Annotated in this window: 53 protein-coding genes and 2 pseudogenes; 25 read left to right on the forward strand and 30 right to left on the reverse strand. The window is 64.8% G+C overall.

All coding sequences use genetic code 11. The features are described from left to right. Positions 1–812 precede the first annotated feature (812 nt). Together ABZ863_RS26430 and ABZ863_RS26435 are read left to right on the forward strand one after the other, a co-directional pair. Positions 813–1,244, forward strand: coding sequence for a pyridoxamine 5'-phosphate oxidase family protein (locus ABZ863_RS26430; RefSeq protein WP_358540743.1), 432 nt, complete (start codon positions 813–815; stop codon positions 1,242–1,244). Between the two features lie 640 nt (positions 1,245–1,884). Then, positions 1,885–3,132, forward strand: a complete 1,248-nt coding sequence (locus ABZ863_RS26435; RefSeq protein WP_358540745.1) for an MFS transporter — start codon at positions 1,885–1,887, stop codon at positions 3,130–3,132. On the opposite strand, the gene ABZ863_RS26440 is transcribed toward ABZ863_RS26435, so the two are convergent. The 3 genes from ABZ863_RS26440 to ABZ863_RS26450 all read right to left on the reverse strand — a co-directional run bounded on the left by ABZ863_RS26440 (position 3,094) and on the right by ABZ863_RS26450 (position 6,488). Beyond that, complete coding sequence (locus ABZ863_RS26440; protein ID WP_358540747.1) at positions 3,094–3,951, reverse strand: LysR family transcriptional regulator; 858 nt, start codon at positions 3,949–3,951, stop codon at positions 3,094–3,096. The two genes, ABZ863_RS26435 and ABZ863_RS26440, sit on opposite strands and share 39 nt — an antisense overlap. 153 nt (positions 3,952–4,104) lie before the next feature. Continuing rightward, complete coding sequence (locus ABZ863_RS26445; protein WP_358540749.1) at positions 4,105–5,112, reverse strand: hemolysin family protein; 1,008 nt, start codon at positions 5,110–5,112, stop codon at positions 4,105–4,107. Continuing rightward, complete coding sequence (locus tag ABZ863_RS26450; RefSeq protein WP_358540751.1) at positions 5,109–6,488, reverse strand: hemolysin family protein; 1,380 nt, start codon at positions 6,486–6,488, stop codon at positions 5,109–5,111. The genes ABZ863_RS26445 and ABZ863_RS26450 overlap by 4 nt, the downstream gene beginning before the upstream one ends. 320 nt (positions 6,489–6,808) lie before the next feature. On the opposite strand from ABZ863_RS26450, the gene ABZ863_RS26455 reads away from it, so the two are divergent. Further along, complete coding sequence (locus tag ABZ863_RS26455) at positions 6,809–7,831, forward strand: hypothetical protein (protein WP_358540753.1); 1,023 nt, start codon at positions 6,809–6,811, stop codon at positions 7,829–7,831. A 114-nt stretch (positions 7,832–7,945) separates the two neighbouring features. On the opposite strand, the gene ABZ863_RS26460 is transcribed toward ABZ863_RS26455, so the two are convergent. Continuing rightward, entirely contained in the window at positions 7,946–8,431 is a 486-nt protein-coding gene (locus ABZ863_RS26460; protein WP_358540755.1) for a glutathione peroxidase, read from the reverse strand. A 129-nt stretch (positions 8,432–8,560) separates the two neighbouring features. Here ABZ863_RS26460 and ABZ863_RS26465 point away from each other — a divergent pair, with 129 nt between their 5' ends. Next, positions 8,561–10,066 (forward strand): glycosyltransferase family 39 protein, encoded by a 1,506-nt coding sequence (locus tag ABZ863_RS26465; RefSeq protein ID WP_358540758.1) that lies wholly within the window; start codon positions 8,561–8,563, stop codon positions 10,064–10,066. A 191-nt stretch (positions 10,067–10,257) separates the two neighbouring features. Next, positions 10,258–10,314 (forward strand): annotated as a pseudogene (locus ABZ863_RS26470) (VOC family protein); the annotation flags it as partial. A gap of 130 nt (positions 10,315–10,444) precedes the next feature. Here ABZ863_RS26470 and ABZ863_RS26475 read toward each other — a convergent pair. Next, entirely contained in the window at positions 10,445–11,104 is a 660-nt protein-coding gene (locus ABZ863_RS26475; protein WP_358540760.1) for an HNH endonuclease family protein, read from the reverse strand. A 200-nt stretch (positions 11,105–11,304) separates the two neighbouring features. Here ABZ863_RS26475 and ABZ863_RS26480 point away from each other — a divergent pair, with 200 nt between their 5' ends. Further along, positions 11,305–12,420: a sialidase family protein gene (locus ABZ863_RS26480; protein WP_358540762.1), complete on the forward strand. Its 1,116-nt coding sequence runs from the start codon at positions 11,305–11,307 to the stop codon at positions 12,418–12,420. After that, positions 12,417–12,716 (forward strand): hypothetical protein, encoded by a 300-nt coding sequence (locus ABZ863_RS26485; protein WP_358540765.1) that lies wholly within the window; start codon positions 12,417–12,419, stop codon positions 12,714–12,716. Before ABZ863_RS26480 ends, ABZ863_RS26485 begins: the two co-directional genes overlap by 4 nt. Positions 12,717–12,723: 7 nt before the next feature. On the opposite strand, the gene ABZ863_RS26490 is transcribed toward ABZ863_RS26485, so the two are convergent. Continuing rightward, a complete protein-coding gene (locus ABZ863_RS26490) occupies positions 12,724–13,998 on the reverse strand; it encodes a cytochrome P450 (protein ID WP_358540767.1) in 1,275 nt (424 codons plus the stop codon). Between the two features lie 163 nt (positions 13,999–14,161). Between ABZ863_RS26490 and ABZ863_RS26495 the strand changes: the two genes are divergently transcribed. Then, the gene (locus ABZ863_RS26495; protein WP_358540769.1) at positions 14,162–14,341 is read left to right on the forward strand and encodes a hypothetical protein; all 180 of its coding nucleotides are present in this window, start codon (positions 14,162–14,164) and stop codon (positions 14,339–14,341) included. Here the strand turns inward: ABZ863_RS26495 and ABZ863_RS26500 are convergent. Further along, a complete protein-coding gene (locus ABZ863_RS26500; RefSeq protein ID WP_358540771.1) occupies positions 14,338–14,730 on the reverse strand; it encodes an SCO5389 family protein in 393 nt (130 codons plus the stop codon). The genes ABZ863_RS26495 and ABZ863_RS26500 overlap by 4 nt on opposite strands. Before the next feature lie 124 nt (positions 14,731–14,854). Then, on the reverse strand, positions 14,855–15,493 hold the full coding sequence (locus tag ABZ863_RS26505) for a hypothetical protein (protein ID WP_358540773.1): 639 nt from the start codon (positions 15,491–15,493) through the stop codon (positions 14,855–14,857). Positions 15,494–15,919: 426 nt separating this feature from the next. On the opposite strand from ABZ863_RS26505, the gene ABZ863_RS26510 reads away from it, so the two are divergent. Next, positions 15,920–17,608, forward strand: coding sequence for a GGDEF domain-containing protein (locus tag ABZ863_RS26510; protein WP_358540775.1), 1,689 nt, complete (start codon positions 15,920–15,922; stop codon positions 17,606–17,608). A 182-nt stretch (positions 17,609–17,790) separates the two neighbouring features. Here the strand turns inward: ABZ863_RS26510 and ABZ863_RS26515 are convergent, their stop codons facing one another. Both ABZ863_RS26515 and ABZ863_RS26520 read right to left on the reverse strand, forming a co-directional pair. Further along, entirely contained in the window at positions 17,791–18,675 is an 885-nt protein-coding gene (locus ABZ863_RS26515; RefSeq protein WP_358540777.1) for a hypothetical protein, read from the reverse strand. Further along, on the reverse strand, positions 18,666–18,884 hold the full coding sequence (locus tag ABZ863_RS26520) for a hypothetical protein (RefSeq protein WP_358540779.1): 219 nt from the start codon (positions 18,882–18,884) through the stop codon (positions 18,666–18,668). The genes ABZ863_RS26515 and ABZ863_RS26520 overlap by 10 nt, the downstream gene beginning before the upstream one ends. A gap of 210 nt (positions 18,885–19,094) precedes the next feature. Between ABZ863_RS26520 and ABZ863_RS26525 the strand changes: the two genes are divergently transcribed. Continuing rightward, positions 19,095–19,985, forward strand: a complete 891-nt coding sequence (locus ABZ863_RS26525) for a DUF5753 domain-containing protein (RefSeq protein WP_358540781.1) — start codon at positions 19,095–19,097, stop codon at positions 19,983–19,985. Positions 19,986–20,201: 216 nt separating this feature from the next. Here ABZ863_RS26525 and ABZ863_RS26530 read toward each other — a convergent pair whose 3' ends face one another. From ABZ863_RS26530 to ABZ863_RS26555, 6 genes are all read right to left on the reverse strand, one after another. Further along, complete coding sequence (locus tag ABZ863_RS26530) at positions 20,202–20,870, reverse strand: hypothetical protein (protein WP_358540783.1); 669 nt, start codon at positions 20,868–20,870, stop codon at positions 20,202–20,204. A gap of 211 nt (positions 20,871–21,081) precedes the next feature. Beyond that, positions 21,082–21,381 carry a helix-turn-helix transcriptional regulator gene (locus ABZ863_RS26535; RefSeq protein ID WP_358540916.1) on the reverse strand — a complete coding sequence of 100 codons (300 nt, stop codon included), beginning with the start codon at positions 21,379–21,381 and terminating at the stop codon, positions 21,082–21,084. Beyond that, positions 21,381–22,352: an AraC family transcriptional regulator gene (locus ABZ863_RS26540; RefSeq protein WP_358540785.1), complete on the reverse strand. Its 972-nt coding sequence runs from the start codon at positions 22,350–22,352 to the stop codon at positions 21,381–21,383. Before ABZ863_RS26540 ends, ABZ863_RS26535 begins: the two co-directional genes overlap by 1 nt. A gap of 403 nt (positions 22,353–22,755) precedes the next feature. Then, positions 22,756–24,249, reverse strand: a complete 1,494-nt coding sequence (locus ABZ863_RS26545) for a M81 family metallopeptidase (protein WP_358540787.1) — start codon at positions 24,247–24,249, stop codon at positions 22,756–22,758. 3 nt (positions 24,250–24,252) lie between these two features. Beyond that, positions 24,253–24,639, reverse strand: coding sequence for a RidA family protein (locus ABZ863_RS26550; RefSeq protein WP_358540790.1), 387 nt, complete (start codon positions 24,637–24,639; stop codon positions 24,253–24,255). Next, entirely contained in the window at positions 24,639–25,913 is a 1,275-nt protein-coding gene (locus tag ABZ863_RS26555; protein WP_358540792.1) for an aspartate aminotransferase family protein, read from the reverse strand. Before ABZ863_RS26555 ends, ABZ863_RS26550 begins: the two co-directional genes overlap by 1 nt. 241 nt (positions 25,914–26,154) lie before the next feature. Here ABZ863_RS26555 and ABZ863_RS26560 point away from each other — a divergent pair, with 241 nt between their 5' ends. From ABZ863_RS26560 to ABZ863_RS26570, 3 genes are all read left to right on the forward strand, one after another. Beyond that, positions 26,155–26,988 (forward strand): IclR family transcriptional regulator, encoded by an 834-nt coding sequence (locus ABZ863_RS26560; protein ID WP_358540919.1) that lies wholly within the window; start codon positions 26,155–26,157, stop codon positions 26,986–26,988. Positions 26,989–27,071: 83 nt separating this feature from the next. Beyond that, positions 27,072–27,326 (forward strand): winged helix-turn-helix domain-containing protein, encoded by a 255-nt coding sequence (locus ABZ863_RS26565; protein ID WP_358540794.1) that lies wholly within the window; start codon positions 27,072–27,074, stop codon positions 27,324–27,326. A gap of 292 nt (positions 27,327–27,618) precedes the next feature. Continuing rightward, the gene (locus tag ABZ863_RS26570; RefSeq protein ID WP_358540796.1) at positions 27,619–28,362 is read left to right on the forward strand and encodes an IclR family transcriptional regulator; all 744 of its coding nucleotides are present in this window, start codon (positions 27,619–27,621) and stop codon (positions 28,360–28,362) included. Positions 28,363–28,371: 9 nt separating this feature from the next. Here the strand turns inward: ABZ863_RS26570 and ABZ863_RS26575 are convergent, their stop codons facing one another. Continuing rightward, positions 28,372–29,433, reverse strand: a complete 1,062-nt coding sequence (locus ABZ863_RS26575; protein WP_358540798.1) for an NAD(P)-dependent oxidoreductase — start codon at positions 29,431–29,433, stop codon at positions 28,372–28,374. Between the two features lie 710 nt (positions 29,434–30,143). Here ABZ863_RS26575 and ehuB point away from each other — a divergent pair. The 8 genes from ehuB to ABZ863_RS26615 all read left to right on the forward strand — a co-directional run bounded on the left by ehuB (position 30,144) and on the right by ABZ863_RS26615 (position 39,554). Next, positions 30,144–31,052: an ectoine/hydroxyectoine ABC transporter substrate-binding protein EhuB gene (gene ehuB, locus ABZ863_RS26580; protein ID WP_358540800.1), complete on the forward strand. Its 909-nt coding sequence runs from the start codon at positions 30,144–30,146 to the stop codon at positions 31,050–31,052. Positions 31,053–31,073: 21 nt separating this feature from the next. After that, positions 31,074–31,793, forward strand: coding sequence for an ectoine/hydroxyectoine ABC transporter permease subunit EhuC (ehuC, locus tag ABZ863_RS26585; RefSeq protein ID WP_358540802.1), 720 nt, complete (start codon positions 31,074–31,076; stop codon positions 31,791–31,793). Beyond that, entirely contained in the window at positions 31,790–32,446 is a 657-nt protein-coding gene (ehuD, locus tag ABZ863_RS26590; protein ID WP_358540805.1) for an ectoine/hydroxyectoine ABC transporter permease subunit EhuD, read from the forward strand. The genes ehuC and ehuD overlap by 4 nt, the downstream gene beginning before the upstream one ends. Before the next feature lie 40 nt (positions 32,447–32,486). Further along, on the forward strand, positions 32,487–33,263 hold the full coding sequence (locus ABZ863_RS26595) for an amino acid ABC transporter ATP-binding protein (RefSeq protein WP_358540921.1): 777 nt from the start codon (positions 32,487–32,489) through the stop codon (positions 33,261–33,263). Between the two features lie 91 nt (positions 33,264–33,354). After that, positions 33,355–34,086 carry a hypothetical protein gene (locus ABZ863_RS26600; protein ID WP_358540807.1) on the forward strand — a complete coding sequence of 244 codons (732 nt, stop codon included), beginning with the start codon at positions 33,355–33,357 and terminating at the stop codon, positions 34,084–34,086. 128 nt (positions 34,087–34,214) lie between these two features. Then, positions 34,215–36,239 carry a glycoside hydrolase family 20 zincin-like fold domain-containing protein gene (locus tag ABZ863_RS26605; protein ID WP_358540923.1) on the forward strand — a complete coding sequence of 675 codons (2,025 nt, stop codon included), beginning with the start codon at positions 34,215–34,217 and terminating at the stop codon, positions 36,237–36,239. A 25-nt stretch (positions 36,240–36,264) separates the two neighbouring features. Then, entirely contained in the window at positions 36,265–37,839 is a 1,575-nt protein-coding gene (locus ABZ863_RS26610; protein ID WP_358540809.1) for a D-aminoacylase, read from the forward strand. 434 nt (positions 37,840–38,273) lie between these two features. Next, positions 38,274–39,554: an alanine racemase gene (locus ABZ863_RS26615; RefSeq protein ID WP_358540812.1), complete on the forward strand. Its 1,281-nt coding sequence runs from the start codon at positions 38,274–38,276 to the stop codon at positions 39,552–39,554. 59 nt (positions 39,555–39,613) lie between these two features. Here the strand turns inward: ABZ863_RS26615 and ABZ863_RS26620 are convergent, their stop codons facing one another. The 7 genes from ABZ863_RS26620 to ABZ863_RS26650 all read right to left on the reverse strand — a co-directional run bounded on the left by ABZ863_RS26620 (position 39,614) and on the right by ABZ863_RS26650 (position 47,568). Further along, positions 39,614–40,873, reverse strand: a complete 1,260-nt coding sequence (locus ABZ863_RS26620; RefSeq protein ID WP_358540814.1) for a Xaa-Pro peptidase family protein — start codon at positions 40,871–40,873, stop codon at positions 39,614–39,616. A gap of 100 nt (positions 40,874–40,973) precedes the next feature. Beyond that, a complete protein-coding gene (locus ABZ863_RS26625; protein WP_358540816.1) occupies positions 40,974–42,458 on the reverse strand; it encodes an MFS transporter in 1,485 nt (494 codons plus the stop codon). Between the two features lie 99 nt (positions 42,459–42,557). Next, positions 42,558–43,328, reverse strand: a complete 771-nt coding sequence (fabG, locus tag ABZ863_RS26630) for a 3-oxoacyl-ACP reductase FabG (protein ID WP_358540819.1) — start codon at positions 43,326–43,328, stop codon at positions 42,558–42,560. Next, on the reverse strand, positions 43,325–44,176 hold the full coding sequence (locus tag ABZ863_RS26635; RefSeq protein WP_358540821.1) for an SMP-30/gluconolactonase/LRE family protein: 852 nt from the start codon (positions 44,174–44,176) through the stop codon (positions 43,325–43,327). The genes fabG and ABZ863_RS26635 overlap by 4 nt, the downstream gene beginning before the upstream one ends. A gap of 48 nt (positions 44,177–44,224) precedes the next feature. Further along, the gene (gene neuC / locus ABZ863_RS26640) at positions 44,225–45,406 is read right to left on the reverse strand and encodes a UDP-N-acetylglucosamine 2-epimerase (RefSeq protein WP_358540823.1); all 1,182 of its coding nucleotides are present in this window, start codon (positions 45,404–45,406) and stop codon (positions 44,225–44,227) included. A 33-nt stretch (positions 45,407–45,439) separates the two neighbouring features. After that, the gene (locus ABZ863_RS26645; RefSeq protein ID WP_358540825.1) at positions 45,440–46,570 is read right to left on the reverse strand and encodes an aminotransferase class I/II-fold pyridoxal phosphate-dependent enzyme; all 1,131 of its coding nucleotides are present in this window, start codon (positions 46,568–46,570) and stop codon (positions 45,440–45,442) included. After that, a complete protein-coding gene (locus tag ABZ863_RS26650) occupies positions 46,567–47,568 on the reverse strand; it encodes an SDR family NAD(P)-dependent oxidoreductase (protein WP_358540828.1) in 1,002 nt (333 codons plus the stop codon). The genes ABZ863_RS26645 and ABZ863_RS26650 overlap by 4 nt, the downstream gene beginning before the upstream one ends. A 152-nt stretch (positions 47,569–47,720) precedes the next feature. Here ABZ863_RS26650 and ABZ863_RS26655 point away from each other — a divergent pair, with 152 nt between their 5' ends. Beyond that, complete coding sequence (locus tag ABZ863_RS26655; protein ID WP_358540830.1) at positions 47,721–48,380, forward strand: NeuD/PglB/VioB family sugar acetyltransferase; 660 nt, start codon at positions 47,721–47,723, stop codon at positions 48,378–48,380. Then, entirely contained in the window at positions 48,370–49,122 is a 753-nt protein-coding gene (locus ABZ863_RS26660; protein WP_358540833.1) for an SDR family NAD(P)-dependent oxidoreductase, read from the forward strand. Before ABZ863_RS26655 ends, ABZ863_RS26660 begins: the two co-directional genes overlap by 11 nt. Here the strand turns inward: ABZ863_RS26660 and ABZ863_RS26665 are convergent. From ABZ863_RS26665 to ABZ863_RS26680, 4 genes and pseudogenes are all read right to left on the reverse strand, one after another. Next, a complete protein-coding gene (locus ABZ863_RS26665) occupies positions 49,111–50,307 on the reverse strand; it encodes an acyl-CoA dehydrogenase family protein (protein ID WP_358540835.1) in 1,197 nt (398 codons plus the stop codon). The genes ABZ863_RS26660 and ABZ863_RS26665 overlap by 12 nt on opposite strands. Positions 50,308–50,325: 18 nt before the next feature. Next, a complete protein-coding gene (locus ABZ863_RS26670; protein ID WP_358540838.1) occupies positions 50,326–51,315 on the reverse strand; it encodes a beta-ketoacyl-ACP synthase III in 990 nt (329 codons plus the stop codon). Positions 51,316–51,358: 43 nt separating this feature from the next. Next, positions 51,359–52,405, reverse strand: a complete 1,047-nt coding sequence (locus ABZ863_RS26675) for a nucleotidyltransferase family protein (RefSeq protein WP_358540841.1) — start codon at positions 52,403–52,405, stop codon at positions 51,359–51,361. Between the two features lie 112 nt (positions 52,406–52,517). Then, positions 52,518–52,997 (reverse strand): annotated as a pseudogene (locus ABZ863_RS26680) (pyridoxal-phosphate dependent enzyme); the annotation flags it as partial. Positions 52,998–53,386: 389 nt separating this feature from the next. On the opposite strand from ABZ863_RS26680, the gene ABZ863_RS26685 reads away from it, so the two are divergent. Together ABZ863_RS26685 and ABZ863_RS26690 are read left to right on the forward strand one after the other, a co-directional pair. After that, positions 53,387–54,766, forward strand: a complete 1,380-nt coding sequence (locus ABZ863_RS26685; RefSeq protein WP_358540844.1) for a hypothetical protein — start codon at positions 53,387–53,389, stop codon at positions 54,764–54,766. A gap of 263 nt (positions 54,767–55,029) precedes the next feature. Then, positions 55,030–55,419: a DUF2237 domain-containing protein gene (locus tag ABZ863_RS26690; protein WP_358540846.1), complete on the forward strand. Its 390-nt coding sequence runs from the start codon at positions 55,030–55,032 to the stop codon at positions 55,417–55,419. Positions 55,420–55,487: 68 nt separating this feature from the next. Here the strand turns inward: ABZ863_RS26690 and ABZ863_RS26695 are convergent, their stop codons facing one another. After that, positions 55,488–56,246: an SRPBCC domain-containing protein gene (locus ABZ863_RS26695; RefSeq protein ID WP_358540848.1), complete on the reverse strand. Its 759-nt coding sequence runs from the start codon at positions 56,244–56,246 to the stop codon at positions 55,488–55,490. Further along, positions 56,239–56,841 carry a helix-turn-helix domain-containing protein gene (locus ABZ863_RS26700; protein WP_358540851.1) on the reverse strand — a complete coding sequence of 201 codons (603 nt, stop codon included), beginning with the start codon at positions 56,839–56,841 and terminating at the stop codon, positions 56,239–56,241. Before ABZ863_RS26700 ends, ABZ863_RS26695 begins: the two co-directional genes overlap by 8 nt. Positions 56,842–56,870 lie beyond the last annotated feature (29 nt).

Consider the following 56,870-nt stretch of genomic DNA (forward strand, 5'->3'; position numbering starts at 1 on the left):
CGGCAGGTTCGACAACGGGAGCCGTGTGACGCGAGAGTGTCACGCACGGTTCTGAGAGCGGCGGCGGGGGAAGTTCCCGCCGCCGACTCACCACCAGTTGAAAGACCAGCCAGGCTGGCGATTCGACCTCGACCCCGGCACAGCCGAACTCCGCGTCACGACCCCTACCGGACGAACCCATAGCACCACCCCGGAACCGATCACCGAACCCACGCCCTGGCAACAGGAGTAGAACGACGTCCGGGTCTCGGCATCGAACCCCCGAGAGACGGGGCACGAGTCCCGCTGTGGAGCGGTTTTCTGGTGCTACAGTCCACTGTGGCCTCTCCGTAGGGTTGCACTCCTCACGGTCAAGGGGGCGAATCGTGGCGCGAGCCAGCGATCCCTGGGAGTCGCGGCTCGGCTCCTGCGCACGACCGGCACGATGCTGCCCCGACTCGCCGAGAGCCCGAAAACCGTGCTGACGGAACGAAAAACGGCCGCCGCCGAGGTAGACGGTCGATGCGCACCCTGACTCCGGAGTCCTGAACCTCCATGCCGCATCGGGATCAGGACCGCCACCCGACGCCCCTCCTCGAAATCGGTGGTGCCTCCGCGTTCAAGTCGTCGGCGCACCTGAGCGCCTACGCCGGGATCGCGTCGGTCGCCACCGCTCCGACAGCTCCGTCAAGGCCCCCCGCACCGGCAACTAACGCCTCGAACGCGCTTTCTGCCTCGCGCGACGCCGCTACGTCGTCCTGTTCGCCATGCTCCGCGAAAGACTCTCCACCAAACCCGCCCGGCGGCAACGTAGATCGACCACAATCAACCGGGTGACCACTGCCGGCTTCGACATCGATGCCTTCCTGGCCGAGCCCCTCACTGCCCGCGTCGCCACCAACGGCCCGACTATTCGGCCGACCTGGTACCTCTGGGAAGGGCAGGCGTTCTGGATCCTCACCGGTTCCTGGGCCAAGCTGCTCGGTCGCGTCCAGGCCGACCCCGCCCTGGCCATCACCGTCGACATCTGCCAGACGGCCACCGGCCTCGTCCGGCAAGTCATCGCGCGTGGACGCGCCGAGGTGCTGCCCTTCGACATCCCGCGAGGACGACGCAAACTCAGCCGCTACCTCGGCTCAGACGACACCGAATGGGACACCCGATTCCGCCGCTACCTCCACGACGACCCGACCGAACGTGGAACCGTCTGGCTCCGCCTACGACCCACAGCCCTCACCGCAACCGACCTGAGCTACCACGTTTAAACACAACCACCGGAACCGGACCGAGTAACGGACCTTGACAAGTTCATCGGGCGCGGTTCCACCGACCGCCGAACCGCCTGCGACCACCGCGACCGACCGGCACATTGACCTCACCCATCGCCGGCGGCCGTGCAGCAATCGCGACGACGCACTGGCCACTCCGCCCAGGCCGCGGGACGGCGGGCCGAAGAAGCCCATCGCCTTCCCCGCTCGGATGAGCACACTGCCAGGCGTGCGTGCCGCAGACGAGGACGACTGCCCAAGCGTCGGCGGCGAGCCAGCAGACTCCTCCCGCCGCACGCGACACGCGGCACTCGGCACTCGGCACCAGGCACCAGGCACCAGGCACCAGGCACCAGGCACCAGGCACCAGGCACCAGGCACCAGGCACCAGGCACCGGGCACCGGGCACCGGGCACTCGAGGCTCTGCCGACCGCCGAACCGCCTGCCACCACCGCGACCGACCGGCACATTGACCTCACCCATCGCCGACACCCCGCCGGGGCAATCACCGTCAGAGATGACTGTTATCCCGAACCATCGCCATCGGTGCGGAACGACATCGGCATCGCCGGTGTTCCCAAGAGAAGAGCGCCGAGGACGCCGCTCCCCCGAAGCCGACTTCCGCGAAGGGTAGCCATGTCCACGTTCACCACCCGTCAGAGCACGCGCCGGCGACCGGTCCACGGCCTGCCGGGCTGGCTCGTCGTGCTCCTCGCCGTCGCGGCGGGCATGACGGTCGCGAACCTGTACTACGCCCAGCCGCTGCTCGCCTCGATCAGCGACCTGTTCCGGATCAGCACCGCGAGCGCCGGCGCGCTGATCACCGTCACGCAACTCGGCTACGTCGCGGGCATGCTCTTCCTGGTGCCGCTCGGCGACCGGATCGAGAAACGGCGCCTGATCACGATCTTGCTGGCCGTCACCACCGTCGCGCTCGTGGTGGCCGGCACCGCTCCGGCCTTCCCGGTGCTGGTGATCGCCTCACTGGTCGCCGGCGCGACATCCGTCGTCGCGCAGATCGTCGTCCCCCTCGCTGCCGGGCTGGCCACCGATGAGGCCAGAGGGCGCGTCGTGGGGCGCGTGATGAGCGGTCTGCTCACCGGGATCCTGCTCTCCAGGACCGTCAGCAGCGTGGTCTCCGACCTCGCCGGCTGGCGCGTGGTCTACCTGGGCTCGGCCGTACTCACTGTGCTGCTCGCGGTCGCGCTGCGCGCCGCGCTGCCCACCCATGGGGCAACCACGAACCTGCCCTATCTCGCTGTGCTGCGGTCCACCGCCCAGCTCGCCCGCACCCATCCGGCACTGCGCCGCCGCGGGCTCTACCAGGCGGCGATGTTCGGTACGTTCAGCGCCTTCTGGACCACGATCTCGTTCGTCCTCACCGGGCCGGGCTTTCACTACTCGGAACTGGGCATCGGCCTCTTCGCCCTGGTCGGAGCAGCCGGCGCGGCCGTGGCACCACTGGCTGGACGCTGGGCCGACCGCGGCCTTTCACACCCCCTGACCGGTGCCGCGTTCGTGGTGGCCGCGGTGGGCGCTGTGCTTGCCGGTGTCGGCCAGCACAGCGTCATCCTGTTGGCACTGGCGGCGATCCTGATCGACACGGCGGTGCAGACGAGCCTGATCCTCGGACAGCACACGATCTATGCGCTGGATGAGGGCGCAAGGGCACGGCTCAACAGCGTGTTCATCGCGACGTTCTTCATCGGTGGCGCCGCGGGGTCGCAGTTCGGCTCGATCGCCTACCACATGGGCGGCTGGACCGCGCTGACCGTGCTGAGCGCCGCCCTTCCGATTCTCGCCCTCGGGTACTGGGCCACCGAACGGCGCGGCCGCCGGACCGGTTCACCGGATGTGCTGCAGCAGCGCGGCGACCGTCGGTGACACCTCGCCACGCGGCCGTACGACCATGACCTTCCAATTGGGCGCATGCCGGGCGAAGCGCCACGTGCGCAGGTCGGGAAAGCGGGCGGCGATCGACTCCGGCATGATGCACACGCCCAGATCGTGCCGGACGAGGTCGCCGGCCGCGCCGATGTCGTTCACCTCGAACGTGCTGCTGCGCTCGACGATAGCGGCGCGGAAGGCCCGGTCCACCGCGTCCCGGATGGCCCAGCCCGGAGCGAAGTCCACGAACGGCAGCTCGCCGGCCTCGGCGAACGTCACCTCGGCACCGGCGAACTCACGTCCCGGCGCGGCAACCAGCACCATGTCCTCGCTCAGCAGCGTCCGGGTGACCAACCCCCGCTGCTGCTGCCGGTCCAGCGCCACCACCGCCACATCCACCGACCCGTCGCGTAGTGCCTGCCGGATGTCGGACACCGCGGCCTGGCGGAGCCGGATCGTCACCCCGGGGTGTTCGGCACGCAGTGCCGCGAGGGCATGGTGCAGCCCGGCCCACACCCCTTGCATGACGCCGACGGTGAGCTGTCCGCGCAGGCGGCCGCGCACCGCGTCGACCGTCCCGCGGGCGTGCTCGGCGGCGCGCAGTGCGGCACGCGCGGCCGGGATGAACGCTTCGCCCGCCGCGGTGAGCCGCACACGATGCGTGGTGCGGTCGAACAGCGGGGTGCCGAGCTCCCGTTCCAGCGCGCGCACGGTGCTGGAGACCGCCGACTGCACCACGTGCAGACGGCGCGCCGCCGCCGTGAACCCGCCCTCGTCGGCGATCGCGACGACGACCTCGAACTGCCGGAGCTCCATGCCCAACCCCATCACATCCGCAGATCACCGCTCTGGTCGAGCATCGCAGATCACCATGAGCGGGCAGGAGTGAGCGGTCAAGTGCCCGCAAAACGATCCGGCCGGCTTCCTCGCGGAAACCGGCCGGATCGCTAATAGGCGGGTCGTGCTGGGTCAGACGGCCAGCAGCTCGTTCAGCAGGTCCTGCAGCGTGATCAAGCCGATCACAGCGCCACCGTCCTCGAGCAGTGCCAGGTGGTTGCGCCGCTCCCGCATCGTGCTCAGCGCCGTGTGCACAGCCGTATCGGCGGGCAGCGTCAGCGCCGAACGCATCAGCTGCTCCGCCGTGGTGTGCTCCGGCTTCGCCAGCGTGTCGCGAACGTGCACGACGCCGACCGGCCGATCCGCCTCCCCGAGCACCACAAGGCGCAGGTGCCCGCTGTCGAGGGACGCTTTCTGTACCTGCGGCACGGTGGCCGTCGCCAGCACCGTGCTCATGTCGCCGACCGGGCGCATGCTGTCGCGCAACTGCCGGGACTGCAGGTCCAGCACGGTCGCGAGCTGAACCTGCCGTGGCGTGTCCAGCGCACCGACCTTCGCCGAGTGATCGACCAGCTGGCGCAGGTCGTCAGGCGTGCGACCGCTGCTGACCTCGTCGACCGCCTGCACCCCCACCCGGTGCAGGCACCAGTTGGCGGCGCCGTTCAGCGCGATGAGCAGGGGCCGCGTGAACCACATGAACGCGCGCATCGGAATCGCCAGCAGCGTCGCCGACCTCTCCGGGTGCGCGATCGCCCACGACTTGGGGGCCATTTCACCGACCACCAGGTGCAGGAAGGTCACGATCACCAGTGACACGATGAACGCCACCACGTCCGCGGCCGTCGCAGGCAGGCCGATACCCGTCGTGACCGGCATCAGCATGTGGTGCACGGCCGGTTTGGTGATGGCACCCAGAGCCAGCGTGCACAGGGTGATGCCGAGCTGGGAGCCGGCCAGCAGCACCGAGAGCTCCCGCGCGCTCCGCAGCGCAGCGCGCGCGGACGCACTCTCACCCGCGGCGTCCTCGAGCCGGTACCGCCGTGCCGCGACCAAGGCGAACTCGATCGCCACGAAGAAGGCACTGAGCGCGATGATGCTGACGGTCACCAGCACCACGAGCCAGGGACTGAGCTCGCTCATCGGCTCACCTCCTCGTTCGCGGCCGGCTCAGCGGCCCGCAGCGACAGCCGGACGCTCGCGGGAACCCGCCGCGCGACGGCGGCGACCACCACGATCAGCTCGCAGGCCGGTTCGTCGTCGTCTGCCGCGGGACGCCGTGGCAGCGCGATCTCGACGGTGTCGCCTGGCTGGGGCAGCTGTCCGAGCTCGGTGATCACCAGCCCGGCGAGCGTCTCGTAGTCGCCCCGAGGCAGGTCGTGATCCAGCAGCCGCTCGACCTCGTCGATGTGCACGTCTCCGGGCAGCAGCCAGCTGCCGTCCTCGCCGGCCTGCAGCGGGCGGTCCGCGCCGGCGGGATCGTGCTCGTCGGTGATCTCACCCACGAGCTCCTCGGCGATGTCCTCCATGGTGACGATGCCGGCGAGCCCGCCGTACTCGTCGACCACGCAGGCCAGCTGCTCACCGGCCTCACGCAGCCGCGTGAGGACCTGCCGCAGCGGCAACGACGAGGGCACCATGATCGCCTCGCGGGTGATCTCGCCGACGGTGCGCGACTGCTGCTGTGTGCTGTCCAGGGCAAGGACGTCCCGCAGGCACACGATGCCGAGCACATCGTCGATCCCGTCACCGAGCACCGGGTACCGCGAGTGCCCAGCGGCCATCCGCTCGACGGCCTCGCTCACCGGTGTCACCGCGGTGATGGTCGCCACGCGCGGGCGGGGGATCATCGCGTGCTCCGCGGTGCGCTCGTGCAGGTCGAGCACCCGATCGAGCAAAGTGGACAGTTCGGTGGGCAGGTCACCGCTTTCCTTGGATTCGGCGACGATTGCCTCCAGGTCCCGCGCCGTCGCCGCGTGCTCCACGTCGTGCACCGGTTCGATGCGCACGGCCTTGAGCAGCAGGTTGGAGGCGTGGTCGAAGAGCCGGATCAGCCAGCCGAACGCCGCGAGGTACACGTTGGTCGACCAGGCGAGCCAGCGTGCGACCGGTTCCGGGCGCGCAATCGACAGGTTCTTCGGGAAGAGCTCGCCGAAGACCATCTGCACCAGGGTGGAGAACAGCAGTGCCAGCACGGTGCCGATGGCGACACCGGTGCCCGCCGCCAGGCCGGCACCACCGAGCAGCTCGCCGACGCTGGCGCCGATCAGCGGTTCGGCGACGTAACCGACCAGCAGACCGGTGACAGTGATGCCCAGCTGCGCTCCGGAGAGCATGAAGGAGGTTCGGCGGGTGATGCCGAGCGCGCGCTCGGCTCCCTTGTCGCCATCAGCGGCGCGTGCTTTGAGCCGGGAACGGTCAACGGCCATGTACGCGAACTCCTGGGCGACGAAGTAACCCGTCGCCGCAGTGAGCAGCAGTACAACAAGGACACCAAGAAGAATGTTCAGGACGATCATCGCGTCGCCACCGCCGTGAGGTGGTTAGTAGCGACACGGCTGGTACTTCGGTAGGGGTCCATCGTCCTCTCGTCACAGAGTGTGCCGGATATGTCCAGCTATACCTATCATGGACAGGATAGCGGACAAAAGACGGAGTTCCGCAGCATTCGCGCTATGGGGCGGGGCACAGGCCGTCCACACGCGACGACTGTTCCGCTGGGCGGAACGATTAGGGTTGACTTCGCTCGGTAACTGATCAACTTCGCTGTGTCGTCGCGATGCATCCGAAAGGCCTGGTGTTGGAGCAAGTTCCACAGAGGACAGTCAAGTACGGGACCGTGTCGACCGCGCTGGCATTGCTGAGCGACCAGCGGTTGCGTGACCGGCTGTCGGCCGCGACCGCCCTCGGCTCCGGGATCGGCGGGCGGACACAGTTGCTGGACGTCAACGGCGTTCCGGTCTTCGTGAAACGCATCCCGCTCACCGACTTGGAACGCAGGCCGGACAATGTCGGATCGACGGCGAACCTCTTTCGACTGCCTGCGTACTACCAATACGGCGTCGGCTCCGCAGGATTCGGCGCGTGGCGCGAGCTCGCGGCACAGATCATGACCACCAACTGGGTACTGACCAACCGCTGCGCGAACTTCCCACTGCTGTACCACTGGCGCGTGCTGACCGAACCATCGGCACCGCCCGCGGCGGACGTATCCGCGGACATCGAGCGCACCGTGGCGTTCTGGCACGGCTCCTCCGCGATCCGGGACCGGGTGACAGCCGTTGCCACGGCGACGGCGAGCATCACCCTGTTCCTCGAACACATTCCGCACACCATGGACGGTTGGCTCACCGCACAAGCCGCCGGAGCCGGCTCCACACTCGCCAACGCGGCCGTGCTCGCCGAGCGGCAGCTACGCGATGTCACCTCGTTCATGGAATCGAACGGGCTGCTGCATTTCGACGCGCATTTCGGCAACCTCCTCACCGATGGCACGCGGTTGTACGTCGCCGATTTCGGGCTGGCGACCTCACCCCGTTTCGAGCTCTCCGCGGCGGAGGAACGGTTTCTCGAGGCCAGATCGGGCCATGACGTCGACTACGTGCTGACCCGCCTGGTCAACTGGCTGGTGAATCGGGTCTGCGGCGCGGATGATCGCGACGGCATCATCGAACGCTGCGCCCGCGGCGTGGCAGTCGACGCGCCGGCCGCGCCGGCCGCGGTGGCCGAGCTGATCCGGCGGCACGCACCGGTCGCGGCCGCCATGAACCGGTTCTACCGGATTCTGCACAGCGTGCGCAGGACCGAGCCGTACCCAGCGGAGGACCTGCGAAGGGCACGCTTGGTCAGCAGCGCACAGTAACCACAAAGATCACTAGCTCAGTGCCTTCACCGAGCCCTACCCATCGAGCCCTACCCATCGACAACCCGCCCCCGGGCACGCTTGGTCAGCAGCGCACAGTAACCACAAAGATCACTAGCTCAGTGCCTTCTCGATCGTCTCGACCACCTCGGGCGACTCGGGTTCGGTGCGTGGCCGGAACCGGGCGAGCACGGAGCCGTCGCCTGTCAGCAGGAACTTCTCGAAGTTCCACTGGATGTCACCGGCGGCGCCCTCGGCATCGGGGTGCTCGACCAGCGCGGCGTAAAGCGGGTGCCTGCCGGGACCGTTCACCTCGATCTTCTCGAACATCGGGAAGCTGACACCGTAGGTGGCAGAGCAGAACTGCGCGATCTCCTCCGACGTGCCGGGTTCCTGGCCTGCGAACTGGTTACACGGGAAGCCGACGACCGAGAAACCGCGGTCGGCATAGCGTTGCTGCAGCCGTTCGAGTCCCTCGTACTGCGGGGTGAGCCCACACTTGGAGGCGACGTTCACCACCAGCAGCGCGTTCTTGTTCAGACCGCCGAGGGTCGCCGGGTCACCGGACAGAGTGCGCAGCGCGATCTCGCCAACCGACATGGGCTCCAGTCCTCCTCGATGATCGCCTTCTCCCCTGCCGACCCTACCGCGCGGTCAACCGTTCGACTGACAGCCGGTTCAGTCGCACGGCCGTGGCCGGTGAGGCGGCACAGGCGCGACCATCGTCGGGTGAGCGCACCGAACACCACGCACGTGGGCACGCCCACCGCCACGCTGCTCCCGCGTTTCGCGGCCGGCCCGGTCGCCCTGGTCACAACGACGCACGTCGTGATCCTCACCGCGCTGTCCGGCCGGTACGGGTTCCACCGCGACGAGCTGTACTTCCTCGCCGCCGGCGACCGTCCGGCGTGGGGTTACGCCGACCAGCCACCGATCACCCCGCTACTCGTGCGGGCCAGCGCCGCGATCTTCGGCGACAGCCCGGCTGGGGTCCGTGTTGCGGCGACCCTGCTGGGCGCGGCCACGGTCGTGGTCGTCGCCTTGCTGGCCAGGGAGCTCGGCGGTGGCCGCGCGGCCCAGGTCTGCGCCGCCGCGGCGACGGCGCTGTCGACGTTCGTGCTCGTGGTGTCCCACATGATGTCGACGACGACCGTGGACATGCTGTTGTGGACGGTCGCCGGGTTGCTGACGCTCCGGCTGCTGCGCACCGGCGACGGGCCGTGGTGGGTCGCGATCGGTGCGGCGATCGGCGTGGCGCTGGCGAACAAGTGGCTGGTACTGCTGCTGGTGGCCGCCCTCGGCGCCGGGTTGCTGAGTGTGGGGCCGCGCAGCGTGCTGCGCAGCGGCTGGCTGGCGCTCGGTGTCATGGTCGCCGGTGTCCTCGCGGCACCGGTCGTGGTCTGGCAGGCGCAGCACGGGTTCCCACTGTTGACCGTGGCCGCCGGGATCAGCGCAGACGACGGCACCGCCAACCGTGTGCTGTTCGTGCCGATGCAGGTGGCCTACCTGTCCCCCGTGCTGGTGCCGGTGTGGATCGCCGGGCTGGTCCGGTTGTGGCGGGACCCGCGGCTGCGCTGGGCGAGGGCACTCGCCGTCGCCTACCCGGTGCTGTGCGTCATGCTGCTGGTGCTCGGCGGCAAGCCGTACTACGCGATTCCGATGCTGCTCATGCTGACGGCCGCAGGAGCCGAACCCGCCGTGCGCTGGCTCGGCCGCGCCGCGAACCGGCGCTCGAACGCCATCGCGGCGGCCGCCGTGGCAACCGTCATGTCGGCTCTGATCGCACTCCCGGTGCTGCCTGCCTCGTGGCTGGGACCGGTGCTGGCGCTGAACCGGGAACAGGGCGAGCAGGTCGGCTGGCCCGAGTTCACGGCCACGGTCGCTGGGGCGTGGCGGGAGATCCCAGCCGCCGAACGGGCGAGTGCGGTCGTCTTCACCAGCAACTACGGCCAGGCCGGAGCAATCGAACGCTACGGCCGCGAGCACGGGTTGCCCCGGCCCTACTCGGGGCACATGTCCTACGCGGACTGGGGCCCGCCACCGGACGCCCAGGACGGGCCCGTGGTGCTCGTCGGCGGATCCGCCATGGCGGCCTTCACCGGTTGCCGGGTGGTCGCGGTGCACGACAACGGCATCGGCCTCGACAACGACGAGCAGCACACGCGGATCGTCATCTGCGAGTCACCAACGCGGCCGTGGTCGCAGCTGTGGCCCCTGCTCCGCCACTTCTACTGAGTTCTCTGCAGGATTCTTCGTCAGTGATGTCAAGGCGCGCGGGCCGGCTCCGACGTGCCAGCGAGGCCCGGGTGCCGGGCACGCCATGACACGAGAAGCGGAGTCCCCCGATGACCAGGATCACCACTTCCTGTGGTACAGCGACCAAGCCGGCGACGGCGAGTTCATGACCGTCAGATTCGAGCGCGGAAGGCGAGGAAAGCCAGTGTGGCTGGCTCAAGGACAACTACGGGCTGTCCTGGCAGATCATCCCGAGCGAGCTGCCCGCCCTGCTCACCGATCCCGACCAGGAGGAGGCCCAGCGGGTCATAACCGCCATGCGGGCGATGACGAAGATCGACCTACAGACACTGCGCGACACACACGAGAGCTCCGGCACTAGGCCGGGCAGTGCGTCAACACAGCCTCGAGCGCCTCATGCTCGGCCTGATCAACCGACAGCTCGTACTTCGCCTTCACCCGCACCCAATGCGCGGCGTAACCACAGCGGTCCTGCTCCGGTAGCCAGGTCGCCGGATCCTGGTCACCCTTCTGCCTGTTCGAGCGGGCAGTCACGACCAGAAGCTGGTCCAGGTCATTGGCGAAGGCCGCCCGTTGCTCGCGGGTCCATTGCCGGGAACCGCTGCGGGCGGCCTCGGCCAACGGCACCATGTGGTCGATGTCCGCCTCACCGGCGTCGTGCATGACGACACCGTCATAGCTGCTGAGCCAGGTGCCTGCGACCGCGCGGCACTCGTCGTCGGTCCGTACGTCCTGCCCCTGCTGCTGCAGTGCGATCTCCCGCGTGTTGCAGCTGTTGCCCTGACTGGACCAGTGCGGCCAGTCGTCGCGGTCGTAGCGATTGCCGGTGTCCTCGGGTCGCACCTGCAGCGAGGCCAGCTGATCGAGCGCAGCCACGGCGTCGGTCGTTGCGCCGGTCTCGGGCGAATCGGACGCGTCGCCGCTCTGCTGTGTCCACCAGGTGATGGCGGCAACGAGCGCGGCGAGCAACAACGACACCAGCGCACCGGCGCGTGTGCGCCCACGGCGGGACCCCATGTGGCGACGACCTCCAGTCGATCAGCTGTGCGAGCCCGCAGATTCGATCATGGTGGCCTCGCTCGGGCCTGCCCAACACGCCGCCGGAGACATACGACACAAGGGTTTTGGTAATGACTTTCCTTCTACATGCGCACTTGTTTTTTGCAATCTCGCGTTGCTACGTTGGCGGCGACCGCAGCGATGCGCAGGAGGCTTCGATGACAGCGGTACGCGTCTTGGTCGGCACCCGTAAGGGAGCGTTCGTCCTCACCGCCGACGGGCGTCGCGAACAGTGGGACGTCGCAGGCCCCTTCTTCGCGGGCTGGGAGATCTACCACGTCAAGGGCTCGCCCGCCGATCCCAACCGCGTGTACGCCTCGCAGTCGGGCGGCTGGTTCGGTCAGGTCATCCAGCGTTCCGACGACGGCGGCACGACGTGGAACCCAGTCGGCAACCAGTTCAGCTACGACGGCAAAACCGGCACGCACCAGTGGTATGACGGCACCCAGCATCCGTGGGAGTTCGCACGCGTGTGGCATCTGGAGCCGTCGCGGACCGACCCGGACACCGTCTACGCCGGGGTCGAGGACGCGGCACTGTTCCGTTCGGACGACGGCGGCGATACGTGGCGGGAGCTGCCAGGCCTGCGCTGTCATGAGTCGGGTCCCTCGTGGCAGCCCGGCGCCGGTGGCATGTGCCTGCACACGATCATCGAGGACCCGCGCGACACCCGGCGCCTGTACGTGGCGATCTCCGCAGCCGGCGCCTTCCGCACCGATGACGCGGCCACGACGTGGCGGCCCATCAACCACGGCCTGCGCTCGGAAGGCATTCCGGACACCGACGCCGAGGTCGGTCACTGTGTGCACAACCTCGCACTGCACCCGGCGCGGCCCGATGTGCTGTTCATGCAGAAGCACTGGGACGTCATGCGCAGTGACGACGGCGGCACGTCGTGGTACGACATCGGAGGCAACCTGCCCACCGACTTCGGCTTCCCCATCGACGTGCACGCGCACGAGCCGGACACCGTCTACGTCGTCCCGATCAAGAGCGACTCCGAGCACTTCCCGCTGGACGGCAGGCTGCGCGTCTACCGCAGCCGCACCGGCGGCAACGAATGGGACCCACTGACCAAGGGCCTGCCCCAGTCCCACTGTTACGTCAACGTGCTGCGGGACGCGATGGCCGTCGACTCACTCGACGACTGCGGGGTGTACTTCGGCACCACCGGTGGGCAGGTATACGCCTCCGCCGATGCAGGCGACAGCTGGGCGCCCATCGTGCGGGACCTGCCCGCCGTGTTGTCGGTCGAGGTGCAGACGCTGCCATGATCCGCGTCGTGCTGCCCACCCACCTGCGGACGCTCGCCCGCATCAACGGTGAGGTCCGGCTCGACATCGACGATGCGGACGCCACGGTGGGCAGCGTGCTCGACGCGCTCGAAACCGCCTACCCGGTGCTCCAGGGCACCATCCGCGACCACGTGACCCGCCGCCGCCGCGCGTTCGTGCGGTTCTTCGCCTGCGAGCAGGACCTGTCCCACGATCCCCAGGACACGCCCTTGCCCGCCGCGGTCGCCTCCGGCACCGAACCACTGCTGATCGTCGGAGCCATGGCAGGCGGGTGAGCCACGCTCACCGCATCAACACCGGCAGCGACTCCACGCCGTAGACGATGGACACCTTCCGGAAGGTCAGCTCGTCCGGTCGCACGGCCAGCCGCATCTCGGGGAACCGGCGCACCAGTGCGGGGTAGGCAGCCCGTAGTTCCATGCGAGCAAGCTCGGCACCGATGCAGCGGTGCAGCCCGTAGCCGAACGCCAGGTGCGAGGTCGGTGCGCGCGTGCCGTCGAACACCTCGAGGCCAGCGCCCAGCATCTCGTCGCGGTTGCCCCCGCTGAGCGAGCACACGACCATGTCGCCCTGACCGATGGTCACGCCACCGATCTCGATGTCGTGGCGGGCGAACCGCGGGAAGGCCACCTGCACGACAGTGAGGTAACGCAGCAGCTCCTCGACGAAGCCGCTCACCGACTCGTCGTCGTCGCGCACCCGCCGGAACGATTCCGGGTCCTGCAGCAGCACCAGCGCGCCGAGGGCCAGCATGCTCGCCGTGGTCTCGAAACCGCCGGTGAGCACACCGTCGGCGAGCCCGGCCAGTTCCTTGTCCTCGACCTCGTCGCCGTGCTCCTTGATGATCATGCCGAGCAGGCCGTCGCCGGGGCTCTCCCGCTGCTGGCGGACCACGCCGAGCAGGTAGTCCAGCGATTCGGAGATCGCGCCCAGTGACGCGTCCGCCCCGCCGAAGAGATCGAACCGCGCCACCGCGAGGTGCTGGAAGGCGTCACGTTCGGCGTAGGGAACGCCGAGGAGCTCGCAGATCACCAGCGATGGGATCGGCAGCGCGAACTCCTCAACGAGGTCGACCGGCCCTTCGGCCTTCGCCATCGCGTCGAGCCGTTCCTGCACGATCGCCTCGATGCCCGGCTTGAGCCTGGCAAGCCGCCGCATGGTGAACTCCGGCGTGAGCAGGCGGCGGAGCCTGGTGTGCACGGGCGGGTCCGAGAACCCCAGGCCCCCCGGGTTGTCGTCCACCCCGGCGCTCGTCATGCCGACGAGGTTGGTGAAGTCGTTGCTGAACGCCTTGGCGTCGCCCAGCACCGCCTTGGCCTCTTCGTACCCGCTGACCAGCCACAGGTTGAGCCCGAAGGGCACGGGGAGCTTGCGGACGGGTTCCTCTTCGCGAGCCTGGGCGAGCTCGGGCACCGGGTCCAGCCCGTTGCGCTTGAGCGGCATGAGTGCCGCGTCGGGAAGGATCGCCATCTGCTCGAGCCCGAGGCCCTTCTTCCGGGCACGAGCCAGGTATCTGCGCGTGATCCAGCCGACGACGCGTGATCGAAGATTCCCCACCGGCGTGAGAGTACCAACGGGCCGGTCAATGAGGGCGAGGAGTTGCAACGTGATACCGGACTCCGACGTGCCGGTGCTGGGCCAAGCGGCCCCTACCACTGTCCACTTCGGACCACTAATCCGCTACGGGGCCCCGGCGCGGCGTGGGATCTACGCACTGGGTGTGACAAGCACATCACGCGGAGTGTGCCGAACGCTTACGGACGAGCGCACGGCGCACGGGATCGACCACGTGATCCTGATGGTCGAGGGCACCGGCTCCCGCGAGCGCACGCTGGACACCATCGCACGCCTCGGCGCCGAGGTGCTGCCTGCGCTACGCGGGGCCGGTGGTTGTAACTAGCAGTCGCGCAAGAGCGGGCTCTGGTTGAGGAGCTGCCCTCGAACGGAGACGAAGTCGCGGTAGGCGACACCATCCACCGCCGTGGGCCGGAACGCCGCGACCCGGTGGCAGTTCTGGAAAGCCAGCTTCACCCCGAAGTGCCGTTCGAGCCCACCGCGGATCGCGTCCGAGGCGAGTGCGCGCAGCAGCTGGCCCCGCTCCGCCTCGCTCGGCGGTGGTGTGCTGTTGTCGGCGAACTGCTCCTGCCCTGTCTCGAGGTCGGCGACAACACCGGTGATCACCTGCCAGGCATACGGCAGCGAGTCACGCACGCAGGCGACGAACTCGATGTCGTCCACCTCGCCTCGTTCGGCACGGTCCAGCAGCTCGGTGGGCACATCCAGTGACATGAATCGGCCTCCAGCCTCGTCGGCGCTCGGTTACACGGCACTATCAGTGCTACTGGTAATGATCATCATGTGCAAGACAACGGGCGCCTTGCCACCGGGAAGGAGGAGCGCCGCACGCGGACGCTCAGCGCTCCCCCGCAGCCGTGCGCTGCTCCAGTTGGCGCAACACGTCCGCCCGGCGAGCGGCCATCGCCTCGGCGAAGTCGCGCTCGGCCGCCTGCCTGCGACGGGCGGCCTCCTCGTCGAGTTCCCGCCGCCGCCGTTCGGCCCGGTCGGCCATCGCTTCGATATCGACCTGCGCGCGGCGAACCATGTCCTGGTGCTCGGCCTCCAGCCGGTCACGACGCTCGTCGAGCGCAAGCAACCTGCGTTCGTACCGCGCCCGCAGCTGCTCAGCGCTGCGCAGCGTGGCAGTCCGACTGCGCACAGCCGCCGCCTTGGCGGTCTCGGTGATCTCGTCGGCCTCCTCGTGGGCGAGTTCGATCATGTGCAGGAGCCGCTCAGTCAGCCCATCCGCCTCGATCGGTGACCGGCATGCCCGGTCCAGCCGGTCGCGCAACTTCTCGTCGACGGTCTTGACCTCCGCGAGTTCGGCCGCCAGCCGCTCGACACACTCCGCCGCACAGTCGCGATCGGCCCTGAGCAACCGTATTTCCTCGTCCATCGCCTCCAGGTACCGCTCGACACCACCCCGGTCGTACCCCAGCAAGCTGACCCTCAGCTCCGGCCGCGCCGGCAGCACTCCACTGCGTCCGTCGTTCACGGGCGATCACCTCCGCCTCCCCGATAAAACCGCCCCACACAAGGAAAGTGTGAGCCTCGCGGGGACCGCGGTGAAGCCCCCAGCCCCTACCGGGCAAGGACGACCACGCCAATGAGGCACCGGGTCACACCACCGCAGTCGATCTCGTACCCGGTGTAGCCGGTCCTCGGCGGCAGTGTCCACAACCGACGCCGAGGCATCTTTTGAAACATTTCACAGCAACCGCCGAACCCAACCGTTTGGCCCCATGACTCCAGGTCACTACCAGTTGTCGGCTGTTCAGCGGAACTTCAACTAGATGGACTAAAAAGGACGATGACGTGCTACAACTCTGCTTGATTCGGTCGTTATTCGTATGTAACTATCGGACTAATTTTCGCTGGAACGGCCCACAATGCGGGTGCGCATTCGGGCGTGGGAGTCGTTGTGAGACAGGTACGCTTCGCGTTTCAGCCGCTGTACAGCCTCCACACCGGTGGCGTTGTCGCGGTCGAGGCGCTGGCACGCCCTGCGTCCGGCGGGGTGACCGACCTTCTCGGCTCCGCGTTGCGGCGCGGCCGGCTCGTCGAGGTCGATGTCGGCCTTGCCGCGCGTGCGGTGCTCGACGAAGCCCCGCATGCCACACTGCTGCCACTGCACATCAACGTGACCGCGCTGACGGCGGCGGCACCCAAGACCGCGCTCCAGCCTCTTTTCGATGCGCTCGCCGAGTCCGGACGCCGCCCACGCGAGATCGTTCTTGAGGTCGGCCCGCCCTTTCACGGCATCGCGCCAGGGGCGTTGCTGCCCGGCCTCGCCCGACTCGGGGAACTGGGCTTCCGGCTGGCCTTCGACGGCCTCGGCGCAGGAGACCTCCCGCTGAACCTGCTCGCCGACTCACCGGTCGACATGGTGAAGATGGACCGCACCAGCCTGCGCAGGCTGCCCGAGGATCCGGCGACGGTCGCGCTCGTCGAGTCGCTGGTCCATTTCACCGCCCGCACCGATCTCCGGCTCGTCGCCACAGGGATCGAGACCGAGGACCAGCTCAACACGGTCCGCCAGCTGGGCATCCGGATCGTGCAGGGCAACCTGTTCGCACCGGCGCGCCGGAACATGGTCTCGACCGGCACCATCACGCTGGCCACGCCGGACGCCCAGCTCGGCCCGGCGTCGTTCACGCCCGTCGGGAATCCCACGGTCAAGGACTTCCTGCGCCCGGCCACGACCCTCCCCGCCGGAGCCACCTGCGAGGAGGTCCGGGCTGTCCTGGTCGACAACGACGCACCCACGGGCATCGTCGGTATCGACGACGAGGGCCGTCCACAGTGGTCCATCGACCGCACGCGGTTCCTGCTGGCCGTCACCGGGCGGTTCGGCTACGCGCTGCACGCCAACCGGCCGGCGGAGCGCCTTGCCGACGCGCCGCACGTGATCCGGCACGGCGCGGGTGCCCTCGAGCTGCTCGACCTGGTGGCCGATGCCGACTGGGACCGCACCGCCGACGACGTGGTCGTGATCGACGACCTGGGCCGCTGCCACGGCGTTGTGCTGGTACACGAGGTGGTGCGCGGGATGGCCGAGGCGAAGATCGAGGAGGCCGCGGCGCTCAACCCACTCACCCGGCTACCGGGCAGCGACGCCGTCGCCAGGAACGTGGACCGCCGGATCGCCGCAGGTCAGCCACTGGTCGTGGGCTGGCTGGACGTCGATTCGTTCAAGAAGGTCAACGACACCGTGGGGTTCGCAGCCGGTGACGATCTGATCCGCGCGCTCGGCCGCACACTGACGGATCTGGCAGGCGCTCTCGGTGGCGTGACGGTGAGTCATGTCGGCGGCGACGACTTCCTCATCGCCTGCGACATCGACAAGATCACCACCGTGGCCGATCACGTGCTCGACACCGAGTGGATCGCCGAGGGGATGCCGGTGACCATCTCGCTCGCGACGCTGGTGTGCGCCGGTTCGACGGTCAGCTCCTACCGCGAGATCTCCCGCCTGCTCGCGCCGCTGAAGAAGTACGCCAAAAGCATCACCGGATCGAGCTGGGTCAACAGCTGGCCCGGGACCGACCGGATCGAGGTCCTGCGCGGGCTCAGTCCGGACAACAGGCCGGAGCAACGGCCCGCTAGTTGAAACGTCCGGAATCCGGGTACCCCGAACGACGAGTGCCCCGGTGCTGCTGGGGGTTCAGCACCGGGGCACTCCTCATTCGCCACGGCGCCTTGGAGGGGGCTGGGGCACCGGGCACGCCATCGAAACATGAAACCGTTCACGATAGCTTCACGTTTGAGCATACGCGATGGACCGTGGTTTGCCTAGATTTTTCGTGGCGCCGCATCCCGGCGCGCGCTCGTCCGCTCCTGGGCGAACGTTGCCCCGACCTCCCGCACCGCACGCCCCAGCACAGCGGCGAGCGCCGCGGGCTCACCTGGGTCGTGTTCGGCGGCGTCGTAGTCGTCCCACAGCGCCACCGCACGGAACGGGCCGAGGTCGGCCGCCGGGTGAATCCAGTGACCGTCGGCAGGGCTCGGGCGCCCGTCGTCGGCCTCCAGCCCGGCGATCAACGCCAGCGCCTGCCCAGCACCATCCACGATGGTGGCGGCGAGTTCCGCGGCACGCAGGGGTGCTTCGCCAGGACCGGCCAGGAACAGCACGCGATGCCGGACCCGCCAGTAGGCCAGTGGCGGCGCCGGGCCGGGCGGGGCGAGCGCCGGCGCGCCGTGCCTCGCGAGCAGTCGCGCCCGGCCTGCGATCAGCGCGGCGACGTAGCCGGCGACGTGGGCACGCTCGAAGGGCCCGTACGGCTCCCGGTCGGCACGGCAGGCCAGCGCATGCCGGGGGTAGTCGGCGTCGAGGCGCCGCCGCTCACCGGTTGCGACCAGGCACCGCGCAGGCTCGTCGACGGCCGACAGCTCCGGCTGCCTGCCGGTTCGGTGGTGGACCTGCCGCAGGTTCCCGGCAAGCCGGAAGTGCGCGTCGGCGGCGTCGAGGGCCGCCGCCTGGACCTCGAGGTGCGCGATCCAGAGGCGCACGGTCCGGCTATGCCGGCGCCGTTCCCATGCCTCGATGTCCACCGCTTCCTGCCGGGCCCGGCAGGCGAGGTCGCTCCAGTCGCCTGGTTCGAACCGGCCCGCCCTGATCCGCGCGGCGTCGACGGCCCTGGACAGCGGCGACCAGTCCCCGCCGCCGCTCAGCGCCACAGCTCGTCCTCGAGTTCGCGCAGCCACTCGGAAGCCAGCGCGCGGAGCTGACCGGTCAGTTCGAGCAGGACGAGGCATTCGCAGCAGTAGGTGTTACCCCGAGCGTCGCTCAGCCACAGCGCATCGGGTGCAGCGGTTTCGCGAGGAACGGCGCATTCCGCGCATTCCACGCCGGAGGAACCATGCTGTGCCGCAGTCGTCTCGGTCATGGACCTCCCCACCAGGTGACGACGCAGTGCACCGGCGACGCGGCCGCGCCAAGGGGGTCCCACGGCCGCCGCCACCGGCGGGCTAACGTGACAGGCGTCAACAGCACGTAGCCATGCTTAATGTAGCGCGCTACACGGTAGCCCGCTACAGTTTGGCGTGGCCTATTCGGGTGACGCTGCTGCGTCATGCGATAGCCGAGAGGTGTCGTCTTGGTCGAGCCGGGGAAGACCGCGGTCCGCAGAGCCGTCGGGCGCGAGCTCAAACGGATGCGCAACGCCAAAGGCATCAACCTGAAGAAAGCGGCCGAGTCGACAGGCGAGACCGGCGACAAAGCGCTGATGCAGGTAGAGCGTGGCCGCAACCTGCCACAGCTGGCCGACATCGAGCCATTGCTGTCGACCTACGGCCATCGCGACCAGATTCCGCATTTCCAGGAGCTGCTGCGCCAGAGTGACCGCAGGCGGAGCTGGAAGGACTGGTGGGAGAACCGGTTTCCCACCGACTTCGTCCCCGAGCAGTCCAAACTCCTGCTCAGTTGCGAGGCCTCGGCCGTCCGGCTGAACGTCTACCAGGCACAGTTCGTGCCGGAGCTGTTCCACACCACCGGCTACACGGAAGCCATGGCGAGGGCAGCCAGGCCCGAGGCAGGCGAGGACGAGGTGCGGCTGTGGAGCAGGCTCGCCACGGGCAGGCAGGAGGTCCTGGACCGGCCGGACCCGCCCGAGGTGCGATGCGTCCTCGACGAGGCGGTCCTGCACAGGCAGGTCGGCGGGCCCGATGTGCTGCGCGAGCAGCTCGACCGGCTGGCCGAGATCGCCCAGCTGCCGAACGTCGATCTCCGCATCCTCACCGAGGAGTCGGGTGCACACGCGGGAACGGGCGGCAGCTTCACGCGGATCGCGCTGCTGCCCGAGCTGCCGGCCTATCCCGGCATCGTCCATGTCCGGACCACCGTTCACGACGTGTACTACGAGGAAGCCGAGGAGATCGGCCCGTACGACGAGGTGTTCGACCGGCTACACGAGCAGGCACTACCCGCCGACGAGTCGCTCGCGCTCGTCAAGGAGAGCGCACACCGGCTCGCCGCGGGAGCAGACTGAGCGGACGGAGCGGACACTGCCCCGCGGTGGACCATATTCGCGTTATCGAACACTTTCGACACTCCTCGCCCCAGTCCGGAGTTGGCGGCGCGGCCGATCGTCGAAGACCCAGATGCCGCGCCGCCAACGGCTATCTGTTGCGGATGAACGGTCCTGTAACAGCAGCCTCGCCCACCGTAGCACTCTACTCCGTAGCGCGCTACGGTGCGGTCCGGATCAGCTGAGTTCGTCGTGCCTGCTGGGCCACCAGTGAGTGAGCAGCTGCATCCGCGCGTCCAGTAACGCGGGGTCCCGCAGGTCGACGACGTGTACGTCCCGCCATCGGTAGAAACCAATGCGCTCCAGCAGCGCTGCCATGCGCAGGGCGACGAGCTCGGCGGACACCCGGTCCGGCGTGGTGTCCCGGAAGTCCAGCGGAGAGACACGGCAGGCGGCGAGGCGCGCCGTTGGCGCGAGCGTGCGCAGCGCGCCGGCGACCAGTGGTCCGGCCAGCCCGTACCCGCGCCACGCGGTGGCGAGGGTGACGTCCTGGAGGATCACCATGCGCGGCGGTCCGCTGCTGAGCTGCGCATCGAGTTCCGGGTGCAGGCGGCCGTCCGCACAGTCCAGCACTGTCTCGGCGATGAACTCCAGCGCCCATTCCCCGAGGACGCCCGAGTCCAGCAGGTTGCGCTCCCGCTCCAGGTCCGCGATGGCCAGCGAGATGTCGCCGACATGCCGGTACAGCGCGGGACAGAGGTCCAGCTCCCAGATATCCGCCGACACATCCCACCGTTCGGGCAGATGGTCCTCGTCGTCGACGTGCCACCACAGCCGTTCGTGCTTGATGGCGAGCCGGATGTTCAATGGGTTCGCAGGCAGGTGTGCACCAGGAGCCATGGTCATACGGCCACCTCACTCGCGTCATGCGAAGCTTCGATGTTGTCACACCGCATGACGGAACCGGGCCGCTATCGTGACGGCCCATAAATAAGATTTACCGGCATGTAGCCCTACCGGCAGGTAGCCTGAATAGGATTCGTAAAAGCCCCTTGGGGTACTTCATCCACGCAGGGCGGCACATTCGCCTGCGGGGATTCTGTGAATTGTTTTTCCCTCAACGACACCGTCGACCGTATTGCACGGCCGCGGTCATCTCCTCCGTGGAAACACCCAGCGCCGCGCCAAGCCATTGCCGCCAGTACGGACCGGGAACGCGTTTGCCACGCTCCCAGCGCGCCACCTCGTCACGGCTCACGCTCTGGTTCGCCGAGAGCTCGCCGAGCAGATCGGCGAGCTGGTACTGGGTCAGCCCATGCTGTTTGCGCAGCCGCCGGACCAGCTCCCAGATGGGTTCACTGCCGGGACCGTCGTCGTGGTCTCGCGTGTCATCAGCGATAGACATGGTCTTGGTCATCATCTGTGCAGCGTCTGCGATGGGCTCTCCTTGAACTTGCGCCTATATGAGGTCGCGAAACGGCCGACGTGCAGGAACCCCCAGCGCCCCGCGATCTCACCGACGGTGACGGTGTCCGGTTGCGCGGCCCGCAGCTCGTCATGCGCACGCTGCAGCCGCACATCGCGCAGAAACGCGCTCGGCGTGGTGTCGAGATACCTGCGGAATCCCTTCTGCAGAGCACGCACGCTCACCCCGCACTCGCGCGCGAGGCTGCCGACGGTGCGGGCTTGCTCCGGGTGGTTCTCGATCACGTCCACGGCCCTGCTGATCGCCCGCGACGGCGCGGGTAGTGCGTGACCGTGCAGCATCGCCGAGTAGTTGCTGCGCTGGGCGATCAGCAGGCCGGAGATCAGGTTCTGCTCCATCTGGTTCACCGAGAGCGGGTGGCTGAGCAGGCTGTCCGGCCGGTTGATCTCGGCAACACAGAACATGAGATAGTCACACCAGGTTCGTGCGTAGCCGGTGATTGTCATGCCGAGCTCGAACTCGACAGGATATGGCAGGGCACAGTTCAGCAAATCCGAAAGTGCCGCTTCCAGTGCCGTGCGCTCGATCCGCAGGATGACGAGCTCGAGCTCCGCGTCGAGGCGCAAGTCCAGCGACTGCGTCGGGCCGACGACGGCAGCCACCCCTGGCCTGGCAGCGACCTGCTGCTTGCCGTACTGGATGGAACCTTTTCCCCGCAAGGGGACCTGAACGAGATAGAACGTTTCGAGAGCGCCTGGCTCCACGCGAACCTCGCTGCCGTAAGCGAGGTAGGTCAGGCCGATGTTGGGAAGCCGCCTCGAATGCATTCGGGCGTCCAGCCGGGAATCGCGACCCGCCAGATACAGGCGGTGTGCGCAGAAGACGCTCCCCAGCGCCTCCCGCACGACATCGAGATCCTGTGAGTGGAAAACCGGAAAGCGGCTGAGTGGTCTCTGCATCATCGGGCCAACCGGGAAACCGGCTTCCACAGCCGATACGGAAAGTTCCCCGCTCACCTCCTCACCCCCCTACGTTGTCCGGACCAAGCCGGTGCGGGTACCACCAAACGGACCTGTTTGCTTTTCGCAAATTGCACAATTCAACTCAATCAAGACGGCGCCGACGGCAGGGCAGCAATCAGCCGAATGGCGGCGCCGACTCGAGAGCCGACGACAGGCCACAACCTCCTACGGTGATAGGGAAAATCTCAACGAACCGCGACATGCCTACCCCTCCTCGGCCCTTTGTCCAGTGTCGAGTCAGGCGAGGAATCACGGTAGGGGCCAATTTCAGGTCAGCGCATCCCCGTCCTTCGGCGACACGCCGATGCGATTGTCCACAATGGTCAGAGACCGCGCACGGTAGCTACTCGTCCGTACCGATGACGAACTCCGCCTGCTCAAAGGGATACATGGGGCGGCGGCGCCGTCGGTAGGCAAGCTTGCCAAGGTTCAGCGCGGTCACGCCATCGGTATCGACCACCACGAGCCGGGACGCGATCGGCGAGTAGGCGGCGCGCGGGGAATTCACCCCTTTGGCGACGACGATCCGGTAGGAACGCGGCTCGACGCCGACGCTGAGGAACTGGTGCAGACTCGCGTTCAGCACGGCCTTCGAGGTAAGGACCAGTGTGTGCCCCTCCGTCGTGTCCACCACCGCGGTCGGCCCCATGTCGAAGAACCGGAAACCCGCGTGCACCGCCTCCGGCTCCTCGAACCTGCCGTCGGCGAGTCGCCGGACGCGGCCCTCGACCGGCACCGGCGAGCCGGCCGAATGCGGATTCCAGGCACCGGCCCGCAACCGGATCTCGGCGCCCGCACCCGCCGCCTGGCACCGGGCAACGGATTCCGGATCCCACAGCGTCTGTAGCAGCGACCGCAGCCCGCGCCGCCTGACCGCGTGCAGGATCACCGTCGAATCCCCCGGCGCCCCTCCCCCGATGTTGTCGCCGACGTCCAACAGCACAATGGGCCCGCCAGGTTCCGATTCGACGATGTCGAGCGCTTCGTCGACGGAGAGTTCCCTGGCCTGCAACGCCGCGCGTTCCAGCCAGACCTCCCCGGCCAGCTCCTCGGCGGCCGCGCGCGCCGCGCGCTGGTCACCGTCGTGAATCGCCACGCAGGACATGCCCATCTGCGGCACGTCCGCGTACGGGAAGCCTTCCACCACGCTCACCGACAGCATGCCCGGCCTGCGGGCGAGCTCGGCGGCCTTGGCCACCAGGCGCGACATCGGCGGCTCGTTCGTGTCCTGCCGCGCGATGTTGACCACGAGGGGGAGCTGGACCAGTGCCTGCGCCGGCCGGATTTCCCGCCGTGCGCAACGGTGGACCAGCTCGGTGCAGGCAACAGCTTTCTCGCTGGCGTCGATGTGCGGATTGGTCTGGTACACCAGGGTGACGGTGAGCGCGCCGAGCAGCCGCGGCGAGATGTTGGCGTGCAGATCGAGCACCGCGCCCACGGGAACGTCCGTGCCGACGACCTGCCGCACGCGGCCGGCGAGCTCGCCGTCGGCGTCCGGGTACCCCTCGGCCACCGCCGCGCCGTGCACGTTGAGCAGCACGCCGTCCCACGGTCCCTGCCGGGCGAGCTCCTCGATCATCTCGTCGGCGATCGAGGAGAACGCGTCCGCCGTGATGGCGCCGACCGGGTTGACGAACGCGAAGACCAGCGGCACCAGCTCGATGTCGAGCGCGGCACAGCCGGCGAGGTAGCCGCCGATCGTCGCGGCCGACCCCTCGTACTCGGCGACGATCTGTTTGCCGCGCAGGATGCCACCGGCGGCGAAGAGCTGCTGGTCCGCCATGGCCGGGGAGAACGTGTTGGCCTCGTGGAACAGGCCCAGGGTCGCGAACCGCATGACTCAGCCGCCTCCGTGGGCCACGACGTCGATCTCGAACTTGATCCGGCCGCCGAAGCAGCTCGTGATGGTCGTGCGTGCAGGCAGGGGTGGCCGGAAATACTCGGTGTAGATGCGGTTGAACTCGGGCACGTCCGCCGGGTCGTCCACGTAGGCGCCGACTCTGATCACGTCGCGTAGCGTCAGCTGCTCGCCGGCGAGGATGCGCTCGACGTTGGCGATGGACCGGCGCATCTCCTCGGCGAAGGTTCCCGGCACGATCACACCGCCCTCGACCGAGGCCTGGCCGGAGACGAAGACGAAGGCGCCTGCCCGCCGGCACGGCGAGAACAGCGCGGTATTGCCGTCACGGTCGTCGTCCTTGCCCGTGACGGGTGCCGGTTTGCTCATCAGGACACCCACTCCGTGATGGCCTTGTCGAACCGGGTCAGCGCCGCGTCCAGTTCGTCGGCCCCGTGCCGGGCCGAGACGTACCAGACTCCGCGCCCCGCCACCCACAGGCCGTGCCCGACGAGCTCGGGCGCCAGCCGCGTGTACCGGCCGAGATCGAGTTGCTGCAGGGAGCGGTAGTCGTAGACCTCGGCGTCGCCGAAGGAGACATGGAACGCCACCGGCAGCCCCGCGACCCGCAGCGGCAGGTGGTGGCTCGTTCCGATGCTGCGCAGGCCGTCCATGAGTGCTGTGCCGTGCGCTGTGATCGCGGAGTACGGCGGGTCCTCCGCCAGGTGCCGCACCGTCGCCTGCACGGCTGCCATGGCCATGACCGACCCGTTGAACGTGCCGGAGTGGTTGACCTTGCCGGTGCCGAAGTGCTCCATCAGGTCAGCGCGCCCGGCCAGCGCCGACACAGGCCACCCACCGGCCATGGCCTTGCCGTAGGTGGCGAGGTCGGGGCGCACGCCGTAGCGGCCGGCCGCACCGCCGAGGCCGAGGCGGAAACCGGAGATGACCTCGTCGAAGATCAGCACGACGCCGTGGCGGGTGCAGGCCTCGCGCACGGCTTCCAGGTAGCCGGGACGGGGTTCGATCACGCCGGCATTGATCATGATCGGTTCCATGATGACCGCGGCGATCTCGTCCCGGTGCCGGTCGAGCGTGTCGCGCAGCACACCGGCGTCGTTCCAGGGCAGCACGAGGAAGTCGTCGAGGTGCGAGGCGAGTTGGCCCGCGCTGGCGGTCCCCCACCCGCCGGGGCCGTCCGCGGTGAGCACGTTGTCCAGCCAGCCGTGGTAGTGCCCCTCGAACCTGACGACCTTGGTGCGGCCCGTGGCGCCGCGGGCGAGCCGCAGGGCAGCCTGGACCGACTCCGTGCCCGAGACGCCGAAGCGCACCATGTCCGCCCAGCCGAGCGCCTCGCACACGGCTTCCGTCGCCTCCACCTCGAGCTTGTGCTGTCCGCCGTAGATGAGTCCCTTGCGGCAGGCGGCGGCGACGGCGTCAACGATGTGCGCCGGTGCGTGGCCGAGGAAGTTCGGCCCCTGGCCCAGCAGGTAGTCCACGTAGTTCTCGCCGTCGACGTCGTAGAGCCATGCCCCGTGCGCGTGGTCGATGAAGACCTGCGGGCCTGCCAGACGGACATTGGAGTGCACGCCACCCGGCGTGCACGCGAGTGCACGCCGGCGCAGCGAATTCGAGCGGGCGAGAAGCTGAGCCGCATCGCTCATGGAGTCTCCGATCTACCTGGCGGCGTGCTGGAGGGACGACAGGCTATGCACGCCACCCCATGGGTTTCATAGAACGAAACAGATGAACCGTTTCTGCGAACTCACGCTACGGGTGGCCGCCTCGGACCGTCAAGGGGGCCGATTCGACCAGTCGGTGCGTGCACCTGGCCCCCTGCCCCGCTGTCAGTGACCCGCTAACCTTTTGAAATAGCCGGTCCTATTCCGAGAGGAAGTGAGTGAGCTGCCACGGCGACGGAACGAGGGTCAGGACCCCAGCCCCGACGAGACCGCCCCGGGCGAGGAACGGGATTACACCGTCCGCGCGGTGGAACGGGTGTGCTCGATCCTGAACCTGTTGCAGCAGTCCATTGACGGGGTCTCGCTGATCGAGGTCGGGCAGGCCACCGAGCTCCCGAAGTCCTCGGCGTTTCGCTACCTCTGGACGCTGGAGGCGCACCGCTATGTCGAACGCGACGCCCAAACTGGTCTATACCGGCTGGGTCTCGGTTTCGTAGGGATGCAGTCACGCCATCTCGAGGTGCTGCGCGAGCGGGCGCGTCCTTGGCTCGAGGAACTGCGGGACGAGTTCGAGGAGACGACGAACCTCGGCATTCTCGACGGCGACCAGGTGATCTACGTGGACATCGTCGAGAGCCGCCACAAGGTGCGGCTCGCCGCCTCCCGGGGCGAGCGGGATCCGTTGCACTCCACCGCACTCGGCAAGGCGATCGCGTCGCAGCTGCCGGACGCACGCGTTCGCGACCTGCTCGCGCGCACCGGAATGGAACAGCATTCCGACAACACGATCACATCGGCCGAGGCGTTTCACGACGAGCTCGCCAAGGTGCGCAGACTCGGCTACGCCGTCGACAACGGCGAGAACGCGCCCGACGGCCGCTGCGTCGCGGCGCCGCTACTGGGCACCCAGCTTCCCGCGGCGCTGAGCATCAGCGCGCCGGCAGCCAGGTTCACTCTCAAGGACGTGGAGAAGGCGGCCAAACGCCTGCTGGAGGTCGCCCAGCAGATCACGACGGGCCCGGTGACGGAACGCGAGCCGAGCGATACGACAACCTGATGTGGCGCGGTACGTAGCGGTCTGGCGCGCTACCCCGCGTCCTGGTACTTTGTGCAGCTCAGGACCGTTCTAAGGTTCGCTTTATGAGCGGTCCTGCAAAGAAGTACAACCCGGACAACAAGACGGGCTACGAGTACGAGTTGTTGGCGGAACATCTCGCCGGCCACATCGAGCGCGGAGAATGGGCTCCGGGCAGCCGTCTGCCCGGCGAACGAGCCCTTTCCGAGGAATACGGCGTCGCGCTGGACACCGTCCGCAAGGCCACGCAGATCCTGCGCGACCGCGGACTGGTGCAGACGCTGAAATCGAAGGGCACCTTCGTCACCCGCCAAGGCTGACACCGCGCGCTGCCGTGGCGGCGCGAGGACAGCGGCAGTTCGCAGTAGAACTCGCCTCCCCATGCCCCACGGCAGCGCACATTGCAACTTCCGCCTGCGTTTCATATGATGAAATCACCGAGTCAAAAAGGGAGCCTTCCCGCGGGCTGGTCCAGGCCTGGTCAGCTGTCACCTCACCGATGCGGGCGGCGCCTGTGAACGAGGTCAGGTGAGTCCCCTGTCAGCTCGCAATAAGCCCCCCTTCCCCGACGACGATCCGTCGAAGGAATCCCGTGATTACTCTGTGCGGGCTGTGGAACGAGTGTGCGCCATTCTCAATATGGTGCAGGAGTCCGTTGACGGCGTGAGCCTCAACGCGGTGGCCAAGACGACTCGACTGCCGAAGTCGTCGGCTTTCCGCTACCTCTGGACCTTGGAACACCACCGCTATGTCGAGCGGGACACACGCAGCGGAATGTTCCGTCTCGGGCTCGGGTTCGTCGGCATGCAATCTCGCCATCTGGAAGTGCTGCGCGAACGCGCCCGGCCATGGCTGGAGAAACTGCGCGACACCTACGATGAGACCACGAACCTCGGCATTCTCGACGGCAGCACCGTCATCTATCTGGACATCGTCGAAAGCAAGCGCACCGTCCGCCTCGCTGTTTCCAGCGGCCATCGTGATCCCGTCCACTCGACCGCACTCGGCAAAGCCATCACGGCCCACCTGCCCGAAACCCGCGTCCGCGAGCTGCTGGACAACGCCGGTATGGCAGAGCGAACCCCGAACACGATCACGACCATCGACGACTATCTCGAGGAGCTCGCCCGCGTCCGGAAGCTCGGCTATGCCGTTGATGACACCGAGAACGAACCCGATGGTCGCTGTGTTGCGGTTCCCATTCTCGGCACTCGCCTTCCTGCCGCCATCAGCGTGAGCGCGCCGGCATCACGATTCTCCCAGGAAGATGCCGACGCTGTCGCCACAGCACTGCAGGCGTGCGCCAGCCAGATCGCAACGCCGGAGAACGGCAACGGTGACCAGGCGGCGACGTAACGAGTCACCCTATTCTTGCCAGGTTGACGCCACACCGCTGGCCGTGCTGGCTGGAATCACGTCCCGGCTCGACAATGATCTGGCCGATTCCACCATTTCCCGGTAGTCGTATCCCGGTTGGTAGTTGATCCTCTTACGCGCAAGCTCGACGTTCAACTCGAGCCGGAAATCCATCGGCATGGGAACCATCAGCTTCGGGACCCCGAAGATCTCCGACACTATCGCGGCGCCATCGGCGTGCGTGGTCGGCCGCGCCGCCGCGATGTTGAAGGCTGTGGACAGCGCGGCCGGCTCAACCAGCGCACGATAGACACCTTCGACCGCGTCACGTACATCCACCAAACTCAAGGTCCATGGTTGCCCTGTCGGCCCGGTCAAACCGACGGCCGTGTCCGGTGGCACCGCCTCAGTGGCCTGCGCGTAAACGCGCTGGAGGTCCGGCTGGCCGTGGAACAACGGCCACAGATGCGATTCCTTGCCCAGCGACTGCCAGTGCAGTACGGCTTTCCAGAAATCACGCCTGAACAGCCGCCCAGCTTCTTCGGGGCTGACCACAGTCGCGAATCGGACGATCGCGAACGGTAGATCGTACTGATAGGCGTGGTTACGCAGTATCACCTCGCCGAGCAGTTTGGAGGTCCCGTAGTAGTCGCCGGGAAGCTGGGGGACGTCCTCCCGCAACGGAATGGCGGGTGGAGCGCCGGGCCGGTAGGTGCCATCCGAACTCGCCAGGACGAACCGCTCCAATGGCACACCGGAACGCACGATCCCTTCCAGCAGGCGCAGGGTACCCAGCGCATTGGTGTCGTAGAACCTGTCGACGGGTGTGTCGCCGCGAACCAGCTGAGCGGCGAGATGGACGACATGAGTCACGCCCTTGCAGGCGGCGTCGACGCTCTCCTGGTCGCCTAGGTCAGCCTCGACGATCGGCACGTCGCGAAAGCGAGCGAGCTTGGCCACTTGCGGATCACCCGGTATCACCATCGCCTTCACGTCGATACCCTCAGCGACCAGTCGGCGAACCATGTTCGCGCCGACACGTCCCGATGCGCCGGTGACCAGCACGTTCATCGCACCCTCCTCAAAGCCGTCAGCTCCTGCCAGAAACGAAGCGCTCCTTGGAGCGGAGCACCTGCCTCGCAATAATGAAACATGCGTTTCGTTTACGCAAGGTTTCGGCCGATCATCGGCAGGGAAGGCAAGGAAGTGGGCAAGCCTATGGACACGCAGGGACCTCCCGAGCGCGAGGAGACAGCACTGGCAGGCAACGCAACGCTGATCACCTTGCGCGGACGTGAGCCCTGGCCCACGCTCACTCTCACCGGCGGCGCACGCCGTGACGAAGACGAGGGCGTACTCGCCGTGCATCGTGCACTGCACAGCCGTCGAGGACGTCGTTCGCCGGCACGGTTCGTGCGCATCGCGGCGCACACGGAGCTATGCCATCGACTACTTGGTAGCGCCCGTCCGGGCACGCACTTCAAGTGCACACACGGGGGTCAAGCAGGTCGGACGACCACAACAGCGGAGACCAACGACCTTCGCTAGCATCCCAACTCAGGCAGCTCGGCGAACAACCTTGGATACACACCGCGCCGGCCCAATCACGTCACGAGGTCGACGGCTCACGCCTGCAACGATACTGCGACGTTCACCCCGCACAGCAACCCCGCGGACTACGAACCCTTGACAAGCATCTTCCAGAAGCCCAATCTAGTTCCACTAGACGGCACGACATTTTCAAATTTGCCTCAGATTGGTTCAAGCAGGAGGAGGCATCCATGCCAGCTTCACAATCACGCAGGGAAATCTTTCGACTACTCTTCGGAGCAACTCTTGCCTCGGCTGGCCTCCCCCTAATATCGAGTTGCAGCGCCGGACCCCAAACTGGCGGCTCCGACGTCCTCGGCCGCGCGCGTCAGACCGGAAGCATTCGCGCTGGATTCGACAACCAGGCGCCCTGGGGCTTTGTTGACGACAACAACGCGGTGACTGGCGGCGTCGTCGAGTTGACACGTAAAGGGCTCACCGATCTCGGGATTCCCGCGATGGAAGGCATAGTCACACCATTCGAATCGTTGATACCCGGACTACAGGCCCGCCGGTTCGATCTCATCACTGGTGGTATGGGCATCGTTACCAAGCGATGCGATCAGATCCTCTTTACCGATCCGTTCATCCTGGCAAGAGAATCCTTCGTCATGAAGAAAGACGCCAGGTACAAGGTCAGCACTTACGAAGACGTCGCAGAGAATCCCGATATGAAACTTGCCGTTGATCCAACGGGGATCGAGCGAACATACGCGACGGCTCTCGGCGTCAAGGAGGATCAGCTCGTTCTTGCCGGCGGGCTGGCGGAAATGATAGCCGCAGTCAAAGGTGGCCGGGCTGACGCACTCAGCGTCTCATCCACGTCGATCAACACTATCCTGTCCAACCCCCAAAATGGTGACCTCATAGCTAGCGAGGGTATCACTCCAGTGATCGACGGAAAGCCGCAGCTGGGTGGCGTAGGAATAGGATTCCGAAAGGAGGACAGGCCATTACGAGATGCTTTCAACGAGCAGATCAAAAAGTACATGCAGAACGGCGAAACTGCACGTATTATGGGCCCCTTCGGCTTCTCGCCGTCCGATATAGAAGCAGCTGCAGGACACACCTCCTCGGAACTCTGCGCAACCCAATCCTAGCCCCAGAATCCACTAAAGCAGGTGGTGACGTCTTTGGCCCCGCAGCAGATCGGTGAATACCTACGCCTGCTGAGCAGCGGCATTCAGGTAACGATCACACTGACCGTAGTCAGCGGTCTCCTGTGCATCGTCGTGGCTGTCGTAGCCGGAGTAGCCAGACTTTCCAATTGGCGCGTCATACGAACATCAGCCGGCATATTCATAGAGTTCTTCCGCGGCACGAACGCGATTGTTCAACTATTCTGGGCTTTCTACTCGCTGCCACTACTGGGAATTTATCTCTCACCGATGTCTGCCGCAATAATAGTCTTGTCGTTGAACGCGGGCGCTTATGGTGCAGAAATCGTCCGCGGGGCAATACAAGCAGTACCACTAGGCCAGCGCGAGGCGTCAATGGCGCTGAACATGAAATCAACGACCATGATCACGCGCGTAATTCTTCCGCAAGCGTATCCAGCAATGGTGCCACCCTTCACAAACTTACTGATCGAGCTGCTCAAGACAACACCACTCGTTAGCCTCATCACCATCAGTGATATGACCTTTGTCGGAGATACAATAAGAACGAGAACTGGGGACAACGACACGGTGTTCATCCTCCTTTTCGTTCTGTACTTTGCCTTGGCGATCTGCATAGCCGCACTAGGCCGCATGCTCGAGCGAATTCCAAAGTATCGTCGAACTCCTTCTACAAGCCGACGACAGGCTCGAGTCAAGCACGATCTGGAGGTGGCGCCGTGATATGGGACTGGTCTTTCGCTGCTGCTATTCTTCCCGAACTACTCAGGGCTACTCTCGTCACATTGCAGGCTACGCTCTATGCGAGTCTGACTGCTCTGATATTCGGTTTCGTGCTGGCTCTGCTCCGACGATCAGGCATCCGTCTGATCCGCTGGCCAACCGCCGCCTTCATTGAAGTCGTTCGTTCGACGCCGCTGTTACTCCAGCTATACTTCATTTTCTTCGTCCTACCGCAATATGGCCTGAGTCTCTCTCCAATACTCGCCGGAACTCTGGGACTGGGGATCCACTATGCCACCTACATCAGCGAGGTCTACAGGGCAGGCATAGAAGACGTGCCCACGGGCCAATGGGAGGCCGCGAAGGTACTCAACCTTACAATGCCGCGAACATGGAGCAGCATCATCGTACCGCAAGTCATTACCCGCATAGTCCCATCGTTGGGCAACTACGTAGTCCAGATGTTCAAGGCTACCGCCATCCTCGAAGCGATCACTTTGGTCGAACTACTAGGAGAGGCAAACGTAATCGGAGCACAATCGTTTAGGTATCTTGAACCATTCACTCTCGTTGGACTAATCTTCCTAGCATTGAGCTACCCTGCGGCTCTGGGACTGCGTTATCTCGAGAGGAAGCTTCATGTTCGGCATTGACTTGAAGAAAGAGAAAGAAGGCGTCGCCAACGGAGCTGAAATGGAGCCTTCACCCGCCGTTAAAATCGACAACGTATGGAAAAACTTCGGCTCGACGACAGTGCTCACCGGGCTGAACATGCACATTGCAGATGGTGAGCGTGTCGCGATAATCGGCCCGAGCGGATCAGGAAAAAGCACACTACTACGACTGGTCGCCATCTTGGATACACCAAGTAAAGGCCGCATCGAGCTCTTCGGGCAGCCGGTCCCCAACGCAGCGGAAAACGGCCACAAAGTGCCGAAAGAACGAGACTTGCGTAGCTTCCGAGCGAACACCGGATTCGTGTTCCAGCACTTCAATCTATTTCCACATATGACCGCCCTGAGCAACGTGGCCGAAGCGCCCCGCCGCGTGTTGAGGGAAAGCAAATCAGCAGCAATAGAAAGAGCTCGGACACTGCTTGACAACGTGGGCCTCGGCGACAAAGCAGATATGTTTCCCGCGCAGCTGTCGGGAGGCCAACAACAACGGGTCGCCATCGCTCGTGCTCTCGCAATGAAACCTCAGATAATGTTGTTCGACGAAGTAACCTCCGCACTCGATCCTGAGTTAGTAGGTGAAGTTCTCGGCGTTCTTCGAAAGATCGCACGCGAAACGCGTATGACCATGCTATTTGTTACTCACGAAATGCGCTTCGCGCGCGACGTAGCTGATCGGGTAGTATTCATGGACGACGGCATGGTGATCGAGTCCGGTCCGCCAGAGAAGATATTCGAGTGCCCGGAACACCCACGAACCAAGTCGTTCTTGAGGGCGTTATTCGATGAGCGATGAGGTTCCCGCTAGCGGGTAACGGCGTAAGGAAGCCCCGGACGGCAGCCAACCCTTTCGAGCGACGCCATGACACGATGGTACAAAGCCCTTCATGATCGGCGGGAAAAAAATGACAGAACCAGCTAAGGCAGTTGGCGTAGTACTCATGGCTGACGACTCAGCCGTCGAAGGCACCCCAGAGCAGTTGAGCGCCGTAGAGTACAGGCTCCCCTGGGTGGTGCAGGACCCCGCCTTCTGGCCTTTGCCCTTACACACCGTCATGGCCAAAGATGCAGACTCGGAGGCATTGCTCGGTCACGCAACACGTGGGGTCGACAGCGTAGTTGATTCGGCCAAAAGCCTCGATGGCAAGGTGCAGTTGATTATTGGGAACTGCGGATTCATGTGGGCAGCCGCGAAAGAGATCTCGGAATCGGTGGCTACCCCGACTATAACCAGCGGTCTTCATCTCCTGAATCTCGCCCTTGACATGACCAGTCAGCAAGTCGCGGTCCTTACTTACGACGCGAACTCGCTCCGGCCTCTCCTCCAGGACCATGAGCAGTTCAATAGATTGAGCATTGTTGGCTTCAATGATCTGCCTGATTGGGCAGCCATTGAACCTGCGGACTACATGGAGCGGGGAGGCTGGACGATAGACGGATTGCGTCAACAGCTGGTCGACCGCTTAGAGGAAGCATTCGCATCGGGCGGGGATCTTTCGTCTAGTCGAATTATCGTTCTGGAATGCACAGGACTGATCAACTTCCGCACTGAAATTCGTGAAGTCACTGGACGCCCGGTGCTGGATATCGTGTCGTTTGCGATCTCCACCATCTCCTGAGCCTGGCTTCGCACTATTCGTTTCCACTCGGCGGGAATCGTCTCCTGCAGAGGAGAGCTCAGACGACGTAGACTACTCAAAGTAGTTCTTACGACGAGTAGCCGATGCGCAAAGGTCGGAGCATCCTTATGCCTCAGGGCCGCACGGAACCGAATCGAACAAGTCTGATCCCGCAGCCACGCCGCCTCGAGTCGGCTGGTGGCACGGTCGAAGTCGGGCAGATCTCCGTGTCGGCAATGGACCGGTTCCCTCTGCGTTATCGCGGCGCGATCTCCAAGCTCGCGAGTACCGTCGGGACCGGCGCAGACGGTCCGACCCTTTCCTTGACCATCAAGCACGTGGACACAGCTACCGAGGGGTACGAGCTCGCCATCGCGACAGGACAAGCGACTATCGGCGCCAACGATGATCTCGGCGCGCTGCACGCAGTACGAACTCTCGTTGATCTCTGGGATCAGAGTAACGGCACGTCACTGCCCAAGATTCATATATCGGATTCGCCGACCTATGCGAACCGTGGAGTTTTCGTCGAATCATTCGCCGGCACTGACCGGATGCAGCTGAGTGACTGGTATACCTTCCTGGATCGGGTTGGACAGCTCAAGTTCAACACCATAGGAATCTCCATATATGGCTGTTGGGATATTCGCCATGATAACGACAGGAGCGAATACATCTTCGTTCCTCTATCCGACTTTCCCCAGCTCGAATCTCAGCAGCGGATGGTGTTCTGGGATCCTGAACTCGGAGAGCAAGTCGAGCAACGGTATCTGCCTGCAATGTTCGAGGCCAACTACTTCAGCGAGGTAGTCAAGTATGCTCACGACCACGGAATAGAGGTCATACCACATTTTGGCGGACCAGGCCATTCAACCCTGATCCCACGCCTTGTTCCGCAGTTGTCCGCGCTCGACGACGAAGGCAATCCAACAGGATACGGCTACTGCGTATCTCGCCCCGAAGCCCGCGAGGAGCTCAGCAAGCTGGTTCGCTGCCTGATCCGTGACCACCTCAAACCCAATGGCATAAAGCGCCTGCATGTGGCCGGCGACGAGTACTATCCTATCAGCAATGTCGATCCCTCTGACCGCAGCAGAACAGTCAGTCCCTATTGCCGCTGTCCGACCTGCCGGAAGCTGACACCTGGGCAGATGCTTGGCCAGTACCTTTCACACGTGGGCAGGATACTCGACGACAACGGCATATCGATGTTGCATTGGCATGACACCCTGGCACGCGAAGAAGTGTTGGATGGCTACCTGGACCAGATATTGGAAGCGAGAATCTCCAAGCCTGCGCTGGTTTGGTGGAAGTACAACGACCCCCTTCCCACTCCTGATTCGAGCCGATCGGTGAGCTGGGTAGCACCTACTACAGGCCTCTTCCCGAACTTGTTCTACCAGGACTTCTCGTCGAACATCGAGAATATGCTCCGACGAGGTCGCAGCGCCAATGCAATCGGCACACTTGCCTACAGCATGCCTGATCCAGCGAATCATTTCAACTTCGCTTGCCTGGCTGATCTGTCCTGGAATCTCGAAGGTTCAGGTGGAGCTTCAGGATTCCGGAGAAGATGGGCGCATCACATTACCTCCGGCGAGACTGACATCGCCGAGCAGGCGCTCTCATTAGCGAGCTCCATCACCGGTTGCTATCCGCTGATGATGTACATAGTGAACCAAATAATGCCGTACTTCTCAACATCGGCAGGTGGCGCAACTTTCTATCCGGATGATCTGCTCCGATCTTTCTCTGTCACCCAGCCACCTCTCGAGGATCTTCTCAAACAGATCATCGCTACGCTACAGGAAGCGTATCTACTGATGCCAGGTGGCCGCGATGTACGAAACTGGCCGAATCCTGTTTCGTCGTGGCGAGACGAACTCAGCCGAATCCGGTTATCCATAGATCTTTTCCTGAGAGTGCTCGACATTGCCCGCCGCTCCTCAACTTCAAAAGAGGAATCGACTGTTCTGACCCGAAAGTCGGAAGAGTTACTCAGACTGGCTCACGACTCCAAACCCGCGTTCCTTGCCCCCGCCGTTTTGCGAGAACTCTGGGGATTCATCCGCGAGATCGAAGCGACCGTGGCGAGACTGCGGAAGAACATGGAGCTCAATCAACCTCAATCCTGGCATGCCTGGATCATCTGAGAACGCGACAAGAAGCCATCGTAACGTGGATCTTTGGCTACGCGGCGGCCTGATAGTCGACGGAACGGGCAGACCTCCCTTCCGCGGCAGTGTTGGAATATGCGGCGATACGATCGAGATTGTCACAGACGCGCTCCCGGACGATCTTTCACTGGAAATCGACTGCACGGGCCTCATCGTCACACCGGGATTCGTTGACATTCACACTCATTCTGACCTGAGCTTTTTTGCCGATCCACAAGCAAACAGCAAGGTCGCGCAAGGCGTCACCACGGAAGTGGTCGGCAACTGCGGCTTCTCGGCGTTCCCAGCTGACGCTCGGCGACGCGCCGAGTTATCTCAGCTACTTCGCGGCATTTCGTCGCAGGATGTCGACATTTTGTGGAAAGATTTCGATGGCTACGCAACCATACTTGGTGATAGACGACCAATCATGAATGTGGCCCCACTAGTAGGTCACGGAGCTATTAGAATCGCGGCCAGCGGGCTGGCAGATATTCCCATGACGGAGGAACTGATGGCCCGGCAGGTCGGCCTACTCAACGCCGCCCTGGACCAGGGTGCATTCGGGCTTTCTACCGGCCTTACCTATGTGCCGTCCGGTTTCGCTACACCCGAAGAGATTCACGAGCTAGCGAGAGTGGTACGCGCGCATGGCGCGCTCTATGCAACACATGCGCGGGCGACGGCCGGGTTCGGCGCCTTCTCCGAAGCCATCGAGGTGGCCCGTACGACCGGTGCGCGTGTTCAGTTCTCTCATGTAGCGCTGAATGATCCTCAGACGTGGGGTCAGGCGGCCAACGTCCTGGCCGAGTTCCAGGCGGCCGTCGATGCGAGCGTGGACGTCCGCTACGACGTCTACCCCTACGAGGCGTCATCGTCATCGCTCAGTCAATATCTGCCTGGTTGGACTCAGCAAGCAGGTGAAGAGGGACTTCGGTCGCTCATCCGAGACAGACGGCTGTTCGCTCGTGCGCAAAAGGAACTCGCCCTAGGCTTGTATGGCACGATTCCATGGCGGTGGGATCGTGTCGTCATCTCCCTCGCAGGCGAGGGAGATGAGGACCTCGTCGGAACGACGGTCGCCGACGCTGCAAGCAGCCGGGCTGTGGGTCCTGAGGAACTAGTTCTCGACCTATGTGCGCGGCACGGCAACAGTACACAGGTCATCCTCTTCTACCGCCACGAGAGAGACGTCGCCGACTTCCTCGCCCACCCGCTAGCCATCATCGGCAGCGACGGCAGCGCAATGTCCGTGGCAGCAGGCGGCCGCCCGCATCCCCGCAACTTCGGCGCTCATGCGCGCCTCCTGGAGCGTTACGTCGTCGACACGGGCAGGCTCACCCTCGCAGAAGCTGTTCATAAGTCCACCGCCGCCGCCGCTGACCGCATCGGTATCCCGGACCGGGGCCGGATCTCGGCCGGAGCTCGCGCAGATATCGTGGTGCTTGACCTCAACGCCATACGCGAAAGAGCGACCTGGCACTTACCCTGCCAGCTCGCCGAAGGCGTGAAACACGTGTGGATAAACGGCGAGAGCGTCGTCACCGATGAAATGTTCACTGGAACCCGGCCCGGCCGGGTCCTTCGACGAGGCTAGCCGACATCCTCGATAACACATCGGCCAGCAGAGCCTCCTGAAGCCGCGGATCGCTCTGGCGGGCACCCACCATGTAGGCATCGCCTCTTCAAAACCTCGACCGACGTCTCCAAGCGCTTGAACGCATGGCTCCCTACGGGGACAAGCCGCACGCTGTCTCCAGCGCAATCGAAACGAGCTGGTAATCGTCGAGCTGCCACCTTGATACACCCGGTGACCGAAGCCCTCGTCATGTCGTCACACCAGCCCGTATCTCTGCCTGACCTTCGTTGACGTACCCGATCCCGGCCGCCTACAGTAGGCGTATGAAACATCTGTTCCTGTAAATAAAACGCGGGCGACGTCTCGAGTCGAGCGGCTGCCGCCTCGAGCCCTGCGACGTCATACACACATCGATCAGCATGCCGCATGACCGTGTCCCACAGGAGCGACGCATGACCAGCTTGAAGATCCCCGCAATCGATATCGCAAGTAATCACAAAGGTTTCCCCCCCACAGCCATCGGATCACCTGCCAAGGACTTGGCCGGCCGCCTTCGCCTGCTTCAAGAGGAGCTTCCGACACCAGTCCTGCTCTTGAAGAAGAGCGTCTTCGAGAACAATCTCGAAGCTATGCGTCAGTTCTGCAACCAGAACGACCTTTTCCTCTCTCCACATGCAAAGACGGCAATGTCCCCGGAAATTGCCTCGGCCCAACTAGACTACGGCGCATGGGGACTTACAGTCGCCACATCGACACAAGCGATAACACTGCGTAATCTGGGCGCAAACCGCATACTTCTCGCCAATGAGCTAATGGATTCACATGGCGTAAACTGGCTAAGCGCGGAAATGGACAAGCATCCGAGTTTCTACTGCTACTGCTATGTAGACTCGCCCGAGAACATCGAGATGATGACAGAAGTCCTTCGCGCATCAAAGGCGCAACGCAAGTTTCCCGTCATCATCGAAGTGGGGGTAGGGCGTGGGCGTGCAGGCACTAGGACTATCGACGAAGCGGCGCTGCTCGCCCGCCAGGTCGAACAGTCGAACGAGCTAGAACTGGTCGGAGTCGGTGGTTTCGAAGGCGTGATCAATGGCGAACCAGGAAAACAGCTCGTGGCAGATGTCCGCGGTTATCTCGTCCATCTCAGAGATGCAGCCGATAGAATCTGGGGACTTTATCCCAAGAAAGACGGGCGTTTCATTGTGACGGTCGGTGGCAGCGTATTCATCGAGCTGATTGCCGATACATTCGACATGCAATGGCGCTCCGGGCGGCCAATAGACGTAGTAATGCGCAGCGGATGCTACGTGACGCACGATTCTTCCGCATATCAACGATTCCGCGAGTATCTCGCGACCCAGTACCGAACTGTACCGTTAGCGGCAAGTTTGGAACTGTGGTCCCGCGTCCTATCACGCCCAGAACCCGATCTCGCCATCTTGGACTTCGGAAAGCGTGATACCGGTTCAGACGCCGGCTTCCCTGTCCCAGTACACCGTGTACGCCGGGGTACAAAAGACCTCAGCCAGCCACCAGGCGGGCAGGTTGTAGCACTGAACGACCAGCATGCCTACTTCAGGTCAGACCCGTCCTCGCCCCTCGATCTCGAAGTCGGAGACAAAGTCGCGTTCGGGATCTCTCACCCGTGTACAACACTTGACAAATGGCGCCTGTTCCCCATGGTGGATGACAGTTACTCAGTCGTCGGCACGCTCCAGACCATGTTTTGAGAACAACGAACACCAGCCAGGGCCGAAACTACAAGGTCCACACTTAGAGCGCTATCTCATCACTGTACTGGCGCATGAAGCAGGCCGCTTGGAACGTCGCCTGTCATCACCTCTACACCCTCATCCGTGACGCGAACGGTTTGGCTCTGCCCAACCGCGTACTGCCCGAATCGACGCAACGAGATCGGAAGATGGAACGTCATTCCTGGCTCAAATATACCTTCATTGTCCGTTGTAATATAAAATTCTGCGCCATTCATCCAAGTCGGCGTTCCGTCGAAGATGCCGACCGGATATCCATAGTTGTAATGGAACAGAACTCCGTTTATGTCAGATAACACACCCGAGCATTTCCGGGCAACGTCAGAGCAACGAACTCCAGGTTTTATCGAGTTACATAGTATATCGAGAATCGACTCGACATGAGAAAAGAGATCGACAACATCTTTTGGTACCGGGTCACGAACGATCGTGCGCATGACGGGGGCGCAGTACCCATCATACCCGCCTGATAGCTCGATAAACGCTACGCTGCCCGGCTGAAGCGAGCGACGTCCCCACTGCGAGTGTGGAATGCCCGCTCCTTCGTCAATCCCGACCACGGCAATCGGTGGGCATTCGTACCCCGACTCACTGATCATCGCCGCAATTGATGTAGCCGCTATCTGGGAATCTGTCGTGCCGTCGTCGCCGGCCTTGTCAACGGCGGCCTCCACCCCAGCTCTTGTAGCTCGGGCAGCCTGCCGTATACACGACGCCTCCCATTCAGAGGTAACCAGTCGCTGTATGTCGATCACATCTGCACGCGTACCTCGACCTTCCTGACCCCCTCCGTCGCCTGCCCTGACCTCCTCACCCCACTCACAGAGGACTCGCCGCAACTCAGAGCCGTACGGCGAATGGCGTAGCCAACGCTCGATATCGACAGGTTCGTCCCACCCGAAGACATGGACCCCACGAACACCGGGGGCCATCAGCGCCCTGCCGAGCTCCGACTCGGAGACCGCCAGGTAAGCACCGTCCCGCGTAACGAGAAGCGCGGCCTTTCCCGCCGCGATAGTTGAGTAGCCGGTCAGGTAGCGTATGTTTGGCTGCTTGACGGTAACTATTCCATCGTAGTCTGCCTGGACAGCGCGATGGAGCCGTTGTTGCCGTGCTCGCAGTTCGCCTGCAAAACCCGCATCGGGCACCGACTGCGGACGCCACCCACCGGGCAGCCACGTCGGCATCCCGGTAAGTGTCAGATCACCCCACCTGTCCGGCTCCAACCCGACGTCGCGTGTCTCTTCTGACCGCGCCACATGGCCCTCCTGAGTCATCCGTCCACCACGCTGGTTTCAGTAGACAAAACGTGTGCTTCGTTCTCAGTATGGCGTTCCGCGATAGCCCCGTCAACGCAGAGTCCGGTGAGTCCTGCAGCTACCCGCCGTCTTTCTCACGCCGGCCTACGCCGTAGGCGTTAGCCGCGCTTGATCGTATGAGAACGAATGCGAGCGCTGCACCCGCCAGCGCGAAGCCCGCAGCCAGCAGCAACGAACCCCTCAATGCACTGAGGTAAATTTCGTTTGCCTTTTCATAGAAGTTTGTTAACGCCACGCTTCCGCTTTGATAGCTGAACGGATCGAACCGACCGGAACTGATACGTTCGACGATAAGGCCAAGATCGGCGGGCTGCACAGCAGACGCGAACCTTTCAGTCGACTCCGCATATAGGCGCCACTGAAAGAAGGAACTGATTGCAGAGACACCGAAGACCGTGCCGAGTAAGTAGAACGTCTGGTTAAGTCCCGTATCTTTTCCGACGAATGTCGGACCAGCGCCAGCAGTGGCGGATAACAACCGCGACGGTTGCATCAGCCCAAATCCTATTCCTGAAACTATCATCATCGGCAGCATGAACAACCACGACGACTGGCTATCCACGACGATACCGGCAGCGATACCACATGAGATGACGGCCAGAGAGATGCTGAGCATCATGCTGGTGTGTCGCCTATTGGGAAACCGGCTCCATACGTAGCTACTCACCGATATCGCTACTGTCCACGGCAGAATCTGCACGCCGGCAGACGCCGGCGAATGATTTTTCACACCTTGCAAATAGGCAACCAGCAAGAACATGGTAGCCGAAAGCGTTGCACTCCCTAGCAATGCGGCGGCCGAGATTCCATAGAAGCTACGCTCCCGCGACGGACGTCGTAACAGACCAACCGTACGATTTGTCGTTCGCTCGAAAAGTATTACGGCTGCTAGAAGAGCCACGAGCCCGACGACTGTCGGGAGTGCCAGCTCCGGCAAGGAGGTAGCGAAGAGCCCCGTCAGCGCCACCATTCCTATTACAACTGCGACTGTACTACCTTTCAGCCAACTGAAAACACTCAGCCTTTTGCCTGGTGACTCCCCCAACCTGATGGCAGCCAACAACAGCGCGATGATCCCCACGGGTACGTTTGCTGCGAACACGAATCGCCACCCAGCGAGCTGGACAAGGACACCGCCCACCAACGGGCCCAACGCGACTGCGATCCCTGCCGCCGCGGCGAACAGGCCAAAGGCATAACTGCTCTTTGCGGTACGGAAAGTTCGCGCGAGGATTGCAGGACTCACTGCGAAGATCATCGCTCCACCGATGCCCTGAGCTACTCGCGAAGCGATCAGCACGCCGACGTTCGCAGACATCGCAGCGCCGAGCGATGCCACCGTGAACGAGGCCAGCCCGACGATCAGAAGCCTCCGATGCCCCCAATAATCTGCTAGTGACCCAAAGAACAGCACCAAACTAGCCAGTGTGAGAGCGTAAACACTGATCACCCATTGAAGTTCGGCGGGTGTTCCCCCCAAAGATCGCGCCATCTGAGGAAGAGCCACATATATCGCGGTCGCATCCAACTCCAACATGGCCATCGACGAAGACAGCGCAACGAGGGTCCACCGTTGCGTTTTGGATTCGCTCGCGACCCTCAATCTTCTCCTCTCACCAAGGTTATAGGCCCGCTAACGGTCTCAAAGGAATACCGAACCGCCGTCAACACAGATAGTTTGTCCAGTTATGAAGGCACTATCCGAGCCCACCAGAAAATGCACGACCCCGGCTATGTCGTCGGGCTCGCCGCGAAACTGAAGCACTTGACTTGCCAGCACCCGGGAATCCAGATCATGCTGACCACCGAAGGTTTCGAACTCTTCTTCAGTTCGGATTGCACCAGGCATCACGCAGTTCACTCGAACGTTTCGAGGACCTAATTCACGAGCAAGCGACCGAGTAAACCCAATGATACCGGCTTTGCTCGTCCCATAATGTAGAGAATTCTGCGCACCGATTTTCGCAAGTATACTGCTGATGGCGACGACAGCACCGCCTTCGCTGGGAACCCTATCCCTGAAGGCGCGCTGGCAGCATTGAAAGGCGCCCGTCAGATTGACGCCAATGACGCGTGCCCATTCGTCAAGTTCAAGGCTCAGCCAACTGGTTCTGGTAGTGGTGGCGGCATTCAGGACAAGTACATCCACCTGACCGAGCTCCTGTTCGCATCTCGCGAACATCAAGTCAACACTGCTAGGGTCGGCTATGTCGGCAGCGTAAACCGCCGCGCGGCCGCCGTTGCTCTGAATTTCGCGTGCGACGTCATTCGCCGCGCGAATCATCCGAGGTTCTGTATGGCTGTTGATGGCGATAGACAGCCCATCGCGTGCCAAACGGCGTGCGATAGCGGCGCCGATTCCACGAGAGGCACCTGTCACCAACGCGACCCTGTTATCGTCGGTTGGAGTCATTTGCCGGCCAACATGAAACGTTCAGTGTACCGCCCACGGACCGGAAGTTCGACGCTGTACAGGACTCCCCCACCTTCAGCCCCGTTATAGTCGGCGGTGGTCACGTAAAGGATCGACAGATCATCTCCTCCGAAAACACAACTTGTAACATAGGGTGTTGGCACCTCGACGATGGCTTGTGTTCGTCCGTCTCGGGCGTCGAGGCTCCATATTTGCCCAGTTCCCCATACCGCCAGCCATATGTTTCCGCGGTTGTCGACGGTAAGCCCGTCTGGAATACCGATGTCTGGTGATATCACTCGAAGCAAGCGCGGATCTGAGACAAGTGCGTAATCCAGATTGTAATGCCAAGCACGGACCACGCCCGATGCGGAATCCACATGATAGAGCGTCTTCCAGTCCGGCGACCAGTCAAGCCCATTCGACATCCCGATCTGGTCGATGACCTTGCGTGGCCCTGTCCTGTCAAGGCAGTAAAGTGATCCCCGGAAAGTCTGGTCGCGCACCGCCGAGCCGGCCCAATAACGACCATGAGCGTCGACAGCACCGTCGTTCATCGAGATCGAGGCATCGTCAAGTATTGTGGCTACCGGCTCGACGCAATACTTTTCGACGTCGAGCACGCCGAATCCATCAGTCGTCACCACGAGAAGGTCGCGCGTTGTGGTGGGTGCGACCGCGGTCAGTTCGCGCGGTAACGACCTCAACTCGCATTTGCCATCAAGGCCGATGTGAAGCAGCAACTTTTTCGGTACATCCAGCCACAGCAAGCCAATACAGGGATCCCATACGGGTGATTCACCAAGCTCAGCGACGTGGTCCACGACCGGGGTGGCGTAGTAGACCATTGCGGACAAGTTAACCACCAACTGCCGTCTTCGCGATTTCGTATTGTACTACTTCTCGTAAAACTTCTTCGTGCGGTGCGATGCAAAATCGAAACTGGTGAGTACGTTCGACATGAGCTCTATTCCCGCCCAGGCGTCAGGTATAGAGATATCCACAGTCGAGATTCCCGAGCCAATCGAAAGGGCTCGCTGGATGGCTTTCTTGACGCCAGCCGATGACAGCTCTCGACAGTCTACAACAGATGGGGCCCTTGGCCGACCGTCCTGCCTGGAGCCGATATTCACCGTCGGGGTACCGAGGATCGGCGCTTCGGTCAGGCCACTTGACGAGTTGCCGACTACGAGGTCGGCATGCCGTACAAGGCTCAGGTAACCGAGTTGACCAAGAGACGGTATGAATGTAGCACGTTGCCGCTCTCCGGCGATCCATTCTTCTATGTCGGCCATGACAGCTGCCCCGCCACTATCGCTGTTAGGTGCGGTGAAAACCACATTCACATGACGAAGATCCGCCAATGCCTCAAGAACAGCCGCTATGGATTCTCGTGATTTCGCTGGATCTGCCGTAACGGGATGCATGGTCACCAGAAACAAGGGACTTCGGATCTCTGATCTGATTAGATCTTCCAGTTCCTCCTTGTCCAGAAGGTTGCCCAGGACTTTCGGATCGACGCCCAGAAACGGGATATGAAATATCGTTGCCGGATCCTCGCCCATGTTGATCAGCCGCTGACGATCGACGTCAGCAGCTACGAAGTGCACATCGGCAAGCTTCGAAATGGCGTGCCGCATTCTTTCGTCGACTGATCCGTACGTCAGTTGGCCTCCACCTAGATGGACTATCGGAACGAGGCTTTGCACGGCAACGACCGCCATCGCCAAGGCCTCATACCTGTCTCCTGGGAGCACCAGGACTTCCGGGCTGAGCCGGTCTAACGCATCAGCGAGCCCGATGCACGCCAGCCCAAATGATTTCGATGTCGCCGTGGGGCTGCTACGAGCCAGGGCGATATCGACCTCCTCCGCGGTTTGCAACCCGTCCGCTTTGATGGCTTCAACCGTCATGCCTTGACTGGGGACTAGATGACCACCTGAGACCAGCAGGCGTAGATCTATTCCGGGTTCGTCGGCCAGACGCCGGATAAGAGGACTTGTCGGACCGTAATCGGCACGCGAACCGGTGAATACACATACGCGCCGTAAACTGGGGGAGACTACCGAGATCACCACCTCTACACTTGTCGCGACTTCAGCTTGTGCGTATTACTGCGGTGACCTCACGCTGGCAGTTGCTTCGACCAACGCCGTGCAGACTTTTCGCTGGGATTCGATGGTGAGGTCTGCCGAACTGGGCAGGGAGATCCCCCGGTGGTAGATGCCGGCAGCGACCGCGCCCCCGATTGTTTCGGAGGAGAGATACGGTCCTTGTTGATGCAAAGGCGGCCACAGGCGTCTGAACTGGATTTCCTGTTCGCTGCCCAGCGAAATAATGGACTCGATGGTCGGTGGTATCGACTGAACTGTGAGCGAGTACAGCCAGTGCGACGGATTTGCCCACTCGGCATGCGGCTGTGACCTAACCGGCGCACTTTCCAACCAGCGCTGATAACGGCCCGCGATCCGGACCTTGGCGTCCCGGATTTCCTCGAGCCGTTCCCACTGCGCAAGGCCTATCGCCGCGGACACGTTGCTGAGCCGGTAGTTGTAGCCCACCGCGTCGTGCACGTACTCGTCGCTGGTGACCTTTGCCTGGTTGATCAGATGGCGGGCCTGCTCGGCTATGGCTGCGTCGTTGGTGACGATCAGGCCGCCGTTGCCCGTGGTGATCATCTTGTTGCCGTTGAAGGAGAAGCAGCCGATGTCACCGACCGTGCCGACCTGCTCGCCGGTCTTCCAGGACGCGCCGAGCGACTCCGCCGCGTCCTCGACGATCCGGATGCCGAACCGGTTCTTGAGGTCGATGAGGGGTTCCATGGCCGCCGGGTGACCGAGTACGTGAACCACCTCGACGATGTCGGGCAGCCGTTGTCCCGTGCGCGCGCGGCGAACGACCTCGTCGTGCAACAGTTCGGTGTCCATGTTCCACGTCTGCGGTTCGCTGTCGACGAGCAGCACGTCGGCACCGGTGTAGCGGACAGCGTTGGCGGAGGCGATGAAGGTGAAGTCCGAGACCGCGACGAGTCGCCCCGGTCCCGCCCCCATCAGCCGCAGCGCCACGTGCAGGGCCGCGGTCCCGCTGGCACAGCCAACAGCATGGTCGACGCCGAGTGTGCTCGCCATCGCGTTCTCGAAGCGCTCCACGAACGGCCCTGCCGAGACGTAGCCGCTCTCGATGCATTCGCGGAGGTACCGCGCTTCGTTGCCGCTCAGGTCGGGCGCGGCCAGCGGGATCATCGGTGGTACCTGCCGGCGTCCGCGGCGTCGACGCGAGGCGCCAGCCAGCGCGCCGTCTCCGCCAGCCCCTCGGCGAGGCTCGTCGTCGCCTGCCAGCCCATGGTCTCCTTGGCCAGACTCGGTTCGGACAACAGGACCTGTACCTCGCTCGCGTCGGGGCGTATCCGCTCGATGTCGGTCAGCACCTGCGCCCGCACACCGGTGACCTCGCAGCAGATCTCGAAGAGCTCGCCGATGGAGACCGCCTGGCCGGTGCCCAGCTGGACAACCGATCCTGGCTCGAGGTCTGTTTCGGCCAGCCGGACGAAGCCGTCCACGGTGTCCGACACGAACGTCAGATCGCGACGCGGTGCCAGGCTGCCGAGCCGCACGGCCTCGTGTCCGGACAGTAGCTGGCTGAGAATCGTCGGGATCACGGCCCTGGCGGACTGGCGCGGACCATAGGTGTTGAACGGCCGCAGCGTCAGAACCGGGGTGGCGAACGATCGTGCATAGGCCTGGCACAGCTGGTCGGCCCCGATTTTCGAGGCGGCATAAGGAGACTGCCCGCACAGGGGATGCGTCTCACGGATCGGCACGATCTCCGGCGTCCCGTACACCTCGCTCGTCGAGGTGTGCACCATGCGCACCGAACCCGCGTCGCGAAGTGCCTCGAGCACATTGAGAGTCCCGGTGACGTTCGTATCGACGAACGACTCCGGCGCCTGGTAGCTGTACGGTATCGCCACCAACGCCGCCAGGTGGAAAACCACATCGATGTCCGTCACCGCACGGCGCACCGAACGACCATCGCGAATGTCGCCGAGTTGCACGTCGACAGCATCGATATGGTCGGCCCCCAGCTCATCGAGCCAGCCATAGGAGCCATTCGAATTGTAGACACAGAATGCGCGTACGGACCCTGCGATATCGAGTAGCCGTTCGACGAGATGACTGCCGATGAATCCATCGGCGCCGGTGACAAGAACTCTTGCCCCGGCAAGTCGATTCAGAACCACTCATCAACAGTATCGCCGTTACGCGAAAGAACTCCAGGCGTCACGTTCCGCTCCAGCAAACGATACCGGCAACCGGAAGTTGCCTCCGGCGACTTCTGCTCGAACGTCGCCGATAGTCTTTCCCGACACCAAACGCACTGAGTGGATGCGGAATGGCTTTGCAGGATATCGTGATAATCGGATCAGGTGGCCTCGCCAGGCAGATTGTCGGACTCGTCGAGGACATCAACGACAATCGGGCAACGTACAATCTCCTCGGGTTCATCAGTAAGGATCCACAGGACGAGATCGACGGTGTGCCGGTACTGGGCGACGACGACCGGCTCGCGTCACTGCGGGCCGGCTATGTGCTGGGTGTCGAGGACCCGGCACTTCGCCGGCTGCTCGCGGCCAGGGCCGAGGACAACGGCCTGAACCCGGTCAGCCTGGTACATCCGACCGCCCGCGTCGACCGGCGCTCCCGGCCCGGCCCCGGCGCTGTGATATTCGAGGGCGCGAACGTGGTCTACGGCGCGCGCACCGGCTGGCACATCATCATGAATCTCGGCTCGATCGCCAGCCATGACTGTGTGATCGGTGATTTCGTCGAGTTGACCAGCAATGCCACAGTCGGCGCGCGAGTACAGGTCGGCGACGACGTGATGATGGGCATGAGCTCGGTCATTCTCAATGACCTGAGCGTGGGATCCGGCGCGACGATCGGCGCGGGCGCGGTCGTCACCAGAAACGTCGAACCAGGTGAGTGTGTGGTCGGTGTTCCGGCGCGCCCCTTGCGGAAAGCCGCCAGGCAAGGAGGATCTGATGACCGGTAGGCTCAAGGGCAAGAAGGCCCTGATCACGGGCGCCGGTGGCGCTCTCGGTTCGTCGATCGCGCGAACATTCGCCGACGAGGGCGTCGAATGCCTCGCTCTCGTCGATATCGCCGAGGACAGCCTGGCGTCAGTAGCCCAGGAACTGGACAACCGGGGTGCGGAACTCATCGCGGCCCGGCTCGACATCACCGACGGCGATGCGTTCGACTCTCTCGTCACCGATGTCGTGGAACGCTTCAGCGGTGTGGACATCATGGTGAACAACGCGGGCGGTATTTCGCCGAACGCGCGTATTCACAACCTGTCCACACAGGACTGGGTGGACTGCCTTTCCGTCAACCTCACCGGAACCTTCCACGGTATCCGCGCCGGTGTACGCGCAATGCGGGGGCGGGGCGGTGGATCCATCATCAACACCGCCTCGGTCGCGGGACTGACGGCCTGGCCCTACTGCGCGCCTTACAGCGCAGCGAAAGCAGGCATCGTTCACCTCACCAGAGTCGCCGCACTGGAGTACGTGAAGGACGGTGTCCGCGTCAACTGCGTCTGCCCCGGCGCGTTCCCTTCGACACTCACCCGGAACCTGGTCGACGGCGCACTCAACGTCATCGAGGCCCGCCATCCCGGCGGGCTCGGCACGGCTGCCGACCTCGTCGGGGCCTTCACCTACCTGGCCAGCGACGAGTCCCGGTGGACGACGGGACACGCGCTGGTCGTCGACGGTGGTTATTCACTTCCCTGACGTTGCCGATTCGTACAGCCCGTCGAACTCGTAACCGTTCAGCAGCTCGCGAGCCGTCACCAGGTACTGAACAGTCGGGGGGCCCTCCTCCAGCCAGTTGAGGCGCGCGTCGCGGTACAGCCGTTCGATGGGCAGCTTGCGCGTGTAGCCGATGCCGCCGTGCACGAGCAACGCGCGATCGGTGACGCGGCCTACGGCTTCGAGTCCGAACTGCTTGCACATGGACGACTCCGCGGGAATGCGTGCGCCCGCGTCCCACTTGGCGGCCGCGTCGGCGAGCATGCCACGCAGTGCGTAGATGTCGGTCGCCATCTCGGCGAGGTACCGCTGTACGGCCTGGCGGTGCGCGATCGGCTTGCCGAAGGTCACCCGTGACCGCGCATGCGCCAGCGAGAGGTCGAACGCTCGCTGCGAGGTACCCAGCGAGCTCGCGGCGATGAACACCCGGCTGATCTCCAGTGCACGCTCCAGGTGCGCCTGGCCGTCTCCTTCGGCCCCCACCAGCGCAGTCGATGGCACGACCACGTTCGCGAACGTGAGCAACCCGTGCTGCCCGCCCTTGCAGCCCATCGTTTCCGGCAGTGGTTCGATCGTGAGGCCTGGCGCATTCCGCTCGACGAGCAGCGCGGAGACCTCCCGAGGCGCCGTCTTGGCGAATACCAGGAAATGGCTGGCCAGATCGGAATTGGTGATCAGCCACTTGCGCCCGTTGATCTCGTAGCCGGTGCCCGTGTCGCGCGCGGTGGTGCCGAGGTCGGCTCCGGTCCCGTGGTCGGGTTCGGTCAGCGCGAAGGCCACCGACTTCTCACCCGTCGCGGCGCCAGGCAGGATCTCGGTCCGTTGCCGTTGGTCGCCGATCTCCGAAAGGGCGTGTGCGAACGAGTTGTGTACGTGCACGAGGACCCGGATACCGCCCTGGATCTTCGCGAACTCCGCGATGATCGGCAGGTACTGTGCGATGGAAAGGCCGCTGCCCCCGTACTCCCGCGGGACCAGGAGACCGAATGCGCCGCAGTCACGCAGAATCGGCAGCACCGTCTCGTACGGTATGCGCTCCTCGTCCTCGATCTGCTGCTCCAGCGGGTCCAGACGATCCCAGATCGCCGTAGTGATGCCCTTCCACAGTGCCGCGTACTCCAGTGCGCCAAGACCTTCCGCCACCTCATGCCTCCCGGCCGTTGTCATCTCGGGGTCTCCCGCTGCTCAGGCGAGCCACCGCACAGCGGTGCCGCCCCACGTCATCCCGCCTCCGAAAGCCACGAGCAGCGCGATGTCCCCGCGCGCCAGCCGCCCGTTCCTGACCGCGTCGTCCAGGGTGATGGGCACCGAGGCGGCGCCGGTGTTGCCATAGCGGTCGACGGTGAGGTGCAGCTGCCCCGGAGCCAGTCCCAGCGCCTCAGCCCATTCGGCCAGCATGACGCCGTTGGCTTGGTGGGGAACGATGAGCGCCACGTCGGACAGTTGCAGATCGACCGCCTTCAGCAGGTCCGCGACAAGCGTGGGCAACACCTCCGCGGCGAGGCTGCGCACCTCCCTGCCCAGCATCGTGAAGTAGTGCTCCTTGCCGGCAATGGTCTCGAAACTGGGTGGCCGGCGACTTCCGCCCGCCGGAATCTGCACCAGGTGCGCGAGCGTGCCGTCGGAGCCGAGTGTGCTGGCCAGCAGACCTGCTTGTTCCTCTGCCGTCTTGCCCAGCACGACCGCCCCGGCGCCGTCGCCGAGCAGCACCGAGGTGCGCCGGTCGTCGTAGTCGAGGAACCGCGAGTACAGGTCGGCGCCGATCACCAGCGCCGTGCGGCGTTCGGCATCCGCCGCGAGCAACGCCTGGGCGGTGACCAGCGCGTAGACGAACCCGGTGCAGACGGCGTCGATGTCGAACGCCGCGGCACGGGTGGCACCGATGTTGGCCTGGACCTGGCAGGCGGTGGCCGGCATCGGCTGGTCCTTTGTCGACGTCGCCAGCACGATCAGGTCGACGTCCTGCGGCTCCACACCGGCCGCGCGCAACGCGCGTTCCGCCGCATGGCTGGCCAGATCCGAGGTGATCTCGTGCGTGGCGGCGACGCGGCGCTCCCGGATGCCGGTCTTCCTGAGCACCCATTCCTCGCCGACCCCCAGCCGTGCGCCGAGCTCCGCACTGGTCAGCACATCTGATGGCAGGTAGGAGCCCGTGCCGAGGATGGCGGTGTTCATGAAAGATCCATGTCCCTTCTCGAATGTCGTGGTACTCCGGTGGTCACAGCTGACCGCGCGCCTTGGCCAGCTCGTTCGGCCTGCCGATGTCCAGCCAGCTCTCCTGCAGGGGCCACAGGCCGACAGGCCAGCCGCAGGAAAGGCAGTCGTCGAACAAGGCGGTGATGGGGAAGAGCTCTCCCTGGGGTATCCGGCTGATCAGTTTCGGCTCCAGCACGTAGATCCCGGCGTTCACGGGCCACGAGGAGGTGGGCTTCTCGACCATCCGCACCAGCCGCCCTCCTTCGCCTTCCAGCACCCCGAACGGCACCTGATGCCGGTACTCGCTCGTCGCGATGGTCGCGACCACGCCGCCGCTGACATGGGCGTCGAGCAGGCGGCTCACCAGGAACTCGGTGACCAGGTCGCCGTTGAGGACCAGCAGTGGATCGGCGGGCTCGTGACCGAGATCGGTCAGCAGGCGCAGGGACCCTCCGGTCCCGAGCGGGACATCCGGCTCCTCGCGCAGGTACTCGATGCGGCAGCCGAACCGTGTGCCGTCGCCGAAATGTTCCTCGATCATCGGCGCGAGGTAGTTCACCGAGATGAAGATCCGGGTGACCCCGGACCCGACGAGGTGCAGCACCAACCGTTCCAGGATGGGGCGCCCGGCCACCGGGAGCATGGGTTTGGGTATGTCGTCCGTCAGCGGAGCGAGGCGGGTTCCCCGCCCGCCTGCCATGATCACCGCCCAGTTCCTCAGCTGTGGCCCGCCTGCGAGTTCGCCGTCCGCGTGGACCCCGACGAGCCGGCCCTTCTCGTCGACCACCGGCACTTCACGCAGGTGCAGTGCGCGCATGAGGTCCAGTGCCTCCGCCCTGCCCGCGTGTGGTGGAAGGGTGGCGACCGTTCGCCGTAGCAACGGGTAGGCCGGTGAACCGAGCCCGACTCCGCCGAGTAGCGCGTGCCGGATGTCGGCTTCGCTGATCGCGCCGACGAGTTTGCCTGCCGCGTCGACAACGAAGGCCTGCTGGGCGTGGTGCTTGTCGATCGCGGAGAGCGCTGACCGGATCGACGCTTCCTTCCCGATCAGCGGACCGCCGAACCGCATTGTGTTTCCTCCGCCCTGTCACCACCGCGAACTCCCTGCCTCAAGCGTCGCTAGAGGGCGAGCAACCGAGCCAGGGGATGAGTTCAGGCCTTCGGTGGTGTGCCGGGGAAGGTCAGCGGTGCGCGAGCGCCCTCGCGCACCGGTCCGCGCTCGTACCCACGTGGGTCACGCTGACCTGGGCCACGGCCGCGGCGTCGGCGGAGAACCTGCCGAGGTCCTTCCAGCCGGCCCCGGTCAGCATCAGCACGGGATGGTCATCGGGCCGCACGCGCCCGGTCTCGGCATCGTGGATCAGCGCCGCCAGCGCACACGCGGATGCGGGCTCGGCGAAGATTCCTTCCTGACCGGCAAGCAGGCGCTGGGCTGCCAGAATGCCGGCGATCCCGTAGGGCGTAAGGGGTATCAGCTTCTCCATGGGAGCCCCGGCGACGACGCAGAGAAAGCCGGGAAGCTGCGCCCGCGCACCGTACGCGGCGAACGAAAGACCCGCGTTGCCCGACGACGTCGCCGCCCACCCCGCGTGCCCACGTTGCCTGGCAAGGGACAACGACATCGCCGCCACCCGGTCCTTGTACGAACCAGTGGGTTCATGGTCTCGAGCTTCGCCGAAACGTGACGCAGTCCCAGCCTCGCCGCCAGCGTGGGCAGGCCGACCAAGGGGTGTCGCCCTCCCCCAGACTCACGAACTCCTTCACCGGCGGGAGTTCAGCGGCGAACCTGTGCAGACCCGGCTGTCCGGCCACCGCAGGCCTCCCGGCCTGGTTTCAACTGGCGGCACGATCGTACCGCAAAATGAAACATCAGCCTTGCGAGTTCACCGGCCCAGGCTGCGGCGTCAGTCCTTCAGCGGCTTGACAGAACGCACTCTGCACGGAGGGTTCGCGAAATTGCCTGGTATGGGCGCGTAATGGACTGCCGACGGCCCCTACCAAGGGCTAGCGTCGAATTCCCCCGGCGATCGTCAAAGGAGGAACAGCGACTATGGAACAGCTGTCCGACGAACCGATCTCGCAGCTCATCCGGAACGCGCGACGCAAGCGCCAGCTGAGCCAGTACACGCTCGCCCGAGAGCTGGCGACCGTGGCGGGCAGGCCCACGGTCACCCGTGACCTGGTGGCGCGCTGGGAACGCGGGCACCAGATCCCGCGCCAAGGATCCCGGCAGTGGCTTTCGGTGGTCCTGCAGGTGCCGCAGGAACGGCTGGACGCCGCGGCGGCGGCCTCACGCAGGCGCGCGCGGCTGGGCCATGCCGTCGTAACGAGCAACGCGCCCGTACCGACCGGCCCCAGCCGCCGCGCACAGGGCACACCGGCACTGCTGCCCGTGTTCCGGTCCCGTGTGCAGGCCGGGATTCTGGCCGCCGTCCTGCTCAACCCGCATCGTTCCTTCAGCCTGTCCGAACTCGCCGAGCAGGCGGGCGGCTCGCTGGCCTCGGTCGACAAGGAGAGCCGGCTGCTGGAGACGGCAGGCATTCTCACCAGCAGGGTCGACGGCACCATCCGGTTGCTGCGAGCGGCGAGCGACGGGCCGATGATCGCCCCGCTCACCGAGCTGATCCGGTTCACCTACGGCGTTCCGCAGATCGTCGGGGAGGAGTTCGGCCGGGTCCCCGGCGTCGCCCGCATCGTGCTGGGCGGCACCTGGGCCGAGCGCTTCGCCGGCATTCCCGGCCCGGCACCGGAGAGCATCGAGATCCTGCTCGCCATCACCGCGGGGCACCCCGAGGACAGGGTCGCGATCGACCTGGCCGCCAAACGGACCCGTACCCGGCTGAGATGTCTGGTCCATGTCGCGACACAGCCGCTGCTACCACATCTCGACTACACCCGGATTCCCCGGCAACGCGGCGACCAGCCCGTGGTGGAGGTGGCGCCGGTACGGCCACGGCAGCGGCCTGCCGGGGCACCCTGGCCGGACGGCCGCGGCGTACTCGCCCAGCTCATCGAGGCAGGCCAGCTCGACATGGTCAGCGGGCAGGCGGCCCACAGCAGGCCGTTCCTCGAGCTCGCGACCGCCCACGCCGATGCGGCGCAGGCACTGCTCGAGAGCTCGCCGCCGTCGGCGTTCCTCCTCCTCGCGCACGCGGCCCAGCTGATCGCGGCGGGTCTGCTGGCACACCAGGGACTGCGCACGTCGCCCGCCGCCGCTGCCCACGTGGCGGGTGACGTGGTCAGCGCCCAGTTCGGCCATCAGTTCTCGCAGGTGGACCTCCTGCGCCAGCGCACGCTGGAGCTGGGCGAGCCCACCAGCCGCGACAGCCGCGTCGGTAGCGACGAGGTGCGGATCTACCTGACGACCGTGCGCTCGCTGCTGTCCGTGGCGCACACCGTGACGAACACACTGGGGACGTTCGTTCAGTGACGCCAACGTCCACAAAGGACCCTTGAGGCGGGGCGCTGCCGGCGACAGTAGCCAGAGGACCGCACCCAGAACGTTCACCGCCAGTACCTGCCGGCTACGGACGGCGCCGACGTGGGCGACCTGGGACTGCGGCGCACCACCCGACCTGGTCGAAAAGGGCTACCAGGTCGGATTCGACCGAGACGCCCCGTCGCGACCGCACGGAGTGAAACCGGTCAGAAACAGCACTGCCGCATTTCCGCCACCCGTGCCAGGCTTGGGCTATGACCGATCGCAACGTGCTCGGCGGGAAGCTGGAGCCCTGTGGCACCGACCCGCTGACCGGCTTCTATCGCGATGGATGCTGCAACACCGGGCCCGAGGACCTTGGCAACCATACGGTGTGCGCGGTCGTGTCGGCGGAGTTCCTCGCGCACCAGCAGGCGACCGGCAACGACCTCGTCACCGCGCGGCCCGAGTACGGGTTCACCGGCCTCACCCCCGGCGACCGCTGGTGCGTGTCGTCCGCACGCTGGCTGGAGGCGTACCAGGCAGGCGCCGCCCCGCCGGTGGTGCTGGCCGCCACCCACGAGCGGGCCACCGAGGTCATCCCCCTCGATGCACTGCGAGAGCACGCCGTGGATGTGCCTGCCGATCCCAGCGGGCTGCTGTGAGCGAGCATCCCCGACGTCGTGCCGAGTCCGCAGTGGACGATTCGAGGTAACCGAGCGCACCGGCTCGGTCAGCGAATCACCGACTGCAGCCAGCCCTGCCAGGCGGCCGTCGCCGCCGCGCGGTCGATGGGCACGCCGTACCGGTAGATCGCGACATGGACCAAGCCGTGTGTGCCGGCGGGATCGAGGCCGAAGAAGCGGTAGAGCCCGTCGCCGGTGCGCACGCCCAGCGTCCCGGGTGCCCGCACGTCCACCACGCCGGTGACCGGGTCGATGCCGGCAGCGCCGAGCCGCACCTGGTCGCCGACCGCCGCCTGCGGATCGACGCCCAGCGCACGGTGGACCCGCTCCGACACCGTGTCGCCGCCGGGCGCCGTCGTGGTCATCGCCACGACGCCGGCGGCCGGCAGCCCGGCGAAGTGCTGGAAATAGGACACCAGGTTGTGCAGGAACAGATCCCAGCCACGGCTCATGCCCTCGTACTCGGCCTCCCAGCCCTCGCCGGAGAACCCGCTCTGCATCAGGCGCAGGACGGTGCCACCCCCGTCCCTGCCCTCCACGAGGAACTCGATCGCGAGCGCGGCCGTCTCCGGCGACTCGTCGTCGGGGCCGCCGTAGACCACCCGCTTGCCTGCCTCCCAGGCGAGCACCTTGCCGCCCTGCGTGTTCCCGTCACCGAAATCGGCCGACATGTCCCCCTTCTCGTCGGCCTCGTGTGGTACGAACCAGGCCGACATCCCGGCCACTGTCGACACGGCACGCCACACCTCGTCGACATTCGCGTCGAGTTCGACCCGTTTGTGGAGGTGGCGCCGCTCGTCAGCCATCAGGAGTCTCTTTCTTCGAGGTCACATTGGGATGGACGGCCACGATGATCCGGTGGTCCCGTCCGGCAGGGGCGGAGTCGTCGTGGTACTTCGACACGAGACTGGTCACCGCGGTGGCCAGCTCGTCGGCGAACGCGGCGCGGTCCGCGGCCGAGGCGAACCGGACCTCACCGTCGATGGCGAAGGTCGCCAGCCGTTTGCGGGCTTTCGCGGCACCGGTGATGAGCAGCCCCAGCTCCCGCACCATGCGGGAGGCCAGCGCGAGCAGCCAGCGAGCCGAGAGGCGGTCCGGTTGCTGTTCCGGATCCGGTTGCACAGCGCCCAGCACGCTCGGCGAGATGACGTAGGACAGCGCGGTGGCACGGAGTACCCGTTCGGTGACGTTGCCCTTACGCCGCTCCTCCACGAGCTCGACGAGGCCATGCCGCTCGAGTGCGCGGAGGTGGTAGTTCACCTTCTGCCGGGGCAGCCCGATGCGCTGCGCCAGTGTGCTCGCCGAACCCGGCTCGGCGAGTTCGGCGAGTAGCCGCGCGCGCACCGGATCGAGCGAGATCTCGGCCGCCTCGTGGTCGTCGATCACCGCGACTTCCTGCATGAGCCAACCCTGACACCGACAACTCTTCT

The sequence above is a fragment of the Saccharomonospora sp. NPDC046836 genome, from assembly GCF_040645195.1.
GTDB lineage: Bacteria > Actinomycetota > Actinomycetes > Mycobacteriales > Pseudonocardiaceae > Prauserella_A.

Excerpts from the sequence above, each read along its gene's own strand:
- ABZ863_RS26435 (WP_358540745.1), top strand. The coding sequence starts at position 1,885 with ATGTCCACGTTCACCACCCGTCAGAGCACGCGCCGGCGACCGGTCCAC.
- ABZ863_RS26440 (WP_358540747.1), bottom strand. The coding sequence starts at position 3,951 with ATGGAGCTCCGGCAGTTCGAGGTCGTCGTCGCGATCGCCGACGAGGGC.
- ABZ863_RS26445 (WP_358540749.1), bottom strand. The coding sequence starts at position 5,112 with ATGAGCGAGCTCAGTCCCTGGCTCGTGGTGCTGGTGACCGTCAGCATC.
- ABZ863_RS26450 (WP_358540751.1), bottom strand. The coding sequence starts at position 6,488 with ATGATCGTCCTGAACATTCTTCTTGGTGTCCTTGTTGTACTGCTGCTC.
- ABZ863_RS26460 (WP_358540755.1), bottom strand. The coding sequence starts at position 8,431 with ATGTCGGTTGGCGAGATCGCGCTGCGCACTCTGTCCGGTGACCCGGCG.
- ABZ863_RS26475 (WP_358540760.1), bottom strand. The coding sequence starts at position 11,104 with ATGGGGTCCCGCCGTGGGCGCACACGCGCCGGTGCGCTGGTGTCGTTG.
- ABZ863_RS26480 (WP_358540762.1), top strand. The coding sequence starts at position 11,305 with ATGACAGCGGTACGCGTCTTGGTCGGCACCCGTAAGGGAGCGTTCGTC.
- ABZ863_RS26485 (WP_358540765.1), top strand. The coding sequence starts at position 12,417 with ATGATCCGCGTCGTGCTGCCCACCCACCTGCGGACGCTCGCCCGCATC.
- ABZ863_RS26500 (WP_358540771.1), bottom strand. The coding sequence starts at position 14,730 with ATGTCACTGGATGTGCCCACCGAGCTGCTGGACCGTGCCGAACGAGGC.
- ABZ863_RS26520 (WP_358540779.1), bottom strand. The coding sequence starts at position 18,884 with ATGACCGAGACGACTGCGGCACAGCATGGTTCCTCCGGCGTGGAATGC.
- ABZ863_RS26530 (WP_358540783.1), bottom strand. The coding sequence starts at position 20,870 with ATGACCATGGCTCCTGGTGCACACCTGCCTGCGAACCCATTGAACATC.
- ABZ863_RS26535 (WP_358540916.1), bottom strand. The coding sequence starts at position 21,381 with ATGACCAAGACCATGTCTATCGCTGATGACACGCGAGACCACGACGAC.
- ABZ863_RS26540 (WP_358540785.1), bottom strand. The coding sequence starts at position 22,352 with ATGATGCAGAGACCACTCAGCCGCTTTCCGGTTTTCCACTCACAGGAT.
- ABZ863_RS26545 (WP_358540787.1), bottom strand. The coding sequence starts at position 24,249 with ATGCGGTTCGCGACCCTGGGCCTGTTCCACGAGGCCAACACGTTCTCC.
- ABZ863_RS26550 (WP_358540790.1), bottom strand. The coding sequence starts at position 24,639 with ATGAGCAAACCGGCACCCGTCACGGGCAAGGACGACGACCGTGACGGC.
- ABZ863_RS26555 (WP_358540792.1), bottom strand. The coding sequence starts at position 25,913 with ATGAGCGATGCGGCTCAGCTTCTCGCCCGCTCGAATTCGCTGCGCCGG.
- ABZ863_RS26565 (WP_358540794.1), top strand. The coding sequence starts at position 27,072 with ATGAGCGGTCCTGCAAAGAAGTACAACCCGGACAACAAGACGGGCTAC.
- ABZ863_RS26575 (WP_358540798.1), bottom strand. The coding sequence starts at position 29,433 with ATGAACGTGCTGGTCACCGGCGCATCGGGACGTGTCGGCGCGAACATG.
- ehuB (WP_358540800.1), top strand. The coding sequence starts at position 30,144 with ATGCCAGCTTCACAATCACGCAGGGAAATCTTTCGACTACTCTTCGGA.
- ABZ863_RS26595 (WP_358540921.1), top strand. The coding sequence starts at position 32,487 with ATGGAGCCTTCACCCGCCGTTAAAATCGACAACGTATGGAAAAACTTC.
- ABZ863_RS26600 (WP_358540807.1), top strand. The coding sequence starts at position 33,355 with ATGATCGGCGGGAAAAAAATGACAGAACCAGCTAAGGCAGTTGGCGTA.
- ABZ863_RS26605 (WP_358540923.1), top strand. The coding sequence starts at position 34,215 with ATGCCTCAGGGCCGCACGGAACCGAATCGAACAAGTCTGATCCCGCAG.
- ABZ863_RS26615 (WP_358540812.1), top strand. The coding sequence starts at position 38,274 with ATGACCAGCTTGAAGATCCCCGCAATCGATATCGCAAGTAATCACAAA.
- ABZ863_RS26620 (WP_358540814.1), bottom strand. The coding sequence starts at position 40,873 with ATGACTCAGGAGGGCCATGTGGCGCGGTCAGAAGAGACACGCGACGTC.
- ABZ863_RS26625 (WP_358540816.1), bottom strand. The coding sequence starts at position 42,458 with ATGGCCATGTTGGAGTTGGATGCGACCGCGATATATGTGGCTCTTCCT.
- fabG (WP_358540819.1), bottom strand. The coding sequence starts at position 43,328 with ATGACTCCAACCGACGATAACAGGGTCGCGTTGGTGACAGGTGCCTCT.
- ABZ863_RS26635 (WP_358540821.1), bottom strand. The coding sequence starts at position 44,176 with ATGGTCTACTACGCCACCCCGGTCGTGGACCACGTCGCTGAGCTTGGT.
- ABZ863_RS26645 (WP_358540825.1), bottom strand. The coding sequence starts at position 46,570 with ATGATCCCGCTGGCCGCGCCCGACCTGAGCGGCAACGAAGCGCGGTAC.
- ABZ863_RS26655 (WP_358540830.1), top strand. The coding sequence starts at position 47,721 with ATGGCTTTGCAGGATATCGTGATAATCGGATCAGGTGGCCTCGCCAGG.
- ABZ863_RS26660 (WP_358540833.1), top strand. The coding sequence starts at position 48,370 with ATGACCGGTAGGCTCAAGGGCAAGAAGGCCCTGATCACGGGCGCCGGT.
- ABZ863_RS26665 (WP_358540835.1), bottom strand. The coding sequence starts at position 50,307 with ATGACAACGGCCGGGAGGCATGAGGTGGCGGAAGGTCTTGGCGCACTG.
- ABZ863_RS26670 (WP_358540838.1), bottom strand. The coding sequence starts at position 51,315 with ATGAACACCGCCATCCTCGGCACGGGCTCCTACCTGCCATCAGATGTG.
- ABZ863_RS26675 (WP_358540841.1), bottom strand. The coding sequence starts at position 52,405 with ATGCGGTTCGGCGGTCCGCTGATCGGGAAGGAAGCGTCGATCCGGTCA.
- ABZ863_RS26685 (WP_358540844.1), top strand. The coding sequence starts at position 53,387 with ATGGAACAGCTGTCCGACGAACCGATCTCGCAGCTCATCCGGAACGCG.
- ABZ863_RS26690 (WP_358540846.1), top strand. The coding sequence starts at position 55,030 with ATGACCGATCGCAACGTGCTCGGCGGGAAGCTGGAGCCCTGTGGCACC.
- ABZ863_RS26695 (WP_358540848.1), bottom strand. The coding sequence starts at position 56,246 with ATGGCTGACGAGCGGCGCCACCTCCACAAACGGGTCGAACTCGACGCG.
- ABZ863_RS26700 (WP_358540851.1), bottom strand. The coding sequence starts at position 56,841 with ATGCAGGAAGTCGCGGTGATCGACGACCACGAGGCGGCCGAGATCTCG.